Source organism: Pseudomonas sp. JQ36 (genome assembly GCF_053851495.1).
In genome coordinates, this window is sequence record NZ_CM132642.1 from 1 (window position 1) to 57671 (window position 57671).

The 57671-nt window shown below is 59.5% G+C and carries 54 protein-coding genes and 1 pseudogene (1 of these 55 running past the window's edge); 47 read left to right on the top strand and 8 right to left on the bottom strand.

Features of this window, described 5'->3' with window-relative positions; translation table 11 throughout:
- A complete protein-coding gene (locus ACS4NR_RS00005) occupies positions 1 to 1632 on the top strand; it encodes a Na+/H+ antiporter (protein WP_456018806.1) in 1632 nt (543 codons plus the stop codon).
- Positions 1633 to 1653: 21 nt separating this feature from the next.
- On the opposite strand, the gene ACS4NR_RS00010 is transcribed toward ACS4NR_RS00005, so the two are convergent.
- From ACS4NR_RS00010 to map, 5 genes are all read right to left on the bottom strand, one after another.
- Entirely contained in the window at positions 1654 to 2301 is a 648-nt protein-coding gene (locus tag ACS4NR_RS00010) for a hypothetical protein (protein ID WP_456018807.1), read from the bottom strand.
- Positions 2302 to 2564: 263 nt separating this feature from the next.
- Entirely contained in the window at positions 2565 to 3257 is a 693-nt protein-coding gene (locus ACS4NR_RS00015) for a M12 family metallopeptidase (protein WP_456018808.1), read from the bottom strand.
- 165 nt (positions 3258 to 3422) lie between these two features.
- Positions 3423 to 4622 (bottom strand): succinyldiaminopimelate transaminase, encoded by a 1200-nt coding sequence (dapC, locus tag ACS4NR_RS00020; protein WP_456018809.1) that lies wholly within the window; start codon positions 4620 to 4622, stop codon positions 3423 to 3425.
- A gap of 123 nt (positions 4623 to 4745) precedes the next feature.
- A complete protein-coding gene (locus tag ACS4NR_RS00025) occupies positions 4746 to 7448 on the bottom strand; it encodes a [protein-PII] uridylyltransferase (RefSeq protein WP_115986319.1) in 2703 nt (900 codons plus the stop codon).
- A gap of 41 nt (positions 7449 to 7489) precedes the next feature.
- Entirely contained in the window at positions 7490 to 8272 is a 783-nt protein-coding gene (gene map, locus ACS4NR_RS00030; RefSeq protein WP_007964271.1) for a type I methionyl aminopeptidase, read from the bottom strand.
- A gap of 373 nt (positions 8273 to 8645) precedes the next feature.
- Here map and rpsB point away from each other — a divergent pair, with 373 nt between their 5' ends.
- From rpsB to ispD, 23 genes are all read left to right on the top strand, one after another.
- Complete coding sequence (gene rpsB / locus ACS4NR_RS00035) at positions 8646 to 9383, top strand: 30S ribosomal protein S2 (protein ID WP_003222119.1); 738 nt, start codon at positions 8646 to 8648, stop codon at positions 9381 to 9383.
- 203 nt (positions 9384 to 9586) lie between these two features.
- Entirely contained in the window at positions 9587 to 10450 is an 864-nt protein-coding gene (gene tsf / locus ACS4NR_RS00040; RefSeq protein WP_095138352.1) for a translation elongation factor Ts, read from the top strand.
- A 212-nt stretch (positions 10451 to 10662) separates the two neighbouring features.
- Positions 10663 to 11406: a UMP kinase gene (pyrH, locus tag ACS4NR_RS00045; RefSeq protein ID WP_003222124.1), complete on the top strand. Its 744-nt coding sequence runs from the start codon at positions 10663 to 10665 to the stop codon at positions 11404 to 11406.
- Complete coding sequence (gene frr / locus ACS4NR_RS00050) at positions 11403 to 11960, top strand: ribosome recycling factor (protein ID WP_047291868.1); 558 nt, start codon at positions 11403 to 11405, stop codon at positions 11958 to 11960. Before pyrH ends, frr begins: the two co-directional genes overlap by 4 nt.
- Before the next feature lie 14 nt (positions 11961 to 11974).
- Positions 11975 to 12730 (top strand): polyprenyl diphosphate synthase, encoded by a 756-nt coding sequence (gene uppS / locus ACS4NR_RS00055; RefSeq protein ID WP_003222128.1) that lies wholly within the window; start codon positions 11975 to 11977, stop codon positions 12728 to 12730.
- On the top strand, positions 12730 to 13536 hold the full coding sequence (locus tag ACS4NR_RS00060) for a phosphatidate cytidylyltransferase (protein ID WP_095138353.1): 807 nt from the start codon (positions 12730 to 12732) through the stop codon (positions 13534 to 13536). Before uppS ends, ACS4NR_RS00060 begins: the two co-directional genes overlap by 1 nt.
- Complete coding sequence (ispC, locus tag ACS4NR_RS00065; RefSeq protein ID WP_456018810.1) at positions 13533 to 14723, top strand: 1-deoxy-D-xylulose-5-phosphate reductoisomerase; 1191 nt, start codon at positions 13533 to 13535, stop codon at positions 14721 to 14723. Before ACS4NR_RS00060 ends, ispC begins: the two co-directional genes overlap by 4 nt.
- Positions 14724 to 14777: 54 nt before the next feature.
- Positions 14778 to 16130, top strand: a complete 1353-nt coding sequence (gene rseP / locus ACS4NR_RS00070; RefSeq protein ID WP_456018811.1) for a sigma E protease regulator RseP — start codon at positions 14778 to 14780, stop codon at positions 16128 to 16130.
- 74 nt (positions 16131 to 16204) lie between these two features.
- Positions 16205 to 18580, top strand: a complete 2376-nt coding sequence (bamA, locus tag ACS4NR_RS00075; RefSeq protein WP_095138356.1) for an outer membrane protein assembly factor BamA — start codon at positions 16205 to 16207, stop codon at positions 18578 to 18580.
- A 45-nt stretch (positions 18581 to 18625) separates the two neighbouring features.
- On the top strand, positions 18626 to 19129 hold the full coding sequence (locus tag ACS4NR_RS00080; protein WP_007908849.1) for an OmpH family outer membrane protein: 504 nt from the start codon (positions 18626 to 18628) through the stop codon (positions 19127 to 19129).
- 3 nt (positions 19130 to 19132) lie between these two features.
- The gene (lpxD, locus tag ACS4NR_RS00085; protein WP_456018812.1) at positions 19133 to 20188 is read left to right on the top strand and encodes a UDP-3-O-(3-hydroxymyristoyl)glucosamine N-acyltransferase; all 1056 of its coding nucleotides are present in this window, start codon (positions 19133 to 19135) and stop codon (positions 20186 to 20188) included.
- 106 nt (positions 20189 to 20294) lie between these two features.
- Positions 20295 to 20735 (top strand): 3-hydroxyacyl-ACP dehydratase FabZ, encoded by a 441-nt coding sequence (fabZ, locus tag ACS4NR_RS00090; protein WP_003222142.1) that lies wholly within the window; start codon positions 20295 to 20297, stop codon positions 20733 to 20735.
- Positions 20732 to 21508 (top strand): acyl-ACP--UDP-N-acetylglucosamine O-acyltransferase, encoded by a 777-nt coding sequence (lpxA, locus tag ACS4NR_RS00095; protein ID WP_007964278.1) that lies wholly within the window; start codon positions 20732 to 20734, stop codon positions 21506 to 21508. Before fabZ ends, lpxA begins: the two co-directional genes overlap by 4 nt.
- Positions 21509 to 21510: 2 nt before the next feature.
- A complete protein-coding gene (gene lpxB / locus ACS4NR_RS00100; RefSeq protein ID WP_456018813.1) occupies positions 21511 to 22641 on the top strand; it encodes a lipid-A-disaccharide synthase in 1131 nt (376 codons plus the stop codon).
- Positions 22642 to 22649: 8 nt separating this feature from the next.
- The gene (rnhB, locus tag ACS4NR_RS00105; RefSeq protein WP_027611036.1) at positions 22650 to 23276 is read left to right on the top strand and encodes a ribonuclease HII; all 627 of its coding nucleotides are present in this window, start codon (positions 22650 to 22652) and stop codon (positions 23274 to 23276) included.
- A 76-nt stretch (positions 23277 to 23352) separates the two neighbouring features.
- Positions 23353 to 26874 carry a DNA polymerase III subunit alpha gene (gene dnaE / locus ACS4NR_RS00110; RefSeq protein ID WP_253149097.1) on the top strand — a complete coding sequence of 1174 codons (3522 nt, stop codon included), beginning with the start codon at positions 23353 to 23355 and terminating at the stop codon, positions 26872 to 26874.
- Positions 26875 to 27013: 139 nt separating this feature from the next.
- On the top strand, positions 27014 to 27961 hold the full coding sequence (locus ACS4NR_RS00115; protein WP_064586192.1) for an acetyl-CoA carboxylase carboxyltransferase subunit alpha: 948 nt from the start codon (positions 27014 to 27016) through the stop codon (positions 27959 to 27961).
- Between the two features lie 145 nt (positions 27962 to 28106).
- Complete coding sequence (gene tilS / locus ACS4NR_RS00120) at positions 28107 to 29423, top strand: tRNA lysidine(34) synthetase TilS (RefSeq protein ID WP_456018814.1); 1317 nt, start codon at positions 28107 to 28109, stop codon at positions 29421 to 29423.
- A gap of 274 nt (positions 29424 to 29697) precedes the next feature.
- Positions 29698 to 31329 (top strand): CTP synthase, encoded by a 1632-nt coding sequence (locus ACS4NR_RS00125; RefSeq protein ID WP_095138363.1) that lies wholly within the window; start codon positions 29698 to 29700, stop codon positions 31327 to 31329.
- 4 nt (positions 31330 to 31333) lie between these two features.
- Entirely contained in the window at positions 31334 to 32179 is an 846-nt protein-coding gene (gene kdsA / locus ACS4NR_RS00130) for a 3-deoxy-8-phosphooctulonate synthase (protein ID WP_007954807.1), read from the top strand.
- Positions 32180 to 32335: 156 nt separating this feature from the next.
- A complete protein-coding gene (gene eno / locus ACS4NR_RS00135; RefSeq protein ID WP_098967472.1) occupies positions 32336 to 33625 on the top strand; it encodes a phosphopyruvate hydratase in 1290 nt (429 codons plus the stop codon).
- 171 nt (positions 33626 to 33796) lie between these two features.
- Entirely contained in the window at positions 33797 to 34075 is a 279-nt protein-coding gene (ftsB, locus tag ACS4NR_RS00140) for a cell division protein FtsB (RefSeq protein ID WP_007964293.1), read from the top strand.
- Positions 34072 to 34779: a 2-C-methyl-D-erythritol 4-phosphate cytidylyltransferase gene (ispD, locus tag ACS4NR_RS00145; RefSeq protein ID WP_456018815.1), complete on the top strand. Its 708-nt coding sequence runs from the start codon at positions 34072 to 34074 to the stop codon at positions 34777 to 34779. Before ftsB ends, ispD begins: the two co-directional genes overlap by 4 nt.
- A gap of 144 nt (positions 34780 to 34923) precedes the next feature.
- Here the strand turns inward: ispD and ACS4NR_RS00150 are convergent, their stop codons facing one another.
- Positions 34924 to 35820 (bottom strand): LysR substrate-binding domain-containing protein, encoded by an 897-nt coding sequence (locus ACS4NR_RS00150; RefSeq protein WP_095138366.1) that lies wholly within the window; start codon positions 35818 to 35820, stop codon positions 34924 to 34926.
- Between the two features lie 115 nt (positions 35821 to 35935).
- Between ACS4NR_RS00150 and ACS4NR_RS00155 the strand changes: the two genes are divergently transcribed.
- The 8 genes from ACS4NR_RS00155 to rpoS all read left to right on the top strand — a co-directional run bounded on the left by ACS4NR_RS00155 (position 35936) and on the right by rpoS (position 43152).
- Entirely contained in the window at positions 35936 to 37048 is a 1113-nt protein-coding gene (locus ACS4NR_RS00155) for an S-(hydroxymethyl)glutathione dehydrogenase/class III alcohol dehydrogenase (RefSeq protein ID WP_456018817.1), read from the top strand.
- A gap of 65 nt (positions 37049 to 37113) precedes the next feature.
- On the top strand, positions 37114 to 37959 hold the full coding sequence (gene fghA, locus ACS4NR_RS00160; protein WP_166496597.1) for an S-formylglutathione hydrolase: 846 nt from the start codon (positions 37114 to 37116) through the stop codon (positions 37957 to 37959).
- Positions 37960 to 38002: 43 nt separating this feature from the next.
- Positions 38003 to 38476, top strand: a complete 474-nt coding sequence (ispF, locus tag ACS4NR_RS00165; protein WP_095138369.1) for a 2-C-methyl-D-erythritol 2,4-cyclodiphosphate synthase — start codon at positions 38003 to 38005, stop codon at positions 38474 to 38476.
- On the top strand, positions 38473 to 39531 hold the full coding sequence (gene truD / locus ACS4NR_RS00170) for a tRNA pseudouridine(13) synthase TruD (RefSeq protein ID WP_443534696.1): 1059 nt from the start codon (positions 38473 to 38475) through the stop codon (positions 39529 to 39531). Before ispF ends, truD begins: the two co-directional genes overlap by 4 nt.
- Positions 39519 to 40268 carry a 5'/3'-nucleotidase SurE gene (gene surE, locus ACS4NR_RS00175; protein WP_095138371.1) on the top strand — a complete coding sequence of 250 codons (750 nt, stop codon included), beginning with the start codon at positions 39519 to 39521 and terminating at the stop codon, positions 40266 to 40268. Before truD ends, surE begins: the two co-directional genes overlap by 13 nt.
- A gap of 41 nt (positions 40269 to 40309) precedes the next feature.
- The gene (locus ACS4NR_RS00180; RefSeq protein WP_169841266.1) at positions 40310 to 40945 is read left to right on the top strand and encodes a protein-L-isoaspartate(D-aspartate) O-methyltransferase; all 636 of its coding nucleotides are present in this window, start codon (positions 40310 to 40312) and stop codon (positions 40943 to 40945) included.
- Positions 40946 to 41157: 212 nt separating this feature from the next.
- Positions 41158 to 42039 carry a peptidoglycan DD-metalloendopeptidase family protein gene (locus tag ACS4NR_RS00185; protein ID WP_115986308.1) on the top strand — a complete coding sequence of 294 codons (882 nt, stop codon included), beginning with the start codon at positions 41158 to 41160 and terminating at the stop codon, positions 42037 to 42039.
- Between the two features lie 105 nt (positions 42040 to 42144).
- Positions 42145 to 43152, top strand: a complete 1008-nt coding sequence (rpoS, locus tag ACS4NR_RS00190; RefSeq protein WP_095138373.1) for an RNA polymerase sigma factor RpoS — start codon at positions 42145 to 42147, stop codon at positions 43150 to 43152.
- Between the two features lie 613 nt (positions 43153 to 43765).
- Here the strand turns inward: rpoS and fdxA are convergent.
- Both fdxA and mutS read right to left on the bottom strand, forming a co-directional pair.
- A complete protein-coding gene (fdxA, locus tag ACS4NR_RS00195; protein ID WP_003222178.1) occupies positions 43766 to 44089 on the bottom strand; it encodes a ferredoxin FdxA in 324 nt (107 codons plus the stop codon).
- A 163-nt stretch (positions 44090 to 44252) separates the two neighbouring features.
- Positions 44253 to 46835, bottom strand: coding sequence for a DNA mismatch repair protein MutS (gene mutS / locus ACS4NR_RS00200; RefSeq protein ID WP_456018818.1), 2583 nt, complete (start codon positions 46833 to 46835; stop codon positions 44253 to 44255).
- Between the two features lie 200 nt (positions 46836 to 47035).
- Between mutS and ACS4NR_RS00205 the strand changes: the two genes are divergently transcribed.
- The 15 genes and pseudogenes from ACS4NR_RS00205 to ACS4NR_RS00275 form a co-directional block, all read left to right on the top strand.
- Complete coding sequence (locus ACS4NR_RS00205) at positions 47036 to 47779, top strand: LexA family transcriptional regulator (RefSeq protein WP_095138375.1); 744 nt, start codon at positions 47036 to 47038, stop codon at positions 47777 to 47779.
- Positions 47780 to 48305: 526 nt separating this feature from the next.
- Positions 48306 to 48647 (top strand): phage holin family protein, encoded by a 342-nt coding sequence (locus ACS4NR_RS00210; protein ID WP_003222183.1) that lies wholly within the window; start codon positions 48306 to 48308, stop codon positions 48645 to 48647.
- Positions 48648 to 48719: 72 nt separating this feature from the next.
- Positions 48720 to 49241, top strand: a complete 522-nt coding sequence (locus ACS4NR_RS00215) for a hypothetical protein (protein ID WP_456018819.1) — start codon at positions 48720 to 48722, stop codon at positions 49239 to 49241.
- Between the two features lie 3 nt (positions 49242 to 49244).
- Entirely contained in the window at positions 49245 to 49853 is a 609-nt protein-coding gene (locus tag ACS4NR_RS00220) for a phage baseplate assembly protein V (RefSeq protein WP_456018820.1), read from the top strand.
- Between the two features lie 14 nt (positions 49854 to 49867).
- Entirely contained in the window at positions 49868 to 50200 is a 333-nt protein-coding gene (locus ACS4NR_RS00225; RefSeq protein ID WP_047601262.1) for a phage baseplate protein, read from the top strand.
- Positions 50197 to 51192: a baseplate J/gp47 family protein gene (locus ACS4NR_RS00230; RefSeq protein ID WP_456018821.1), complete on the top strand. Its 996-nt coding sequence runs from the start codon at positions 50197 to 50199 to the stop codon at positions 51190 to 51192. Before ACS4NR_RS00225 ends, ACS4NR_RS00230 begins: the two co-directional genes overlap by 4 nt.
- Positions 51189 to 51824, top strand: a complete 636-nt coding sequence (locus ACS4NR_RS00235) for a phage tail protein I (protein ID WP_456018822.1) — start codon at positions 51189 to 51191, stop codon at positions 51822 to 51824. The genes ACS4NR_RS00230 and ACS4NR_RS00235 overlap by 4 nt, the downstream gene beginning before the upstream one ends.
- Positions 51825 to 52622, top strand: a pseudogene (locus ACS4NR_RS00240) (phage tail protein); the annotation flags it as partial.
- Positions 52623 to 53105: 483 nt separating this feature from the next.
- Complete coding sequence (locus tag ACS4NR_RS00245) at positions 53106 to 53363, top strand: gp53-like domain-containing protein (RefSeq protein ID WP_456020416.1); 258 nt, start codon at positions 53106 to 53108, stop codon at positions 53361 to 53363.
- 2 nt (positions 53364 to 53365) lie between these two features.
- Positions 53366 to 53806, top strand: a complete 441-nt coding sequence (locus tag ACS4NR_RS00250) for a phage tail assembly chaperone (RefSeq protein ID WP_047601258.1) — start codon at positions 53366 to 53368, stop codon at positions 53804 to 53806.
- Positions 53807 to 53911: 105 nt separating this feature from the next.
- Positions 53912 to 54097, top strand: coding sequence for a hypothetical protein (locus ACS4NR_RS00255; protein WP_007964321.1), 186 nt, complete (start codon positions 53912 to 53914; stop codon positions 54095 to 54097).
- 2 nt (positions 54098 to 54099) lie between these two features.
- A complete protein-coding gene (locus ACS4NR_RS00260; protein WP_095188864.1) occupies positions 54100 to 55266 on the top strand; it encodes a phage tail sheath protein in 1167 nt (388 codons plus the stop codon).
- The gene (locus ACS4NR_RS00265) at positions 55266 to 55772 is read left to right on the top strand and encodes a phage major tail tube protein (protein WP_456018823.1); all 507 of its coding nucleotides are present in this window, start codon (positions 55266 to 55268) and stop codon (positions 55770 to 55772) included. Before ACS4NR_RS00260 ends, ACS4NR_RS00265 begins: the two co-directional genes overlap by 1 nt.
- Positions 55773 to 55929: 157 nt before the next feature.
- Positions 55930 to 56511 carry a phage tail assembly protein gene (locus tag ACS4NR_RS00270; RefSeq protein ID WP_150370378.1) on the top strand — a complete coding sequence of 194 codons (582 nt, stop codon included), beginning with the start codon at positions 55930 to 55932 and terminating at the stop codon, positions 56509 to 56511.
- 269 nt (positions 56512 to 56780) lie between these two features.
- Positions 56781 to 57671, top strand: partial view of a phage tail tape measure protein gene (locus tag ACS4NR_RS00275; protein ID WP_456018824.1) — the start only. 1095 nt of this gene lie beyond the right edge of the window; 891 of the gene's 1986 nt are visible here — the first part of the coding sequence; the start codon lies at positions 56781 to 56783; the stop codon falls past the right edge of the window.

Genomic DNA, 57671 nt, shown 5'->3' on the forward strand with positions numbered 1-57671 from the left:
ATGCAAACCGCTTATACCGTCCTGATCCTGCTGATGCTGGTCAGCGTCTCCCGGCTGGTCGGACGGGTCGTCCCGCTGCCGCTGCCCCTCGTGCAAATCGCCGCCGGTGCCTTGCTGGCTTGGCCGACACTGGGCCTGCACGTCGCGCTGGACCCCGAATTGTTCCTGTTTCTGTTCCTGCCGCCGCTGCTGTTTTCCGACGGTTGGCGTATGCCCAAGCGCGAGTTCTGGCATCTGCGCGGACCAATTCTGACGCTGGCGGTCGGCCTGGTGCTGTTCACCGTGGTCGGTGCCGGGTACTTCATTCACTGGCTGTTGCCGAGCATACCGTTGCCGGTGGCCTTTGCGCTGGCCGCTGTGCTCTCGCCGACCGACGCCGTGGCGGTCTCGGCGATCTCGCAGAACCGCTTGCCGACACCGCTGATGCACATCCTGCAAGGCGAGGCGTTGATGAACGATGCCTCGGGTCTGGTGACGTTCAAGTTTGCCTTGGTGGCGGCGGTGACCGGGGTGTTCTCGCTGGCCAATGCCAGCCTGACGTTCGTGCTGGTGGCGGTCGGTGGGTTAGCCGTCGGCGTCGCGCTGAGCTGGCTGGTCGGGCGCTTGCGCGCGTGGATGATCGCCCGTGGCTGGGACGATCCGGCCACCCACGTGGTGTTCATGTTGTTGTTGCCGTTCGCCGCCTATGTACTGGCCGAGCGACTGGGGGCATCGGGGATTCTTTCGGCCGTCGCGGCGGGGATGATGCAGAGCTGGCTTGATCTGTTGCCACGGCAGACCAGCACCCGCCTGCTCAATCGCAGCGTGTGGTCATTGCTCGAATTTGCCTTCAACGGTCTGATCTTTCTGCTGCTGGGCCTGCAATTGCCGGACATCATCAAAGCGGTGGTCAGCCACGAAGCGACGTTGTGGCCGACGCTGCTGTACCGTGGCCTCGACGTGGTGGCAATTTTCCTTGCCCTGGTGCTATTGCGCTTTATCTGGGTACAGAGCATCTGGCGTTTGTCGGTACTGCTGCGACGGCTGCGCGGCAAGGGCGACCTGACGCAAGTGCCGACGGCCCGATCCTGCTGGCTGCTGACTGTCGGCGGAGTGCGCGGGGCGGTGACGCTGGCCGGTGTGATGTCGGTACCGATGTTGATGGGCAGCCAGGCGTTCTCCGAGCGCGATCTGCTGATCTTCATCGCCGCCGGGGTGATTCTGTTGTCGCTGATTTGTGCGTGTATCGCCTTGCCGTTGCTGCTGCGTGGCATCGAAAAAAGCCCGGACGACAAGCGCCGCCAGGAAGTGCGCGATGCCTGGCGCAAGACCGCCGAGGCGGCGATCCATGCGCTGGAAACCGAAGAGGTCGGCCCGCAGGATGCTGCGCAGGCCGCGCTCTCGGCGGAACTCAAGGCACGGATCATGTCCGAGTATCGCCATCAGCTCGACGTGTTCAACGATTCCGCCGAAGCCCAGGCGCTGGCGTTCCAGATGGATCTGCTGGAACGCCGTCTGCGTTTGAAGGCGCTGCGGGCGCAGCGCCTGGAGCTGTATAGCCTCAGCCGTCAGCACCAGATCGGTGATGACGTGTTGCGCGAGGTACTGGGTGAACTCGATTTGAGTGAGGCGAATCTGGGGCAGGTCAAATAGCCCGACACGGACCTGATGCGCTCACTCACCCGCGGGGCAGGGATAAGCGTTCGCCATGAAGATTTTGTCCTTTTCGCTGAGATCCAGATTGATGAAGAGCTGGAAGTCACCGATGGTCCAGGACTGGCTGATGCGATAGTGCATGATCGACTTTGGATCGTATTCCGAATAAATGCTTTCGTCGGGATTGCCGCGGTCAAAGTACCAGTCGTGCAGGCGTTTGCGCGTCACGCTGGCCTGGTAGTCGTCTTCTTCCGGGTCGGCGGTGATTCCAAATTGTGCATAGATGGCTGGCTTGTCCCAGGGAATATCTGCCGTGGGATTGGTCTGTTCATGCTCCGCGCCCAGCATGTGACCGAACTCATGCATGACATTGGCTGCGAAGTAACGTGCCTGACTGGGTGGATGGGGCCAGAGTGTCATGGTCGGCTCATCGGGATGTAGCAGAGCATCCGTGCCGATCAGGGAGGAAAACGTTCCTTCCTGACTGAGTATGCGGATGTTGCCCACTTCACCTTCGACGAAATCGAATTTCAAGTTGATGTGCGGCAACCAGTTGCTGGCAGCGGCAATGGTCGCGTCCTTGAATTCCTGCGTGCCGTTGAGGAAGGCGATGCGAAGTGTGCTGCCGGGAGTCCAGAATTTTGCCGGATTGTTTTTAGCCCACATTTTACTGAACCTCCGAAGTGCATTTGATGATGGGGGAGGTGCGTGTGTTTTCGGTTTTTTTGTTTGGCTGAAGCCGGGTTAAGTGCATAACTGAACATCCATGTTTTCATTGGTTATTTGTAACTCTCGGGTTGCTTGTTGTTCCCGAAAAGTCGCTTTGAATGAAGGATGCTAGTTGCTGCGCCTGAGCAGGTAAATTGGATATGTGTGCGATTTTATGACGGGTTACCGTGCCAGCAGAACTGGCACGGTAAAGATGTGATTCAACGTGGGTAAATCAATCGCATGAGCTGTTTGTCTTTCTCACTGATTTCGCGATTGATCGAATTTTCCCAATTGCCAAGCGTCAAACTGTTGGGAACCGGATGGTGCATGATGGATTTTCGATCGTATGGCAAGTAAAGCGCGTCGGCATCGTCAAAAGGCGTAAATATATTGTCGTCAACTTCGCCTCGCGACAGTGGATTCATCGGTCTGTTCTGGTAGTAGTTGTAAACATTTTCTTTGTTCCAGGGGATTTGCGCTTTGGGGTGCTGATGTTCGTGCATCGCGCCAAGTGCATGGCCGAACTCGTGAATGACGACGGTCTCGAAGTCTTCGTGTTCGGGGTCGATGCCAAGGTTCATGGTTGGCGTGTCAGGAAACATATCCAGTGCATCGGTACCCAGAAAGGAACTGTTCACAACACCCTCGGTGGCGATTCGGATCTCACCCTCTACGCCTTCAACGAATTCAAACTTCAAACTGATATAAGGAAGCCATTTTCCGGCGGCGGCAATGATTTTATTTTTGTGTTCCGGAGTCGGGTTGTCCATGAAAGCTATTTTCAGAGTGTGTCGGCTTGGCCAAAGTTTGGCGTAGTGCACCAAAGAGCGTTTTTTTCGGCTGTTGTTGAGGGCGCTGGATTTTAGTTCTTTAGCCGGTTTTTGCAGCGTGCAATATTGGAAGTTGTCCATGCTTTGTCTTGCTCCTTGATTTGTCTTTTTGGTTGTTTCGCGCATGCAAAAAAAACCACTGCGCAAGATTAAGCTTCGGGCAGTGTCTGGAGTAGTTGTAAAGTGGTTTTAAATGTAACTTGAGGGGTATGTCCGTGCCAGATGACTGGCACGGATACTGAAAACTCAGTGTTGGCGGGTGATGAAGTCGCGGATCCGTTCTGCTGCTTCAACACATTCAGCCAAAGGCGCAACCAGTGCCATGCGCACGCGCCCGGCGCCCGGATTCACGCCGTCGACCTCGCGCGACAGATACGAGCCTGGCACCACGGTCACATGCTCCTGCTCGAACAGGTCGCGGCAGAATGCGGCATCGTCACCGGCCACGTTCGGCCACAGATAGAAGCTGCCGTCTGGACGCTGCACGTCCATCACCGGGCTGAGGATTTCCAGCACTGCGTCGAACTTCTCGCGGTACAGCGCACGGTTGGCACGCACATGCACTTCGTCATTCCACGCCGCAACACTGGCCAGCTGGGTTTGCACCGGCATCGCGCAGCCGTGGTAGGTGCGGTACAGCAGGAAGCCTTTGAGGATATCGGCATCACCAGCCACGAACCCGGAGCGCAGGCCCGGCAGGTTGGAGCGCTTGGACAGACTGTGGAATACCACACAACGCTTGAAGTCCTTGCGGCCGAGTTCGACGCAGGCGCTGAGCAGGCCCGGCGGCGGGGTCTGTTCGTCGAAGTACAGTTCGCTGTAGCACTCGTCGGCGGCGATCACGAAATCGTATTCGTCGGCCAGGGCGATGAGTTTTTTCAGTACATCGACCGGGATCAGCGCGCCGGTCGGATTACCTGGGGAGCACAGGAACAGGATCTGGCAGCGCTTCCAGATGTCCGGCGACACGGCGTCGAAATCCGGGTTGAAACCGTTTTCGTCCAGGCACGGCAGGTAGTGCGGCTTGGCCCCGGCGAGGAACGCGGCGCCTTCGTAGATCTGATAGAACGGGTTCGGGCTGACCACCAGAGCATCGTCGCCACGGTTGACCACGGTCTGGGTGAAAGCGAATAGCGCTTCGCGGGTACCGTTGACCGGCAATACATTGCGCGCCGGATCAATCCAGCCGCTCGGCACGCCGAAGCGGCGTTCACACCAGTTGGCGATGGCTTCGCGCAGGGCCGGGATGCCGAGGGTGGTCGGATACACCGCCATCTGATCCAGATTGTTCGCCAGCGCTTCGGCGACAAAGCCTGGCGAGCGATGTTTCGGCTCGCCGATCGACAGGGCGATCGGGCGTTTGTCCGGGTTCGGGGTCACGGTGCCGAGCAGGGCGCGAAGCTTTTCGAACGGGTAGGGCTGGAGCTGGTTCAGAGCGTTGTTCATGGGGGCCTCGTTCAATGTGGGAGCGGGCTTGCTCGCGAAAGCGGTGTGCCAGTGAATGATGTGTTGCCTGACACACGGCTTTCGCGAGCAAGCCCGCTCCCACAGGGTGGGGGAGTTGCTGGATCAAATACTGATACGCGAAAGTTTGATATCCGGTTCCTGAATGACGCTCAGTTGCTCGACGATTGCATCCTGCAAACGGCTGCACAGCAGCGGGTCGGAGAGCGGCTGGTTGTGCGCGTCGGTGATGAAGAACACGTCTTCCACGCGTTCGCCCAGGGTCGCAATCTTGGCGTTCTGCAGCGACAGGTCGAATTCGAGGAAGATCCCGCCGATCCGCGCCAGCAGGCCCGGGCGGTCAGGCGCCGTCAATTCCAGCACCGTCACCGGACGCTGAGCGTCGTTGTGGATCGTCACCTGCGGCGCGAAGGCGAAATGCTTGAGCTGGCGCGGTACCCGGCGCTGAATGATCGTCGGGTAATCGTCCGGATTGCGCAGCGCTTCGGTCAGGCCATCGCGAATCTGTTTGACCCGGGCCGGGTTGTCGCCGATCGAGTCGCCGTCGGTGTCGAGCACGATGTAGGTGTCGAGGGTGAACTGGCTGCTCGACGTGATGACCCGGGCGTCGTGAATGTTCAGGTTGAGCTGGTCCATCGCGGCCACAGTCACGGCGAAGAAGTCGTGCTGGTCCGGGGCATAAATGAAGATCTGCGTGCCACCCTCGAACTCGCGCTGGGTGGTTTCCTTGATCAGCACCAGCGGACCGCCATCGGCCGGCTGCTGCAAGATCGCGTCACTGTGCCAGGCCACGTCGCCGGCGGTGTGACGCAGGAAATAGTCATCGCCCAACTGTGCCCACAACTGCTCGACATCGTCCGGGTCAGTGCCGCCGCGCACCAGAATGTCCAGCGCCGCACTCTGGGTCTGGCGGATCTGCTCTTCGCGATCCACCGGGTTTTCCAGGCCGCGGCGCAGAGCACGTTTGGTCTCGGTGTAGAGCTGGCGCAGCAGGCTGGCGCGCCACGAATTCCACAGCGTCGGGTTGGTCGCGTTGATGTCGGCCACGGTCAGCACGTACAGGTAATCCAGCCGGGTTTCGTCGCCGACGGCCTGAGCGAAATCGTGGATCACCTGCGGATCGGACAAGTCCTTGCGCTGGGCGGTGGTCGACATCACCAGGTGGTTCTGCACCAGCCAGACGATCAGGCGGCTGTCCCACAGGGGCAACTGATGGCGCTGGCAGAACGCTTCGGCATCGACTGCGCCGATGTCCGAATGATCGCCATGCCGGCCCTTGCCAATGTCGTGGTACAGACCGGCCATGTAAATCAGTTCGGGCTTGGGCAGTTTGGCCATGAGCTTGGCGGCCAGCGGGAATTTTTCCGACACCTGGGTGTACTGCAACTTACGAAGGTGTTTGATCAGGTTCAGCGTGTGCGCATCGACTGTATAAATGTGGAACAGGTCGTGCTGCATCTGCCCGACGATGAAACCGAACTCCGGCAGGTAGCGCCCGAGGATGCCGTAGCGGTTCATCCGGCGCAGGTTGCGGTGCACGCCGATCTTGCACTTGAACAGCTCGATGAACAGGCTGGTGTTGCGGATATCGTTGCGGAAGTTGTCGTCGATCAGGTGCCGGTTCTCGCGCAGCAGACGAATGGTGTCGGCGCGTACGCCTTTGATTTCCGGTTGCTGGGCCATCAGCACGAAGATCTCGAGCATGGCGAACGGCGTGCGACGGAACACGTTGTCGTTGCGCGCTTCGATGTAGCCGTCGTGCAACTGGAAGCGCGAATTGATTGGCTGCGGCGGCGCTTCGTCTTCCGGGGCGAGGATGACTTCCTCGAAGTGCTGGATGATCAGGTCGCTGAGCTGGGCGATGCTCATCACCACGCGGAAGTACTGCTGCATGAAGTTTTCGACGGCCTGTTTCGCGTCGTCACCTTCAAAACCGAGCAGGCCGGCAATGGTTCGTTGATGATCGAACAGCAGACGGTCCTCGGAGCGACCGGCGAGCATGTGCAGGGCATACCGGACTTTCCAGAGGAACTCCTGGGACGACGCCAACAGGGCGTTTTCGCTCTCGACCAGGAAACCTTCGCCAGCGAGGGCACGCAGGTTCAGGGTGCCGTATTGACGCCGGGCCACCCACAGAATGGTCTGGATATCCCGCAAGCCGCCGGGCGAACCTTTGACGTTGGGTTCCAGGTTGTATTCGGTGTCGTTGTACTTGTGGTGGCGGGCCTTCTGCTCGGCGCGCTTGGCCAGGAAGAATTCCTTGGCTGGCCACATGTGTGCGGTGCTGGTGACATCGAGCATGCGCTGGCGCAGGCGCTCGGGGCCGCAGATGGTGCGGCTTTCCATCAGGTTGGTGACCACGGTCAGGTCGGCGCGAGCCTCTTCGGCGCATTCGTCCACCGAGCGTACGCTCTGACCGACTTCCAGGCCGATGTCCCACAGCAGCGTCAGAAAACGCTCGATGGAATCGCGGAAGACTTCGTGATCGGCGCTGTCCAGCAGGATCAGCAGGTCGATGTCGGAATAGGGGTGCAACTCACCCCGGCCGTAGCCGCCGACCGCGACCAGCGCGATATCGGCGTCTTCGCTCCAGTTGAACTGCTCCCAGGCCTTTTGCAGGATATTGTCGACGAACCACGCACGGTCTTCGATCAGCCGGCGGATGTCGCGGCCGCTGCGAAAACGCGTGTCGAGAACCTCGCGCGCCTGGCGGATCGCCTTCTTGAACGCCGCGATGGGACTCGCTTTCAGGGCCAGTTCAGCCTGGAACTGGCCGCGGTCGAAGAGTTCGGGATCCACCTGCGGCATCGATTGGCTTTCCTTCTATAAGGCTGGGAGCGTTCTTGGGATCATGCCGAGACGCGCGGGATGGTGTCGTCGGCGCGCAGGGTGAAGATCTCGTAGCCGGTGTCGGTCACCAGCAGGGTGTGTTCCCACTGCGCCGAGAGTTTGCGGTCCTTGGTGATCGCGGTCCAGCCGTCGCCCAGTACCTTGGTGTCGGCCTTGCCCTGGTTGATCATCGGTTCGATGGTGAAGGTCATGCCGGCCTTCAGTTCCATGCCGGTGCCGGCGCGACCGTAATGCAGGATCTGTGGCTCTTCGTGGAACACCTTGCCGATGCCGTGGCCACAGAACTCGCGAACCACCGAGAAGCCGTTCTTTTCCGCGTGCTTCTGGATGATTTCACCGATGTCGCCGAGGCGGCAGCCAGGTTTGACGATTTCGATCGCCTTGTACATGCATTCCTGGGTGACCTGCGACAGGCGTTCGGCCCACACCGGCACTTCGCCAACGTGGAACATGCGGCTGGTGTCGCCGTGGTAGCCGTCCTTGATCACGGTGACGTCGATGTTCAGGGTGTCGCCATTCTTCAGCGGCTTGTCATTCGGGATGCCGTGGCAGACCACGTGGTTGATCGAGGTGCAGATCGACTTCGGGTAGCCCTTGTAGTTGAGCGGAGCAGGGATGGCCTGCTGCACGTTGACGATGTAGTCATGGCAGATCTGGTTCAGTTGATCGGTGGTCACGCCCGGTTTGACGTGTTCGGCAATCATTTCCAGCACATCGGCGGCCAGTTTGCCGGCGACACGCATGCCAGCGATGTCCTCGGGGGTTTTGAGGTTGACGGTCATACAGGCTCTCTCTGCGCTCGGCGGCGCTTGCTGATACGGATAGGGTGGCAGGTGTGCGTTTTGCGACCCTGAAAAACCCGATTCTAACAGACGAAAGGCGCAAATCCGCGCCTGCGTGCATCGTCTCTCTCTATACAATGGTGTGCCTGAAGGCGATTCCAAGGGGGCTGCGCCCATGTCCTTGGTGCGATTACAGATTCCGGGTTCCGTTTCTGCGCACCCTGTGGTATAAAATGCGCCGCTTTCCGGGGATACCCCGAAAAGCTTAAATCCACACACGTGTCGACACGATGACCTGGGTGCTTTTGGCTTTATGCCACTGGTTGGTCATTGGGATACGTGGAGGCCAAACCCGACTTATTAAGGAACTATCATGTCCCAAGTCAACATGCGCGATATGCTGAAGGCCGGTGTGCACTTCGGTCACCAAACCCGTTACTGGAATCCGAAAATGGGTAAATACATTTTCGGCGCGCGTAACAAGATTCACATCATCAACCTTGAAAAAACCCTGCCAATGTTCAACGAAGCTCTGACTTTCGTAGAGCGTCTGGCCCAGGGCAAAAACAAGATTCTGTTCGTCGGCACCAAGCGTTCCGCTGGCAAGATCGTTGCTGAAGAAGCAGCACGTTGCGGCTCGCCGTACGTCGATCACCGCTGGTTGGGCGGCATGCTGACCAACTTCAAAACCATTCGTGCTTCCATCAAGCGTCTGCGTGACCTTGAAGTTCAAGCCGAAGACGGTACTTTCGCCAAGCTGACCAAGAAAGAAGCGCTGATGCGCTCCCGTGACCTGGAAAAGCTGGATCGCTCCCTGGGCGGCATCAAGGACATGGGCGGTCTGCCAGACGCACTGTTCGTGATCGACGTTGACCACGAGCGCATCGCGATCACCGAAGCCAACAAGCTGGGTATCCCGGTCATCGGCGTTGTCGATACCAACAGCAGCCCGGAAGGCGTTGACTACATCATCCCAGGCAACGATGACGCAATCCGCGCTATCCAGCTGTACATGGGGTCGATGGCTGACGCAGTGATCCGTGGTCGCAACAATGTTGCTGGCGGCACTGTTGAATTCGCAGCTGAAGAAACTCAGGCTGCAGCTGAGTAATCGACGCCCTGGCGTTGACTCAGTAAGCAAAAAGGGGGCTTGGCCCCCTTTTTGCCACCTCGAAAACCGTTTGTTGGCGCCCACTTGTGGCCGCGCATCTCCTGCATTTGTAACGTGCAGCAGCTACAAGGTGTTTCGGGAAGAATTGAACGCCCGTTCGATCGGGTGGAATGGTTGAAAACCTATCCAAGAGGAATTTGAAAATGGCAGCAATTACTGCAGCGTTGGTTAAAGAACTGCGCGAGCGTACCGGCGAAGGCATGATGGACTGCAAGAAAGCCCTGGAAAAGGCTGACGGCGACATCGAAAAAGCCATTGATGACATGCGTGCTTCGGGCGCGATCAAGGCTGCGAAAAAGGCTGGCAACGTTGCCGCTGAAGGCGCAATCGCAATCAAGGACGACGGTAAGGCTGCCGTTATCCTGGAGGTGAACTCGCAGACCGACTTCCTGGCTCTGCAAGACGACTTCAAAAACTTTGTTGCTGCCAGCGTAGAAAAAGCCTTCGCTGACAAACTGACCGACGCTGCTCCGCTGATCGCTGCTCAAGAAGCCGCTCGCGAAGCACTGGTTGCCAAAGTAGGCGAGAACGTCAACATCCGTCGTCTGGCCCGTATCGAAGGTGACGTTGTCGGTTCGTACCTGCACGGCAACAAGATCGGTGTGGTTGTGGCTCTGAAAGGCGGTGACGTCGAGCTGGCCAAAGACATCGCGATGCACGTTGCTGCAAGCAACCCTGAGTTCCTGCTGCCTTCGCAAGTTTCGGCTGAAGCGATCGAGCGTGAAAAAGCTGTGTTCCTGCAGCTGAACGAAGAGAAGATCAAAGGCAAGCCAGAAAACATTGTTGAGAACATGGTCAAAGGCCGTATCAGCAAGTTCCTGGCAGAAGCAAGCCTGGTTGAGCAGGCGTTCGTCAAGAACCCTGAAATCAAGGTTGGCGAGCTGGCCAAGAAAGGCGGCGCAGAAATCGTTTCCTTCACCTACTTCAAAGTAGGCGAAGGCATCGAGAAGCCGGTCGACAACTTCGCTGAAGAAGTTGCTGCCCAGCTGGCTGCCGCCAAGCAATAAGACGGTTTTTCAACTGTCGCCCGAAAGAGGCTGCCCGCTCACGCGCGCAGCCTCTTTTCAGATGGGGTTACCAATTTTTAATTGGTTTCCACTGGGAACTGACTTACAAAGCCAGGTTCCGATGGCGCTGAAGCAGCGCCAAGCTAGAGTGAACGGCAGCTGTAAAACAGCTTGCACAGAATTTTTTAAATACGCCGCAGGAGAGATTCGCAATGGCTCAGCAGGGCAGTGGTTATCAGGCTCGCTATAAACGCATTCTACTCAAGCTTAGCGGCGAGGCCCTGATGGGCTCGGAAGAGTTCGGGATCGATCCAAAAGTGCTGGATCGGATGGCGCTGGAAGTTGGCCAACTGGTCGGCATCGGCGTACAGGTCGGTCTGGTGATCGGCGGTGGCAACCTGTTCCGTGGCGAGGCCTTGAGCAAGGCTGGCATGGATCGGGTGACAGGCGACCACATGGGCATGCTGGCCACTGTGATGAACGCCCTGGCCATGCGCGATGCGCTGGAACGTGCCAATATCTCGGCCATCGTGATGTCGGCCATTTCCATGGTTGGCGTGACCGATCACTACGATCGCCGCAAAGCCATGCGCCACCTGAACTCCAAGGACGTGGTGATTTTCGCCGCCGGTACCGGCAATCCGTTCTTTACCACGGATTCGGCAGCCTGCCTGCGTGCAATCGAAATCGATGCCGACGTCGTGCTGAAAGCGACCAAGGTTGATGGCGTCTACACCGCAGACCCGTTCAAAGACCCGCATGCCGAGAAGTTCGATCATCTGACTTATGATGAAGTGCTGGATCGCAAGCTGGGTGTAATGGATCTGACAGCTATTTGCCTGTGCCGCGATCACAAGATGCCGCTGCGCGTATTCAACATGAACAAGCCCGGCGCCCTGCTGAACATTGTGCACGGCGGCGCTGAAGGGACTTTGATCGAGGAAGGCCAACAATGATCAACGAAATCAAGAAAGACGCCCAAGCGCGTATGCAGAAATCCCTGGAATCCCTGAACCACGCGTTCGGCCAGATTCGTACCGGCAAGGCTCACCCGAGCATTCTCGGCAGCGTCATGGTGCCTTACTACGGCACTGACACCCCGCTGAGCAGCGTCGCCAACGTCACCGTGAAAGATTCGCGTACCCTGCAAGTCGTGGCCTTCGAGCGCAACATGCTCGCTGCCGTCGACAAGGCGATCCAGAGCGCCGGTCTGAACCTCAATCCGACCAACCTGGGTGAGTTGCTTTTGATCCCGATGCCTGCCCTCACCGAGGAAACGCGCAAGGGCTTCACCAAGCAGGCCCGTAGCGCAGCGGAAGACGCGCGCGTTGCTGTGCGCAATATTCGTCGTGACGCATTGGGTGAGCTTAAAAAGCTGGTCAAGGACAAGGAAATCAGTGAAGACGAAGAGCGTCGTGCCATCGCTGATATCGATAAGCTGACCAAAGAATCCGAGGCCCAGATCACCAAGGCCACGGACGAGAAAGAAAAAGACCTGATGGCCGTATAAGGGTCGAGCTTTTAATGGACAAGACCAAGCAGTCTGCGCCGTCCGCGGTGCCGCGCCATGTCGCGATCATCATGGATGGCAATAATCGCTGGGCGAAAAAACGCTTTATGCCGGGTGTCGCCGGGCATAAGGCCGGCGTGGATGCTGTGCGGGCAGTGATCGAGGTGTGCGCCGAGGCCAAGGTCGAAGTGCTCACCCTGTTCGCCTTTTCCAGTGAGAACTGGCAGCGCCCGGCCGATGAAGTCAGTGCCTTGATGGATCTGTTCTTCAAGGCGCTGCGTCGTGAGGCCAAGCGCCTCAACGACAACAACATCAGCTTGCGCATCATCGGCGATCGTTCGCGCTTTCATCCTGAGCTTCAGGCGGCGATGCGCGAGGCTGAGGCCATGACCGCTGGTGCCAACCGCTTCATCCTGCAGATCGCCGCCAACTACGGCGGTCAGTGGGATATTGCCCAGGCTGCGCAGCGGCTGGCGCGTGAAGTCCAGGCCGGGCATCTGCGTCCGGAAGACATCACCCCGGATCTGCTGCAAACCTGTCTGGCCACCGGTGATCTGCCGCTGCCGGACCTGTGCATCCGCACCGGTGGCGAGCACCGCATCAGCAACTTCCTGCTGTGGCAACTGGCGTATGCCGAGTTGTACTTCTCCGACCTGTTCTGGCCGGACTTCAAACACGAAGCCATGCGCACTGCGCTGGCCGATTTCGCTTCACGCCAGCGTCGCTTCGGTAAAACGAGCGAACAGGTTGAAGCTGGAGCCCGGGTTTAATGCTTAAACAACGAATCATCACTGCGCTGATCCTGCTGCCGATCGCCCTGTGCGGGTTTTTCCTGCTCGAAGGCTCCGGTTTCGCGCTGTTCATCGGTCTGGTCGTAAGTCTGGGCGCCTGGGAATGGGCGCGCCTGGCTGGCTTTACCGCACAGTCGTTCCGTGTCGGCTATGCCGCTGTCGTCGCGCTGATGCTGTTCGTCATGTACGTCCTGCCGGGCCTCGCCCCTTGGGTGTTGGGCGCTTCGGTGTTGTGGTGGGCGGTGGCTACGTATCTCGTGCTGACGTATCCGCGCTCGAGCGTGCACTGGTCCACGGCGGCCACCAAACTGGTGATCGGCTTGCTGATCCTGCTGCCAGCCTGGCAAGGGCTGGTGCAGATCAAACAGTACCCATTGGGTAACTGGCTGATCATGGCAGTGATGGTATTGGTCTGGGGTGCCGACATCGGTGCCTATTTCTCCGGCCGTGCTTTCGGCAAGCGCAAGCTGGCGCCGCAAGTCAGTCCAGGCAAGAGCTGGGAAGGCGTTTACGGTGGCCTGGCGCTGAGTCTGGTGATCACCGCGATCGTCGGTCTGGTTCGCGACTGGACGGTGGCTGAACTGCTCAAGGGGCTGATCGGCGCTGCGTTGATCGTGTTCATTTCGGTGGTGGGCGACCTCACCGAAAGCATGTTCAAGCGTCAGTCCGGCATCAAGGACAGCAGCAACCTGCTGCCCGGCCATGGCGGCGTGCTTGATCGCATCGACAGCCTGACCGCTGCGATCCCGATTTTCGCTGTATTGCTGTGGATGGCTGCACCGTGAGCCGTCCTCAACAGATCACTGTTCTGGGGGCTACCGGTTCGATTGGCCTGAGCACCCTCGACGTTATCGCTCGGCATCCCGAGCGTTATCAGGTTTTCGCCCTGAGCGGTTTCACGCGCCTGAGCGAGTTGCTGGCCTTGTGCGTTCGCCATGTGCCGCAATTCGCGGTAGTGCCTGAAGTGGCGGCGGCGCGTGGTCTGCAGGACGACTTGCGGGCTGCCGGTCTGCCCACTCGCGTGTTGGTGGGGGAGGAGGGCCTGTGCCAGGTCGCTTCCGCGCCTGAAGTGGATGCCGTGATGGCGGCCATCGTCGGTGCCGCAGGCTTGCGCCCGACGCTGGCGGCGGTGGAAGCTGGCAAGAAAATCCTGCTGGCCAATAAAGAGGCGCTGGTGATGTCCGGCGCGCTGTTCATGCAGGCGGTGCACAAGAGCGGTTCGGTGCTGCTGCCGATCGACAGCGAGCACAACGCGATCTTCCAGTGCATGCCGCAGGATTTCGCCCGTGGGCTGGGCGCCGTCGGTGTAAGAAGGATTCTGCTCACGGCTTCGGGCGGGCCTTTCCGGCAGACGCCGTTGAGCGAGCTGGTGCATGTTTCGCCTGATCAGGCGTGTGCGCACCCGAACTGGTCGATGGGGCGCAAGATCTCGGTGGACTCGGCCAGCATGATGAACAAGGGCCTGGAGTTGATCGAGGCTTGCTGGCTGTTCGACGCCAAGCCGTCGCAGGTCGAGGTGGTGATTCATCCGCAGAGTGTGATTCACTCGCTGGTCGACTATGTCGATGGCTCGGTGCTGGCGCAGTTGGGCAACCCTGACATGCGCACGCCGATTGCCAATGCGCTGGCCTGGCCTGAGCGTATCGACTCGGGCGTGGCGCCACTGGATCTGTTTGCCATCGCGCGCCTGGATTTCGAGGCACCGGACGAACAGCGCTTCCCTTGTCTGCGCCTGGCGCGACAGGCGGCGGAGGCCGGCAACAGCGCACCGGCCATGCTCAATGCGGCCAACGAAGTGGCGGTCGCGGCGTTTCTCGACGGGCGCGTGGGTTATCTGGAAATCGCGAGTATCATCGAGGACGTGTTGAATCTCGAGCCTGTGGTTGCACTGGAAGATCTGGACGCGGTGTTTACCGCAGACGCGAAAGCGCGGACTCTGGCCGGGCAGTGGCTGAGTCGTCACGACCGATAGCCGTTGCAGTACCATGGCGTCACGCGGCACTGAACAGGATTGCGGAGAAAGTAGATGAGCGCGCTCTATATGATTGCCGGCACCCTGATCGCTTTGGGTGTGCTGGTCACCTTTCACGAATTCGGCCACTTCTGGGTCGCGCGTCGCTGTGGCGTCAAGGTTCTGCGTTTTTCTGTGGGCTTCGGCATGCCCCTGTTGCGCTGGCACGACAAGCAGGGCACTGAGTTTGTTGTCGCCGCGATTCCGCTGGGCGGTTACGTCAAAATGCTCGATGAGCGTGAAGGCGAAGTCCCGGCCGATCAGCTTCATCAATCCTTCAATCGCAAGTCGGTTCGCCAGCGCATCGCCATTGTCGCGGCGGGGCCGATTGCCAACTTCCTGCTGGCCCTGGTGTTTTTCTGGGTGCTGGCGATGCTCGGCAGCGAGCAGATCCGTCCGGTCATCGGTGCGGTCGAGTCCGGCAGCATCGCGGCCAAGGCCGGTTTGAATGCCGGTCAGGAAATCGTCGCCATCGATGGTGAGCCGACGTCCGGTTGGGCCGCCGTCAATTTGCAACTGGTGCGTCGCCTCGGGGAAAGCGGCTCCCTGCAATTGCTCGTGCGCGAGCAGGGTTCTACCGCCGACACGCCGCGTGAGCTGGCGCTCGATCAATGGCTCAAAGGCGCCGATGAGCCCGATCCGATTCGCTCGCTGGGTATTCGCCCGTGGCGCCCGGCCTTGCCGCCGGTGCTGGCCGAACTCGATCCGAAAGGCCCGGCGCAAGCCGCTGGTCTGAAAACCGGTGATCGCCTGCTGGCGCTCGACGGCCAGCAGCTCAATGACTGGCAGCAGGTGGTCGACACTGTTCGTACGCGTCCTGATACCAAAATCATGCTGAAAATCGAGCGCGACGGTGCTCAAATCGAGGTCCCGGTGACCTTGACAGCTCGCGGCGAAAGCAAGTCGCCAAGCGGTTATCTCGGGGCTGGCGTAAAAGCCGTAGACTGGCCGCCGGAAATGATCCGCGAGGTCAGTTATGGTCCGCTGGCCGCGATTGGCGAGGGTGCCCGGCGTACCTGGACCATGAGCGTGCTGACGCTGGACTCGTTGAAGAAAATGCTGTTTGGCGAGCTCTCGGTAAAAAACTTGAGTGGGCCGATAACCATTGCTAAAGTGGCGGGCGCTTCTGCCCAGTCGGGCGTTGCTGATTTCCTGAATTTCCTTGCTTATCTGAGTATTAGCCTGGGGGTTCTGAATTTGCTGCCCATTCCTGTACTGGATGGGGGGCATTTGTTGTTTTATCTGATTGAGTGGGTGCGTGGTCGCCCCTTGTCGGATCGGGTGCAAGGTTGGGGGGTGCAGATCGGTATCAGTTTAGTGGTCGGAGTGATGTTGCTTGCTCTGGTCAATGATCTGGGTCGACTGTAAAGCTTCGCTGAATTGCGAATCTGCCGCATTTTGCGGCAGTTTGTTTATTGCCAGTTGGAATAAGAAAGGACTTCATGAAACGTCTGCTGCTAACTGCGGTTCTCACCGTATTGATGATCGCCGAAGTTCACGCCGAGTCCTTCACTATCTCTGATATTCGCGTCAATGGCCTCCAGCGGGTCTCCGCGGGTAGCGTCTTTGGTGCCTTGCCGTTGAACGTCGGCGAGCAGGCGGATGATCGTCGCCTGGTGGAATCCACTCGTGCGTTGTTCAAAACCGGTTTCTTTCAAGATATCCAGCTGGGCCGCGAAGGCAACGTTCTGGTGATCACGGTCGTCGAACGTCCGTCGGTCGCCAGTATCGAGATCGAAGGCAACAAGGCGATCTCCACCGAAGACCTGATGAAGGGCCTCAAGCAGTCCGGTCTGTCCGAAGGTGAAATCTTCCAGCGTGCCACCCTCGAAGGTGTCCGTAACGAGCTGCAACGTCAGTACGTTGCCCAGGGCCGCTACTCGGCGACCGTCGACACCGAAGTGGTCTCGCAGCCGCGCAACCGCGTCGCGCTGAAAGTGAAGATCAACGAAGGCACCGTGGCGGCCATCCAGCACATCAACGTGGTGGGCAACACGGTCTTCCCTGATGACGATCTTATCGACCTGTTCGAGCTGAAAACCACCAACTGGCTGTCGTTCTTCAAGAACGACGACAAGTACGCCCGTGAAAAACTCTCCGGTGACCTGGAGCGCCTGCGTTCCTACTACCTGGACCGTGGCTACATCAACATGGATATCGCTTCGACCCAGGTGTCCATCACCCCGGACAAGAAGCACGTCTACATCACCGTCAACATCACCGAAGGCGAGAAGTACACCGTTCGTGACGTCAAGCTCAGCGGTGACCTGAAAGTACCTGAAGATCAGGTCAAGTCGCTGTTGCTGGTGCAGAAAGGTCAGGTGTTCTCGCGCAAGCTGATGACCACCACTTCCGAACTGATCACCCGCCGTCTGGGCAACGAGGGCTACACCTTCGCCAACGTCAACGGCGTACCTCAGCCGCATGACGACGATCACACTGTGGACATCCTGTTCGCCGTCGATCCGGGCAAGCGTGCCTACGTCAATCGCATCAACTTCCGTGGCAACACCAAGTCCGAGGACGAAGTGCTGCGTCGTGAAATGCGTCAGATGGAAGGTGGCTGGGCTTCGACCTACCTGATCGACCAGTCCAAGACCCGTCTTGAACGTCTGGGCTTCTTCAAGGAAGTGAACGTTGAAACACCGGCTGTACCGGGTGTCGACGACCAGGTTGACGTGAACTATGCCGTTGAAGAACAAGCTTCCGGTTCGATCACTGCCAGTGTCGGTTTCGCGCAGAGTGCCGGTCTGATCCTCGGTGGTTCGATCACCCAGAACAACTTCCTCGGTACCGGTAACCGTGTAAGCGTGGGCCTGACCCGCAGCGAATACCAGAGCCGCTACAACTTCGGCTACGTTGACCCGTACTGGACCGCCGATGGCGTGAGCCTGGGTTACAACGCGTTCTATCGCACCACCGACTACAAAGACCTCGACGTCGACGTAGCGAGCTATGCGGTCGACAGCCTGGGTGCCGGCGTAAACGTTGGCTACCCGATCAGCGAGACTTCGCGTCTGACGTTTGGTCTGTCGGTTCAACAGGACGAGATCAAGACCGGTACCTACACCGTTGACGAGATTTTCGACTTCGTTAACAAGGAAGGCGACAAGTACCTGAACTTCAAGGCTTCGGCCGGCTGGTCCGAATCGACCCTGAACAAAGGCGTACTGCCGACCCGTGGTCGTTCGCAGAGCCTGACACTGGAATCGACCATTCCAGGTAGCGATCTGTCGTTCTACAAACTCGATTACCGTGGTCAATTGTTCCAGCCGATCAGCGAAAACTACACCCTGCGTCTGCACACCGAGCTGGGTTATGGCGACGGCTACGGTGGAACCGACGGCTTGCCGTTCTATGAAAACTACTATGCTGGTGGTTTCAACTCGGTTCGTGGCTTCAAGGACAGTACGCTTGGCCCGCGCAGTACGCCGAGTCGTGGTAACAACCCGGGCACCCTGGCTGACCCGGACCAGGATCCACTGCCGTTCGGTGGTAACGTCCTGATCCAGGGTGGTGTCGAGGTTCTGTTCCCGCTGCCATTCGTCAAGGATCAGCGTTCCCTGCGTACTTCGGTATTCTGGGATGTGGGTAACGTATTTGACTCGCAGTGCAAGGACACTACCAATGCGAACGGCTCGACGTCGAACACCAAGTGCAACGACATCAGCCTGAGCAACATGGCCAGTTCCGTTGGTGTGGGTGTGACCTGGGTCACCGCACTGGGTCCTCTGAGCTTCGCGTTGGCCATGCCGATCAAGAAGCCGGATGAGGCTGAAACTCAAGTGTTCCAATTCTCCCTCGGCCAGACGTTCTAAGCGTCTGACCCAAGATAACGACAATGGATTTTGTAGGAGTGCATCGTGCGTAAGTTGACTCAATTGGTTCTCCTGGCCTCCTTGATGGTGGCAGGCCCGGCATTTGCCGACATGAAAATCGCCGTTCTGAACTATCAGATGGCACTGCTGGAATCCGACGCAGCCAAGAAATACGCCGTGGATGCCGAGAAGAAGTTCGGTCCGCAACTGACCAAGCTCAAGACGCTGGAAAGCAGCGCCAAGGGTATTCAGGATCGCCTGATGGCCGGTGGCGACAAGATGCAGCAGGGCGAGCGTGAGCGTCTGGAGCTTGAATTCAAGCAAAAGGCCCGTGACTTCCAGTTCCAGTCCAAGGAGCTGAACGAAGCCAAGGCAGTTGCCGACCGCGAAATGCTCAAGCAACTGAAGCCGAAACTGGATAGCGCAGTGGAAGAAGTCATCAAGAAAGGTGGTTTTGACCTGGTGTTCGAGCGTGGCGCAGTGATCGATGTCAAACCTCAGTACGACATCACGCGCCAGGTTATCGAGCGCATGAATCAGCTGAAGTAACCCATGACCGTGACTATCAAGCTCGGCCAGTTGGCCGAGTTCCTCGGCGCCACCCTGCGTGGCGACCCCGAGAAGCAAATTACTGGGCTAGCCACCTTGCAGGAGGCTGGCCCAGCTCAGTTGAGCTTTCTGGCAAATCCTCAATATCGTAAATACCTGGCAAGTTCCCAGGCGGCTGCGCTATTGCTCAAGGAAGCCGATGCCGAGGGTTTTGCCGGCAACGCATTGGTGGTGCCGGATCCTTATCTGGCATACGCCCGCATCTCGCACCTGTTCGATCCCAAGCCAAAAGCCGCAGCGGGTGTTCATCCCACAGCGGTGATTGCGCCAGACGCGGTGGTTGATCCAAGCGCCAGCATTGGCCCGTTCGTGGTGATCGAGGCCGGTGTGCGCATCGGTGCGCAGGTTACCCTGGGCGCCCATTGCGTCATCGGTGCCCGCAGTGAAATCGGCGAGGGCGGCTGGCTCGCTCCGCGGGTGACGCTGTATCACGACGTGCGCATCGGCAAGCGTGTAGTGATCCAGTCCGGTGCCGTGCTCGGTGGTGAAGGCTTCGGTTTCGCCAACGAGAAAGGTATCTGGCAGAAGATCGCCCAGATCGGCGGCGTGACCATCGGCGACGATGTCGAGATCGGCGTGAACACCGCTATCGACCGTGGCGCGCTGGCAGATACCGTGATCGGCAACGGCGTGAAACTCGACAACCAGATCCAGATCGCACACAACGTCCAGGTCGGTGATCACACCGCCATGGCGGCCTGTGTCGGTATCTCCGGCAGCACCAAGATCGGCAAGCACTGCATGCTCGCCGGTGGTGTCGGCCTGGTGGGGCACATCGATATTTGCGACAACGTTTTCCTGACCGGGATGACCATGGTGACCCACTCGATTACCGAGCCGGGTGCCTATTCTTCCGGCACAGCCATGCAACCGGCGGCCGAATGGCGCAAAAGCGCGGCCCGCATCCGTCAGCTCGATGACCTCGCGCGACGTTTGAAGCAGCTGGAAAAGCGCGTCGGGGAAGTGACCCCCGGCAGCAATGCTTCATCTGATGGCTGATACCATTTCCATATCAAGTGTGCACAGCCTCTAGACTGCCTCCTTGATTTGCTAGAGGAGTGCGCGTCAGTCGCGCTCCCAATCTTTACATAGGCTTCCCCCCGAAATGATGGACATCAACGAGATTCGCGAATACCTGCCTCACCGTTACCCGTTCCTGCTGGTGGACCGGGTGGTGGAACTGGACACTGAAGGCAAGCGCATTCGCGCCTACAAGAATGTCAGCATCAATGAGCCATTCTTCAACGGCCACTTCCCGGCGCACCCGATCATGCCGGGTGTACTGATCATCGAAGCGATGGCCCAGGCTGCCGGGATCCTCGGTTTCAAAATGCTCGACGTGAAACCGGCCGACGGCACCCTTTACTACTTCGTCGGTTCCGACAAGCTGCGTTTCCGTCAGCCGGTTCTGCCGGGTGACCAACTGATTCTTGAAGCCAAGTTCATCAGCTGCAAGCGCCAGATCTGGAAGTTCGAATGCCAGGCTTCGGTCGACGGCAAGCCGGTCTGCTCGGCTGAAATCATCTGTGCGGAACGCAAGCTATGAGTTTGATTGACCCTCGCGCAATCATCGATCCGTCGGCCGTTCTGGCTGACGGCGTCGAGGTCGGCCCGTGGTCGATCGTCGGCGCAGGTGTGGAAATCGGCGAGGGTACCGTGATCGGGCCGCACGTGGTCCTCAAAGGCCCGACCCGCATTGGCAAGCACAACCGCATCTACCAGTTTTCCTCGGTAGGTGAGGACACCCCTGACCTCAAGTACAAGGGTGAGGAAACCCGTCTGGTGATCGGTGATCACAACGTCATTCGCGAAGGCGTGACAATCCACCGTGGCACCGTGCAGGATCGTTCGGAAACCACGCTGGGCGATCACAACCTGATCATGGCCTACGCCCACATCGGGCATGACAGCGTCATTGGCAACCACTGCATTCTGGTCAACAACACCGCGTTGGCCGGGCATGTGCACGTTGACGATTGGGCGATCCTGTCCGGGTTCACCCTGGTGCACCAGTATTGCCACATTGGCGCCCACAGCTTTTCCGGCATGGGCACCGCCATCGGCAAGGACGTTCCGGCGTTCGTTACCGTATTCGGCAACCCGGCCGAAGCGCGCAGCATGAACTTCGAAGGCATGCGTCGCCGTGGCTTCAGCGAAGACGCGATTCACGCGCTGCGCCGCGCCTATAAAACCGTGTACCGCCAGGGCCTGACCGTGGAACAGGCGCTGGCCGAACTGGCCGAGCCTGCTGCGCAGTTCCCGGAAGTCGCGCTGTTCCGTGACTCGATCCAGTCGTCGACTCGCGGCATCACCCGCTGATCATGGCTAATCTGCGTATTGCGCTGGTGGCGGGCGAAGCTTCCGGTGACATTTTGGGCGCCGGTCTCATGCGCGCGCTCAAGGCACAACATCCGGCAGTCGAGTTCATCGGCGTTGGTGGCCCGTTGATGCAGGCCGAAGGCCTGACATCTTATTTCCCCATGGAACGTCTGTCGGTCATGGGGCTGGTGGAAGTCCTCGGGCGGCTGCGCGAGTTGCTCAAGCGCCGCAAGGACCTGATCGCCACGTTGATTGCCGAGAAGCCGGATGTGTTCATCGGCATCGACGCTCCCGATTTCAACCTCAACATCGAACTCAAACTGCGTCAGGCCGGGATCAAGACCGTGCACTACGTCAGCCCGTCGGTGTGGGCTTGGCGCCAGAAGCGTGTGCTGAAGATTCGCGAAGGCTGCGACCTGATGCTCACCCTGTTGCCGTTCGAAGCGAAGTTCTACGAAGAGAAGGGCGTGCCGGTGCGGTTTGTCGGTCATACGCTGGCCGATACCATTCCGCTGCAGGCCGATCGCGCCGCAGCGCGTGCCGAACTCGGCTTGCCCGACGGGCCGCTGGTGGCGTTGATGCCCGGCAGTCGCGGTGGCGAAGTCGGCCGTCTCGGTGCGCTGTTCCTTGATACGGCCGAACGTCTACGGGCCATGCACCCGGGGCTGCGCTTTGTAATTCCGTGCGCCAATGCCGAGCGTCGCGCTCAGCTTGAAGAGTTGCTGGTTGGCCGCGACTTGCCGGTAACCCTGCTCGACGGCAAATCGCATCTGGCCCTGGCGGCGTGTAACGCGGTGCTGATCGCCTCCGGCACGGCGACGCTTGAAGCGTTGCTGTACAAGCGGCCAATGGTCGTCGCGTATCGCTTGGCGCCGCTGACCTTCTGGATTCTCAAACGCATGGTCAAGAGCCCGTACGTGTCCTTGCCCAACCTGTTGGCTCAGCGTCTGCTGGTGCCAGAATTGTTGCAGGATGATGCGACGGTCGAGGCCTTGGCCCAGACCTTGTCGCCGCTGATCGAAGGCGGCGAAGAGCAGACCCGTGGCTTCGACGAGATCCACCGCACCTTGCGCCTGGATGCTTCCAATCAGGCGGCGGATGCCGTCCTCAACCTGATCGGTCAGAAACAATGAGCAAGACGATGCAGATGGGCCTGGATTTCACCCTGGTCGCCGAAGTCGAAGAGCTGGTGGCCGGTGTCGACGAAGTCGGTCGTGGCCCGTTGTGCGGCGCGGTGGTGACGGCGGCGGTGATCCTCGATCCGAACCGGCCGATCCTCGGCCTCAACGACTCGAAGAAACTCACCGAAGCCAAGCGCGAGAAGCTCTACGACGAGATCATCGAGAAATCCCTGAGCTGGTGCATCGCTCGCGCTGAAGTCGAGGAAATCGACGAGCTGAATATCCTGCACGCGACCATGCTCGCCATGCAGCGCGCGGTGGCCGGGCTGCATATTCAGCCGAAACTGGCGATGATCGACGGCAACCGCTGCCCGAAACTGCCGATGCGCGCCGAAGCGGTGGTGCAAGGTGACGGCAAGGTACCGGCCATCGCGGCCGCGTCGATTCTGGCCAAGGTCAGCCGCGACCGTGAAATGGCGGCGTTCGAACTGATCTACCCGGGGTACGGCATCGGCGGTCATAAAGGCTACCCGACGCCCGTTCATCTGGAAGCGTTGGTGCGGCTGGGACCGACGCCGATTCACCGGCGCTCATTTGCCCCGGTGCGTCAGGCTTACGAGGCGCTTGAAGGCCTGACGCAGGTTTAGGCGCAAGGCTGATGTTTTGTTCGAGGCCCGGTACAATCCGGGCCTTGTTGTCTCTATGTAACTGGACAGGATCACTATGCCGGCTTCATTCGTTCATCTACGCCTGCACACTGAATACTCCCTGGTCGACGGGCTGGTGCGGATCAAGCCACTGGTCAAGGCGCTGACCGGCATGAACATGCCGGCCGTGGCGGTCACCGATCAGAACAACATGTGTTCCCTGGTCAAATTCTATAAAAACGCCATGGGCGCCGGCATCAAGCCGATCTGCGGCGCCGACCTGTGGCTGTCGAACAAGGATCCGGACGGGCCATTGAGCCGGATCAGCCTGTTGGTGATGAATGCCAAGGGCTATCGCAACCTCACCGAGTTGATCTCGCGCGGCTTCATCGAGGGTCAGCGCAACGGCATGATCATCATCGAGCGTGAATGGGTTGCCGAGGCCAACGAAGGCCTGATCATGCTGTCCGCCGCCAAAGAAGGCGAGATCGGCATGGCCATGATCAGTGGCAACCCGGCCGAAGCCGAAACGTTGGCGCGTGAATGGATGGCGGTGTTCCCGGATCGTTTCTATCTGGAGATCCAGCGTACCAATCGCCCTAACGATGAAGAACAACTGCACGGTGCCGTGGCCCTGGCCGACAAGCTCGGCGCGCCGCTGGTCGCGACCAACGATGTGCGCTTCATCAAGCAGGAAGACTTCGCTGCCCACGAAACCCGCGTGTGCATCGGTGAGGGCCGCGCCCTCGACGATCCGCGGCGCTCGAAGAATTACAGCGATCAGCAGTACCTCAAAAGCGCCGAGGAAATGGCCGAGCTGTTCAGCGACATTCCCGACGCGATCGAAAACACCGTCGAGATCGCCAAGCGCTGCAACATTGAAGTCAAGCTGGGCACGCACTTCCTGCCCAACTTCCCGATCCCCGATGGCATGACCATCGACGAATACTTCCGCAAAGTGTCCTTCGAAGGTCTCGAAGAACGCCTCGCGGTGCTGCTGCCCAAGGACACCACCGAAGACTACGAAGCCAAGCGTCAGGTCTACGTCGACCGCTTGAATTTCGAGCTGGATATCATCATCCAGATGGGCTTCCCCGGTTACTTCCTGATCGTGATGGACTTTATCCAGTGGGCCAAGAATAACGGCGTGCCGGTAGGTCCTGGCCGGGGGTCGGGTGCCGGCTCGCTGGTGGCTTACGTTCAGAAGATCACTGACCTTGATCCGCTGGAATACGACCTGCTGTTCGAACGTTTCCTTAACCCGGAACGGGTCTCGATGCCCGACTTCGACGTCGACTTCTGCATGGATGGTCGCGACCGGGTGATCGACTACGTGGCCGAGAAATACGGTCGCAACGCGGTGAGCCAGATCATCACTTTCGGTTCCATGGCCGCCAAGGCTGTGGTACGCGACGTGGCGCGGGTACAAGGCAAGTCCTATGGCCTGGCGGATCGTCTGTCGAAGATGATTCCGTTCGAAGTCGGCATGACCCTGGAAAAAGCCTACGAGCAGGAAGAGATCCTGCGTGACTTCATCAAGGTCGATGAAGAAGCGGCGGAAATCTGGGAGATGGCGCGCAAGCTTGAGGGCGTGGTGCGTAACGTCGGCAAGCACGCCGGTGGTGTGGTAATCGCCCCGACCAAGCTGACTGACTTCTCGCCGATCTATTGCGACGAGGCCGGTGACGGTCTGGTAACCCAGTTCGACAAGGACGACGTGGAGGCCGCCGGTCTGGTGAAGTTCGACTTCCTCGGCCTGCGAACCCTGACGATCATCGACTGGGCGCTGAAAACCATCAACCGTGACCGCGCCAAGGTCGGTGAAGAGCCGCTGGACATCGCGTTTATCCCGCTCGATGACAAACCGACCTACAGCCTGCTGCAGAAGGCCGAAACCACGGCAGTGTTCCAGCTTGAATCGCGCGGCATGAAAGAGCTGATCAAAAAGCTCAAGCCCGACTGCCTGGAAGACTTGATCGCACTGGTGGCGCTGTTCCGTCCCGGCCCGCTGCAGTCCGGCATGGTGGACGACTTCATCAACCGTAAGCACGGTCGCGCCGAACTGGCGTACCCGCACTCGGACTACCAGTACGAAGGCCTCAAGCCGGTTCTGGCGCCGACGTACGGCATCATCCTGTATCAGGAACAGGTGATGCAGATCGCCCAGGTCATGGCCGGTTACACCCTTGGTGGTGCGGACATGCTGCGGCGAGCCATGGGTAAAAAGAAACCCGAGGAAATGGCCAAGCAGCGCGGCGGTTTCATTGAAGGTTGCGCGACCAACAACATCGACGCCGACCTCGCCGGTAACATCTTTGACCTGGTGGAAAAATTCGCCGGTTACGGCTTCAACAAATCCCACTCCGCCGCCTATGGCCTGGTGTCGTACCAGACCGCCTGGCTGAAAGCTCACTACCCGGCACCGTTCATGGCCGCGGTACTCTCGGCGGATATGCACAACACCGACAAGGTCGTGACCTTGATCGAGGAAGTGCGCACCATGAAGCTGCGCCTCGACGCGCCGGACGTGAACACCTCGGAGTTCAAGTTTACGGTGAACGACGACGGCCGCATCGTGTACGGTCTCGGCGCGATCAAGGGTGTCGGCGAAGGCCCGGTGGAAGCGATTACCGAGGCGCGTCAGGACGGCCCGTTCAAGGATCTGTTCGACTTCTGCGCCCGGGTCGACCTCAAGCGCATCAACAAGCGCACGCTGGATGGTCTGATCCGCAGCGGCGCGCTGGATCGCCTCGGTCCGTACTTCCATGACGAGCAAAAGGCTTATCAGGCCAATATCGACCGCAACCGCGCGGTACTGCTGGCGGCGATGGAAGAGGCGATCAAGGCCGCCGAACAGACCGCGCGCACCCACGACAGCGGCCACGCCGACCTGTTTGGCGGGCTGTTCGTCGAAGAAGATGCCGACGTTTACGCGACGCATCGCAAGGCCAAGGAGCTGACCCTCAAGGAGCGCCTCAAGGGTGAGAAAGACACCTTGGGTCTGTACCTGACCGGTCACCCGATCGACGAGTATGAAGGCGAGATTCGCCGTTTCGCCCGGCAGCGCATCATCGATCTCAAACCGGCTCGGGATACCCAGACGGTCGCAGGGATGATCATTGCCCTGCGGGTGATGAAGAACAAGAAGGGCGACAAGATGGGCTTCATCACCCTCGACGACCGCTCGGGGCGGATCGAGGCGTCGCTGTTTGCCGATGCGTTCCACTCCGCGCAGTCACTGCTGCAGACCGACGCGATGGTGGTGGTTGAAGGCGAAGTCAGCAACGATGATTTCTCCGGCGGCCTGCGCTTGCGGGTCAAGCGGGTGATGAGCATGGAGGATGCGCGCACCAATCTGGCCGAGAGCCTGCGCCTGAAGCTGCACACTCAGGATTTGAAAGGCGATCAGCTACGCTGGTTGGGTGAACTGCTCAAGCGTCACCGCGGGGCGTGCCCGATCACCATGGAGTACACCAGCCCTGATGCGAAGACCTTGCTGCAGTTCGGCGAGACCTGGCGAATAGATCCGGCGGATGCCTTGATTCAAGCCCTGCGTGACCAGTTCGGGCGAGACAACGTCTTCCTCCAATACCGTTGACCGGCAAGTGCCATCATTGCGCTTGCCCGCAACCTGAATTTTTAATCTCGACCTCAGCGCGCCTCTCCCTTAAGGTAGGGCGCGAATAGACAACCGGCCGGCCCAAGCTCACTTGGGACACGACCCAAGACGGACGCCTATGAACCCGAATTTTCTAGATTTCGAACAGCCGATCGCCGACCTGCAAGCCAAGATCGAAGAGTTGCGCTTGGTCGGTAATGACAATTCGCTGAATATCGGCGATGAGATCTCCCGCCTGCAGGACAAGAGCCGCACGCTGACCGAAGACATCTTCGGCAAGCTGACCAGCTGGCAGATCGCACGCCTGGCGCGTCACCCGAAACGCCCGTACACCCTCGACTACATCGAGCACATCTTCACCGAGTTCGACGAACTGCACGGTGACCGTCACTTCTCTGACGACGCGGCCATTGTGGGCGGCGTGGCACGTCTGGAAGACCAGCCGGTGATGATCATCGGCCACCAGAAGGGCCGTGAAGTGCGTGAGAAGGTACGCCGCAACTTCGGCATGCCGCGTCCGGAAGGCTACCGCAAGGCCTGCCGTCTGATGGAGATGGCCGAGCGTTTCAAGATGCCGATCCTGACCTTCATCGACACCCCGGGTGCTTACCCGGGCATTGACGCTGAAGAGCGCAACCAGAGCGAAGCGATTGCCTGGAACCTGCGCGTGATGTCGCGTCTGAAGACCCCGATCATCGCCACCGTAATCGGTGAGGGTGGTTCCGGTGGTGCACTGGCCATCGGCGTCTGCGATCAACTGAACATGCTGCAATATTCGACCTACGCGGTGATCTCGCCGGAAGGTTGCGCTTCGATTCTGTGGAAAACCGCCGAAAAAGCACCGGACGCTGCAGAGGCGATGGGCATCACCGCCGAGCGCCTGAAAGGTCTGGGTATCGTTGACAAGGTGATCGGCGAGCCTCTGGGCGGCGCCCACCGTGATCCGGCTGCTGCCGCTGCGTCGATCCGTGCCGAACTGAGCTCGCAACTGGCGATGCTGAAGAAGTTCGACAATGAAGCGCTGCTCAAGCGTCGTTACGATCGTCTGATGAGCTACGGTCTCTGACAGATCTCGCAATACCCAATGTGGGAGCGGGCTTTCTCGCGAAAGCGGTATAACAGTCGACAGATGTGTTGATTGTTGAAACGCCTTCGCGAGCAAGCCCGCTCCCACATTTGATTTGGGCAAACAGTTAGATAGGGGTCAGTCCGTGAGTGATCTGCCGTCCCGGCTTCTGCTGAACCTTGCAGTCTGGCGCAATGCCAGGACCTGGCGCGTGGCTTTCTCCGGTGGCCTGGACTCCACCGTCCTCCTGCATCTGCTTGCCCATCTCGCCAAAGACCATTCCCTGCCGACGCTCAGCGCCATCCATGTCCACCATGGCCTCCAGGCTGCGGCTGATGCGTGGCCGGCGCATTGTCAGTCGGTCTGCGACGCACTGGGCGTCGCGCTGCAAGTGATACGGGTGGCGGTGCAGCCCGGCGCCAGTCTGGAGCGGGCGGCGCGGGAGGCGCGTTATGCGGCGTTCACCTCGCTGACCGAGGCGAATGACGTGCTGCTGACCGGGCAACACCGTGACGACCAGGCCGAAACCCTGCTGTTTCGCCTGATGCGCGGTGCCGGCGTGCGCGGACTTTCGGCGATGCCGGCGCAGCGACCGCTGGGGCAGGGCACGCTGCTACGGCCATTGCTCGACGTCACGCGCGCCGAGCTTGAAGCTTACGCCCGCGCCCATCAGTTGAGCTGGATCGAAGACCCGTCGAACCAGGATCGACAGTTCTCACGCAACTATCTACGCCATCAGGTGCTGCCGTTGCTCACCGCGCGCTGGCCGCAGGCGCAGGCGAGCATGGCCCGCAGCGCGGCGCACCTGCGTGAAGCGCAAGGCTTGCTCGATGAGCTGGCGCAGCTCGATCTCGCGCAAGCCGCCACGCCCAGCGAGTTTTCATGGCTGGGCCTGCCGTCGCTGGAGCTGGCGCCGCTGACGAGTCTGTCCGCCGCTCGTCAGCGCAATGCACTCAGCCACTGGCTCGAACCGCTGACCCGGCTGCCCGACACTGACCATTGGTCGGGTTGGGACAACCTGTGCGGCGCTGCCAACGATGCTTCGCCGATCTGGCGTCTGGCCGACGGTGAACTGCATCGCAGCGCCGGCCGGGTATGGTGGTTGAGCGGCGACTGGCTGCGGGCGCCAGCGGTCAGCGTTGACTGGCATGAGCCGTCGACGCCGCTAAGCTTGGCGAATAACGGGCGTGTCATGTTCAGCGGGCAGACTCCCATCGGGCCACTGCGCATTGGCTATCGGCAGGGCGGCGAAGTGATGCATCTGGCGGAGCGCGGCCATCGCGATCTCAAGCGCCTGCTCAATGAGCGCGCAGTGCCGGCCTTTGTCCGTGGCAGATTGCCGCTGCTGTTTCGCGGCGCAGAATTGCTCGCGGTGGCGAACCTGCCGGGCCTTGACGGGCATGGGACGGACGGCTGGAAATTGCATTGGCAGCCAACAGACGAAGATCAAGGTTTGAGATGAAAGGGGCATTCCGGTAGACTACGCTCCCTTCTTGATACAACTTCTGTGGATTCGCCTGAATTGCAGGAGTTGCCGATTACCAAGCAGTCTTTGCTGGGCGATTCCAAAAAATGTGTAGCGAGCAACGTACCGGTGTTTCATCTGCCGGTCTGTCCCAACGCGGCGGTTTTTTTGAAAGGTGCACTGTGATTAATGCAGGTGATCGGGGGCTTCGGCCTTCCTTCGCTTTCCCCGGCGGCTCGTACCGCTTTAACGCAGACTTCTAGGGTTTTTCATGACGCGCTACATATTCGTCACGGGCGGTGTTGTTTCTTCATTGGGGAAAGGCATTGCCTCGGCTTCATTGGCGGCCATCCTGGAGGCGCGGGGGCTTAAGGTCACCATGCTTAAGCTGGATCCGTACATCAACGTCGACCCGGGCACCATGAGCCCGTTCCAGCACGGTGAAGTGTTCGTCACCCACGACGGCGCCGAGACCGACCTGGACCTGGGCCACTACGAGCGGTTCATCCGCACGACCATGACCCAGAACAACAACTTCACCACTGGCCGTGTCTACGAGCACGTGCTGCGCAAAGAGCGCCGTGGTGACTACCTGGGTGCAACCATCCAGGTGATCCCGCACATCACCGACGAAATCAAGCGTCGCATCATCAAGGGTGCCGGTGACGCTGACGTGGCCATGGTCGAAATCGGTGGCACCGTGGGTGACATCGAGTCGCAACCGTTCCTCGAGGCCATCCGCCAGCTGCGTTTTGAAGTCGGCGCCAAGCGCGCGATGCTGATGCACCTGACCCTGGTGCCGTACATCGCCACTGCCGGCGAAACCAAGACCAAGCCAACCCAGCACTCGGTAAAAGAACTGCGTTCGATTGGTCTGCAGCCAGATGTACTGGTGTGCCGCTCCGATCACCCGATCGACGTTTCGTCGCGTCGCAAGATTGCGCAATTCACCAACGTTGAAGAACGTGCGGTGATCGCGCTGGAAGATGCCGACACCATCTACAAGATCCCGGGCATCCTGCATTCCCAAGGGCTGGATGATTTCGTTGTCGAGCGTTTTGGCCTGCAATGCGGCAGCGCTGACCTGTCCGAGTGGGACGCAGTGGTTGACGCCAAGCTGAACCCGGAACACGAAGTCACCATCGCGATGGTCGGCAAGTACATGGAGCTGCTGGACGCTTACAAATCGCTGATCGAAGCGATGAGCCACGCCGGCATCAGCAACCGTACCAAGGTCAACCTGCGCTACATCGATTCCGAAGACATCGAGAACCAGGGCACTGCACTGCTCGAAGGTGTCGACGCGATCCTCGTCCCGGGCGGCTTCGGTCTGCGCGGCGTGGAAGGCAAGATCACTGCCGTCCAGTACGCTCGTGAAAACAAGGTTCCATACCTGGGCATTTGCCTGGGCATGCAAGTGGCGGTCATCGAGTTCGCCCGTAACGTGCTGGGCTGGAAAGACGCCAACTCCACCGAGTTCGATCGTGCCAGCGGCCATCCGGTCGTGGGTCTGATCACCGAGTGGGAAGACGCCACCGGCGCCGTTGAAGTGCGTACCGAAGCGTCCGATCTGGGCGGCACCATGCGCCTCGGCGCTCAGGAGTGCCTGCTCGAAGCCGGCTCCAAGGTGCACGATTGCTACGGCAAGGACGTGATCGTTGAGCGTCACCGTCACCGTTACGAAGTGAACAACAACCTGCTGCCACAAATCATCGAGGCCGGCCTGAAGATCTCCGGTCGCTCCGCTGACGCCGCGCTGGTAGAAGTGGTGGAAGCGCCGGATCATCCATGGTTCGTCGCTTGCCAGTTCCACCCGGAGTTCACCTCGACGCCACGTGACGGTCACCCGCTGTTCAGCGGTTTCGTGAAAGCTGCGTTGGCTCAACACCAGAAGAAGGCGTAACCCGATGGCACAGAAGATCATCCGCGTCGGCGACATCGAAATCGCCAACGACAAACCCATGGTGCTGTTCGGCGGCATGAACGTGCTGGAAAGCCGTGACATGGCCATGCAGGTTTGCGAGGAGTACGTGAAGGTCACCGAGAAACTCGGCATCCCTTACGTGTTCAAGGCCAGCTTCGACAAGGCCAACCGGTCTTCTGTGACTTCGTATCGCGGCCCTGGCCTGGAAGAGGGCATGCGCATCTTCCAGGACATCAAACAGGCCTTCGGCGTGCCGATCATCACCGACGTCCACGAGCCTGACCAGGCCGCGGTCGTCGCTGAAGTCTGCGACATCATCCAGCTGCCGGCCTTCCTGTCGCGCCAGACCGATCTGGTCGTCGCGATGGCCAAGACCAACGCTGTGATCAACATCAAGAAAGCCCAGTTCCTCGCGCCTCAGGAAATGAAACACATCCTGAACAAGTGCGTGGAAGCGGGTAACGATCAATTGATCCTCTGCGAGCGTGGTTCGAGCTTCGGCTATAACAACCTCGTGGTCGATATGCTCGGCTTCGGCATCATGAAGCAGTTCGAGTACCCGGTATTCTTCGACGTGACCCACTCGCTGCAAATGCCTGGCGGTCGTTCCGACTCCGCCGGCGGGCGCCGTGCACAGGTCACCGATCTGGCCAAGGCAGGCATGAGCCAGTCGCTGGCCGGTCTGTTCCTCGAAGCGCACCCGGATCCGGACAACGCCAAATGCGACGGCCCTTGCGCCTTGCGTCTGGACAAACTGGAGCCATTCCTGGCCCAGCTCAAAGCTTTGGACGAACTGGTGAAGAGTTTTCCGACGGTAGAAACCGCGTAAAGCTCATTTCTCCGGTAAAGTACCGCACGATTTGTCGCACATGCCCTCGGGCATGTGCGTTGTCGTCTGCAAGCTGCCCGCTGCACACCACTTGCCGACGGTAAAAAGATTTCCTCTAGCTGCGTCGTTTTCGTCAACTTTGGAGTGTTTACAACAATGGCAAAAATCGTCGACATCAAAGGTCGTGAAGTTCTCGACTCCCGTGGCAATCCCACCGTGGAAGCGGACGTGCTTCTCGACAACGGCATCATCGGCAGCGCTTGCGCGCCGTCCGGTGCATCCACTGGCTCGCGTGAAGCGCTCGAGCTGCGTGATGGCGACAAGAGCCGTTACCTGGGCAAGGGCGTGCTCCAGGCAGTAAAAAATATCAACGGTCCGATCCGCGATCTGCTGCTGGGCACTGACCCAAGCGACCAGAAAGCCCTCGACCACGCGATGATCAAGCTCGACGGTACCGAAAACAAGGCAACCCTGGGCGCCAATGCCATCCTCGCCGTTTCCCTGGCTGCGGCCAAGGCGGCTGCACAGGACCAGGATCTGCCACTGTACGCACACATCGCCAACCTGAACGGCACCCCAGGTGTGTACTCGATGCCGGTTCCGATGATGAATATCATCAACGGTGGCGAGCACGCCGATAACAATGTCGACATCCAGGAATTCATGGTGCAGCCGGTTGGCGCCAAGACGTTCTCGGAAGGTCTGCGCATGGGCACCGAGATTTTCCATCACCTCAAAGCTGTGCTGAAGGCCCGTGGCCTGAGCACCGCCGTTGGCGACGAAGGCGGTTTCGCACCGAACCTGGCGTCCAACGAAGACGCGCTGAAAGTGATCTCCGAAGCCGTGGCTAACGCCGGTTACAAGTTGGGCACCGACGTGACCCTGGCGCTGGACTGCGCGGCCAGCGAATTCTACGAAGACGGCAAGTACAACCTGTCCGGCGAAGGCCAGGTGTTCACCGCTGAAGGTTTCGCCGATTATCTGAAAGGCCTGACCGAACGTTATCCGATCATCTCGATCGAAGACGGTCTGGACGAGTCCGACTGGGCTGGCTGGAAGATCCTCACCGACAAGATCGGCGAGAAGACTCAACTGGTGGGCGACGACCTGTTCGTGACCAACACCAAAATCCTGAAAGAAGGCATCGATAAAAAGATCGCCAACTCGATCCTGATCAAGTTCAACCAGATCGGCACCCTGACCGAAACCCTGGAAGCCATCCAGATGGCCAAGGCTGCCGGTTACACCGCCGTGATCTCGCACCGTTCGGGCGAAACCGAAGATTCGACCATTGCCGACCTGGCTGTGGGCACCTCGGCTGGCCAGATCAAGACCGGGTCGCTGTGCCGTTCCGACCGCGTTTCCAAGTACAACCAACTGCTGCGTATCGAAGAGCAGTTGAATGGCAAAGCCAAGTACAACGGTCGCAGCGAGTTCCGCGGCTGAGTTGTAAATGGTAAAAAGACACCGGATTGTGTCGGAAAAGTCGTGACAGCGATGGATTTGCCACTAATCTGATGCCTTACATGCACAAGCCTGGATCTTCCAGGCTTCGTGCTATCAGACGTTTCAAAGTTTTCGCGTGGCTGTCTTTTTTCACTGGATACCTGATATTCGATGCGCAGTCCTTACTGGTTGTTTCTCGTTTTGCTCTTGCTGCTGGCCGGTCTGCAGTACCGCCTGTGGGTGGGCAATGGCAGTCTGGCGCAGGTCGCCGAGCTGAAGCAGCAGATTGCTGATCAGCACGCCGAGAACGAAGGCCTGCTGGAGCGCAATCGGGTGATGGACGCTGAAGTCAGCGAATTGAAAAAAGGCATGGAGACCGTTGAAGAGCGGGCTCGCCATGAGCTGGGCATGGTCAAGGACGGTGAAACCCTTTACCAGCTCGCGCAATGATCGATTCCCTGCCGGCCTTCTGGGCCGTGATTCCTGCCGCGGGCGTCGGTGCCCGAATGGCCGCGGACCGTCCCAAGCAATACCTGCAACTGGGCGGACGCACAATTCTCGAACACAGCCTCGGCTGTTTCCTTGATCACCCGAGCCTCAAGGGCCTGGTGGTCAGTCTGGCGGTTGATGATCCTTATTGGCCAAACCTGGCCTGCGCCAGCGACTCGCGGATTCAGCGGGTCGAGGGCGGCGCCGAGCGTTCCGGGTCGGTGCTCAACGCCTTGCTGCATCTGCATGCGCAAGGTGCCGATGACGATGACTGGGTGCTGGTACACGATGCGGCCCGACCTAACCTGAGCCGTGACGATCTCGACAAACTGCTGGCTGAACTGGCGGATGATGCCGTCGGCGGTCTGCTGGCCGTGCCGGCGCGCGATACCCTGAAGCGGATCGACAAGCACGGTCGTGTGCTTGAAACCGTGGATCGCAGCGTGATCTGGCAAGCCTACACGCCGCAGATGTTCCGCCTCGGCGCGTTGCATCGGGCGTTGGCTGACAGTCTGGTGGCAGACGCGGTGATTACCGATGAAGCCTCGGCGATGGAGTGGGCCGGTCTGGCACCGCGCCTGATCGAAGGGCGGGCGGACAACCTCAAGGTGACCCGGCCGGAAGATCTGGAGTGGTTGCGCCAGCGTTGGGCCAATCGCCGCTGAGTGCTGTGTTGCCTGTTCTGCCGCCTTCGCGAGCAAGCTCGCTCCCACATTTGATTCGCGCCTGACACCCAATCTGCATCCACTGCGGATCCCCTGTGGGAGCGGGCTTGCTCGCGAAGGCGTCCGCACAGACAACCCATTCAATCAGCTCCGATACTCCGGCCGCTCGGCCAACCCTTCCTTCAAGAAATCCACCAACTTGCGCACCTTCGGCGACAAATGCCGCTGCTGCGGATACAAGGCCCACACCGCCGTATTCGGCGGCTGATGCGCCTCCAGCAGCGAAATCAACGCGCCACTGTGCAAATGTTCGAGCACGTAATAGTCCGGCAACTGACACAGGCCGACCCCTTGCAGCGCCGCATCCAGCACCGCTTGCCCACTATTGCAGCGCCAGTTTCCCTGTACGCGCTGGGAAAATTCCCGGCCGTTCTGTTCCAGTTGCCACAGATCCGAACTGCCGATCAGGCAATTGTGCCGACTCAGTTCCGACAAGCTGTGTGGGCGGCCATATCGTTCCACGTAGGACGGAGACGCGCACAGGTACATGCGCCGTGGCGCCAGCCGCGTGGCGACCAGTCGTGAATCCTGCAGCCGGCCCAGACGGATCGCCAGATCCAGTCCCTCATGCACCAGATCGAGTTGACGGTTGCTCAGCTCGATGTCGACGCGCAGTTGCGGGTATTGCCCCATGAACCGCGTCACCAGCGGCACGATAAACCGTTCGCCATAGGCCACGGCGCAGGTCATGCGCAGCATGCCTTTTGGTTCGCTGGTCAGGTCGCCGACCGCGCGCAGGGCTTCTTCGCGACCGTCCTGCAGACGCTGGCAATGCTGCAGAAAGGTCTGTCCAGCTTCGGTCAGGGTCACGCGACGGGTGCTCCGATAGAGCAGGCGTGTCTGCAATCGATCCTCCAGCCGTACGATTTGTCGACTGATGTGTGAGGAAGAAACCCCAAGGCGTTCGGCCGCAGCGGTGAATTGGCTGCATTCGGCGACGGCGACGAACTCGTCGATACCTTCCCAACGGTTTTCGGACATCTGATTATCCCTGTGCAGCAATAATATTTTGCATTTGTCCTGATTATTAATCAGATGGCGCTGAACTACACTGCCGGTCTGGTTTTTTATTCAATGGATTCACTGGAGATTCAGCATGATCAAGTCGCGCGCCGCCGTTGCCTTCGAGGCCAAGAAGCCGCTGGAAATCGTAGAAGTCGATGTCGCCATGCCCAAAGCCGGTGAAGTGTTGCTGCGCGTGGTGGCTTCCGGGGTTTGCCACACCGATGCCTACACCTTGTCTGGTGCGGATCCGGAAGGGATCTTCCCGTCGATCCTCGGCCACGAAGGTGGGGCGATCGTTGAAGCCATTGGCGAGGGCGTAACCTCGGTCGCCGTCGGTGACCACGTGATTCCGCTGTACACCCCGGAATGCGGCCAGTGCAAATTCTGCAAGTCGGGCAAGACCAACCTGTGTCAGGCGATTCGTGCTACTCAGGGCAAAGGTCTGATGCCGGACGGCACTTCGCGCTTTTCCTACAAGGGCGAAACGATTTTCCACTACATGGGCACTTCGACCTTCTCCGAGTACACCGTACTGCCGGAAATCTCCGTGGCGAAAATCGCCAAGGATGCGCCGCTGGAAAAGGTTTGCCTGCTCGGTTGCGGCGTGACCACCGGTATCGGTGCAGTGCTCAACACCGCCAAGGTCAAGCCAGGTGACACCGTGGCGATCTTCGGTCTGGGCGGCATCGGCCTGTCAGCCGTGATTGGTGCAGTGAAGGCCAAGGCCGCACGCATCATCGCCATCGACATCAACCCGGCCAAGTTCGAAATCGCCAGGCAGTTGGGCGCTACCGATTGCGTCAACCCGAAAGACTTCGATCGTCCGATCCAGGAAGTGATCGTCGACATGACCGATGGCGGCGTCGATTTCTCCTTCGAGTGCATTGGCAACGTGCAACTGATGCGCGCTGCGCTGGAGTGCTGCCACAAGGGCTGGGGCGAATCGGTAATCATCGGTGTTGCCGGTGCCGGCCAGGAAATTTCGACCCGTCCGTTCCAGCTGGTGACCGGTCGCGTCTGGCGTGGCTCCGCGTTCGGCGGTGTGCGTGGCCGTACCGAGCTGCCAAGCTACGTCGACATGGCGCAGACCGGCGAGATTCCGCTGGATACTTTCATTACCCACACCATGGGCCTGGAAGATATCAACAAGGCGTTTGACCTGATGCACGAAGGCAAGAGCATTCGTACCGTCATTCATTTCTGATCAATCGCGACGCCCCGGCTACAGACCTTGAAGGGGGGTAGCCGGGACCGCGTAGGAGTCTTTACATGAGTCTGGAAAACATCTCTTGTCAGAAAAGTTTCGGCGGCTGGCACAAGCGTTATCGCCATCGCTCCGACGTGCTTGGCTGCGACATGGTGTTCGCCGTGTACCTGCCGCCGCAAGCGGAGCAGGGCGGCAAGTTGCCGGTGCTGTACTGGCTGTCGGGTCTGACCTGCACCGACGAGAACTTCATGCAGAAGGCCGGGGCGATGCGCATGGCGGCCGAACTCGGCCTGATCATCGTCGCACCGGACACCAGTCCGCGTGGCCCGGACGTGCCGGGTGATCCGGATGGCGCCTGGGATTTTGGTCTCGGCGCCGGGTTCTACCTGAATGCCACGCAGGAACCATGGTCGCGCCACTATCGGATGCATGACTATGTCGTGCAGGAATTGCCTTCACTGGTTGAAGCGCATTTCCCTGCGTCAGACAAACGCAGCATCAGCGGCCACTCCATGGGCGGTCACGGTGCACTGGTCTGCGCGCTGCGCAACCCGGGGCGTTACCAGTCGGTGTCGGCGTTCTCGCCAATCAACAATCCGATGGATTGCCCGTGGGGACAGAAAGCATTCTCCCGCTATTTGGGCGAAGACCGTTCCAAGTGGAAAGAATGGGATGCCTGCGCGCTGATCGCTGAAGCTGACGAGAAACTGCCGTTGCTGGTCGATCAGGGTGATCGCGATGACTTCCTCGCCACCCAGCTCAAACCCGAAGCCCTGCAACAAGCTGCAAAACAAGCGGGTCATCCGCTGACATTGCGCCTGCAACCGGGCTACGACCACAGCTATTTCTTCATCTCAAGCTTCATTGACGACCACTTGCAGCATCACGCACAAGCCCTGCGCGGTTAATGCAGGTAGAATCACGCCCTGACAAAAATCGGGGCGTTTTTTTATGCGTATTGGCCACGGCTACGATGTTCACCGTTTCGCTGAAGGCGATTTCATTACTCTGGGCGGCGTGCGCATTGCACACGGCTTCGGGCTGCTCGCTCACTCCGACGGTGACGTTCTGCTGCACGCCTTGAGCGATGCCTTGCTCGGCGCGGCCGCGCTGGGGGATATCGGCAAACACTTTCCGGATACCGACCCGCAATTCAAGGGTGCCGACAGCCGCGCGCTGCTGCGGCACGTGGTCGCGCTGATCCACGGCAAAGGCTGGAAAGTCGGCAACGTCGACAACACCATCGTCGCTCAGGCGCCGAAGATGGCCCCGCATATCGAATCGATGCGCGCGTTGATCGCCGCCGATCTGCAAGTTGAACTGGATCAAGTGAACGTGAAAGCTACCACCACCGAAAAGCTCGGCTTTGTCGGTCGCGAAGAAGGCATCGCCGTGCATTCCGTTGCCTTGTTGCTGCGCGCATGAACGAACTGCAATTGCTCGGCCCGCGGGCCTATGGCGAACCGCTCGGCACTGCGGTTCTGAAAGCCATCGCCGAAGATTTCCAGGTCGATGAAGTGCTCGACATCCCGTTCAGCGGCGATGGTGAGCACCTGTGGATCTGGGTCGAAAAACGTGGCCTGAACACCGAAGAAGCAGCGCGGCGAATCGCCAAGGCCGCCGGCGTGCCGTTGCGCACCGTCAGTTATGCCGGGCTCAAGGATCGCCAGGCGCTGACCCGCCAGTGGTTCAGCGTGCAACTGCCGGGCAAGGCTGACCCGGATCTGTCGGCGGCGGAAAACGACACGCTGAAGATCCTCAAAACCACGCGGCACAAGCGCAAGCTGCAACGCGGCGCGCATTCGGCCAACGGCTTCACCTTGCGCCTGACTCAGTTTGCCGGCGACAAGGACGCAGTCGAACAGCGTCTGCAACTGATCGCCAAGCAAGGCATTCCCAATTATTTCGGCGCCCAGCGTTTCGGCCATGACGGCGGCAACGTCGTTGATGCGCGTGCCTGGGCGGCGCGCAAGGCTCTACCGGAGCAGCGCAATGTGCGCTCGCGGCTGCTATCGACGGCGCGCAGTTTTCTGTTCAATCAGGTACTGGCGGCGCGGGTGGCCGATGGCACCTGGCAGCAGGCACAGGTCGGCGATCTGCTGGCGTTCACCGACAGCCGCAGTTTCTTCCCGGCGGGTGTTGCCGAATGCAGCGATCCGCGCCTGGCGATTCTCGACCTGCACCCGACCGGTCCGCAGTGGGGCGAAGGTGACTCACCTGCCGCTGGCGCTGTCCATGATCTGGAGCAGGGGATTGCCGAGCGTGAGGCGGATCTGCGCGATTGGTTGATCAATGCCGGAATGAGCCACGAACGTCGCATCCTGCGGCTGCCCATTGGCGGGTTGTCGTGGCATTATCCCCAGCCTGACATTCTGCAACTGGAATTCGTCCTCCCGGCCGGATGCTTCGCCACCGTATTGGTGCGCGAACTCGTTGATCTGGTGCCGGTGGGGCAGACGGACAGCCCATGCGTATTCTGATTTCTAACGACGATGGGGTAACCGCACCCGGTCTCGCCGCGCTTTATGCTGCGCTGGCGGATTACACCGAGTGCGTGGTTATCGCCCCGGAGCAGGACAAAAGCGGCGCCAGCAGTTCGCTGACGCTCGACCGTCCGTTGCACCCGCAATACCTGGCCAACGGTTTCATCAGCCTCAACGGTACCCCGACCGACTGCGTGCACCTTGGCCTCAACGGCCTGCTGGAGCGCGAGCCGGACATGGTGGTTTCCGGAATCAACCTTGGTGCCAATCTGGGCGATGACGTGCTGTACTCCGGCACCGTGGCGGCTGCCCTCGAAGGGCGCTTTCTCGAGCGCCCTTCGTTCGCCTTCTCGCTGTGTTCGCGGCAAGTGGACAATCTGGCGACAGCAACACATTTCGCGCGCAAACTGGTCGAAGCCCACGCCGGGCTGGACCTGCCGCCGCGCACGGTGTTGAACGTGAACATTCCCAATCTGCCGATCGACCATATTCGCGGCATTCAGCTGACCCGTCTGGGCCATCGCGCCCGCGCGGCAGCGCCGATGAAAGTGGTCGACCCGCGTGGCAAGGCCGGTTACTGGATTGCCGCTGCCGGCGACGCCGAAGACGGCGGCCCGGGCACCGACTTTCATGCGGTGATGCAGGGTTATGTGTCGATCACGCCATTGCAGCTCGACCGCACCTTCAATGATGCCTTCAGAAGTCTCGATGGCTGGCTGGAGGGACTGCGCTGATGGCTCGTGAACACGAAGACAGGCTGCGCAGCGGCATCGGCATGACGTCGCAACGCACCCGTGAACGTCTGATCCAGCGTCTATATGAAGAAGGCCTGTCCAACGCCAAGGTGCTGGAAGTGATCCGCCGTACGCCGCGTCATCTGTTTGTCGATGAAGCGCTGGCGCATCGCGCGTACGAAGACACCGCACTGCCGATCGGCCACAACCAGACCATCTCCCAGCCTTATATGGTGGCGCGCATGAGCGAACTGCTGCTGGAGGCGGGGCCGCTGGACAAGGTGCTGGAGATCGGTACCGGTTCGGGCTATCAGACCGCCGTGCTGTCGCAACTGGTTGAGCGGGTATTCTCGGTCGAGCGCATCAAGGTCCTGCAGGATCGGGCCAAGGAGCGCCTGGTTGAACTCAACCTGCGCAACGTGGTGTTCCGGTGGGGCGATGGCTGGGAAGGCTGGCCGGCGCTGGCGCCATATAACGGCATCATCGTCACCGCGGTCGCGACCGATGTACCGCAGGCCTTGCTCGATCAACTGGCACCGGGTGGGCGGATGGTGATTCCGGTCGGCTCGGGGGAAGTGCAGCAACTGATGCTGATCGTGCGCGAAGAACACGGCTTTTCCCGTCACGTTCTGGGGGCGGTGCGCTTCGTGCCGTTGCTCAATGGCCCGCTGGCCTGAGCATTTGTTTGCGGGCGCTGAATTCCTTGCGCTGGCCTGTGTCTTACACCGGCAGCGATGGTTTAAACGCGACGAAATATCCACGGGCAAACGTGTGCGTGTCGCGTTTTCGCATCTTTAACGGTAAAGCCTGTTCAGCCCGTTATACTTGCGACACTACTTGCCGCGATTCGGCATTCCACATATTTCAGCCACCACAAAGGGAGCGGCGGGTGAGTCTCACAGTCATTGCGCAGCGTATGGGTAACACGAGCTTTCAGCGCCTGGTGACTGGCCTTGTATTGAGCACCTTGCTGGTCGGTTGCTCCAGCACCAAATCGGGCAATGTGCGGGTGGTCGATCGCAACAGTGCAGCGGCTCAGCGTCCTGCCGTCACGACCGGGCAGTATGTAGTCCGTCCGGGTGATACGCTGTTTTCCATCGCTTTTCGCTACGGCTGGGACTACAAAGCCCTCGCGGCCCGGAACAATATTCCTACGCCGTATACGATCCACCCGGGTCAGACAATTCGCTTCGACGGTCGCACCGGTTCAACGCCGACGGCAGTGGTGAGCAACAGCAGTTCCTCACCATCGTCTTCAAGCAAAACCACGGTAATCCGGCGTCAGGCGAATGGCACCACGACCACCACGGTGACCGGCTCCAAGGCAGGTTCTGCGGGGGCTGCACCGTCCGTCGCGAACAAATCGACCCCGGCTCCGATGCCTCCACCGGGCCCGGCCCCGACCGGCTGGGGATGGCCATCTAATGGCATTCTGATTGGAAAATTCTCTTCAAACGGTAGTTTGAATAAAGGAATTGATATCGCCGGAGATTTGGGACAGCCTGTTTTAGCTGCGTCTGATGGGACGGTGGTTTACGCCGGGAGTGGCTTAAGGGGCTACGGCGAATTAGTCATCATCAAACACAGCGAAACCTACGTCAGTGCCTACGGACATAACCGCAGGCTGTTGGTACGGGAGGGGCAGCAGGTCAAGGTCGGACAGACAATTGCCGAAATGGGGTCAACGGGTACAGACCGGGTGAAACTGCATTTTGAGATTCGCCGACAAGGTAAGCCAGTAGATCCGCTGCAGTTCCTGCCCAGACGTTGATTTGAGGCCAGCCTGTTCCGTCGCGTAGAGGGGACAGGCTCCAGCGCTGCCAAGGATAAAGGCGTCGCTTGAGCTTGGGGTCGAACTCACCAAAGGACTATAACAATGGCTCTCAGTAAAGAAGTGCCGGAGTTTGACATCGACGATGAGGTTCTCCTTATGGAGGCCGGCATCGATTCGGATTCGATGTCGAATGATGAAGGGGCTGCTCCACCTTCCGTTCGTTCCAGATCCAAACACTCCGCTTCACTTAAACAACACAAGTACATCGATTACACCCGGGCACTCGATGCCACGCAGCTGTATCTCAACGAAATCGGCTTTTCTCCACTGCTCTCCCCCGAGGAAGAAGTTCATTTTGCGCGTCTGTCGCAAAGTGGCGATCCGGCGGGGCGCAAGCGCATGATTGAAAGTAACCTGCGGCTGGTCGTGAAGATCGCCCGGCGTTACGTCAATCGGGGGCTGTCGCTGCTGGATCTGATCGAAGAGGGCAACCTCGGCTTGATCCGCGCAGTGGAAAAGTTCGATCCCGAGCGCGGCTTCCGCTTCTCGACTTACGCCACCTGGTGGATTCGTCAGACCATCGAGCGTGCGATCATGAATCAGACCCGGACCATCCGGTTGCCGATCCATGTGGTCAAGGAGCTCAACGTGTACCTGCGGGCCGCACGAGAGCTGACGCAAAAGCTCGATCACGAACCCTCACCCGAAGAAATCGCCAACCTGCTGGAAAAACCGGTGGGCGAGGTCAAGCGCATGCTCGGCCTGAACGAGCGGGTTTCTTCGGTCGACGTCTCGCTGGGTCCGGATTCGGATAAAACCCTGCTGGACACCCTGACGGATGACCGTCCGACCGATCCATGCGAACTGCTGCAGGACGACGACCTGTCGCAGAGCATCGATCAATGGCTCTCGGAACTGACCGACAAGCAGCGCGAGGTGGTCGTACGCCGCTTCGGCCTGCGCGGCCATGAGAGCAGCACGCTGGAAGACGTAGGCCTGGAGATCGGCCTGACCCGGGAGCGGGTGCGGCAGATCCAGGTTGAGGGCCTCAAGCGCCTTCGCGAAATCCTTGAGAAGAATGGCCTGTCGAGCGAGTCGCTGTTTCAGTAAGCGCCTCTGACGCCTGCCCATAAAAAGCCCCGACTGGTTCGGGGCTTTTTTATTGCTCGGATCTTGGCTGAATACTGTCTGTGGCGAGGGAGCTTGCTCCCGCCGGGTTGCGCAGCAACCCCAAATATTCATGAGCGCTGCGCGCTCAAGCGGGAGCAAGCTCCCTCGCCACAACGTTCACTGCCGGACATACGGTTAGCATTTCCATCGTTTGTAGTCTCGCGGTGTAAGCCTAGGCTTACTCTTTCGTAAGCGTTCCCTATTTTTGCAGGACGGCAGACGTCGACTGCTGCCGAGAGTCTTATTTAACCAATTGATTTATATGCTTATTTTTTAATATGAAGTGCTTATTACAGCGACTTTCACCCCGCCGGGCCGATTGCTCTCGGCAGGGAACTCTCTAGTATCAGCACTGTGTCGACGGACAGACACGCCCTTCAAGGAAGAGGGGAACGGACATCGCAGGACGCGATTCATCAGGACGATGAAAAGGAATACAGGGAATAGGGAAAAAATGTGGGCGGGTCAAACCGCCCCTTTTTTTGCCTGTAGAAAAGTATAATCCGAAAAAGCAAAAAGGCCCGCAAGGGGCCTTTTGGTAACGCGCGACAGATCAGCGTTCGAGGTCTTTGATCTTGCCTTTGACGCCATCCCACTCTTCGGCATCCGGCAGCGATTCTTTCTTCTCGGTGATGTTCGGCCAGATTTCAGCCAATTCAACGTTGAGTTGAATGAACTCCTGCATATCCTCTGGAACTTCGTCCTCAGAGAAAATGGCCACGGCCGGGCATTCCGGTTCGCACAGGGCGCAGTCGATGCACTCGTCCGGGTGAATTACCAGGAAGTTCGGGCCTTCGTAAAAGCAGTCCACCGGACAGACTTCTACGCAGTCGGTGTACTTGCACTTGATGCAGTTGTCGGTGACGACGAAGGTCATTTCTAATTTTCTCCTCAGGCGGCGGCAGCGTAGCCCCTTCACGGTTGGGGTCGCCAGGTTCGGGAGCGATGTCTGCCAGCCAGGCTATTAGCCGGCAGCATCCCAAACCGCGCGAGATTCTAACAGCTTGAAGCCGTTTGCGTTATATCCGGTTCTTCGCTGCTTAGATCCGGTTCTTAAGTGCATATAACAATTCGAGCGCTCGACGCGGGGTCAGGTCGTCGAGGTCCACTTTCGCCAGCTCATCGAGCACTGGATGCGGCAGGCTGGCAAACATGTCGCTCTGCTGCGGAACGACCGGTTTGCCTTTGACGGCAGGCTTGGGCGCTTCATGCGGCAACGCGGTGTCTTCCAGTCGGCTCAGGTGCTCACGGGCACGCACGATCACTTCACTCGGCACGCCGGCCAGTTGCGCCACCGCCAGGCCGTAGCTCTGGCTGGCAGGCCCTGGCAACACATGGTGCAGGAACACGATGCGCTCGTTGTGCTCGGTGGCATTCAGATGCACGTTAGCCACCAACGGCTCGGCTTCCGGCAGCACGGTCAGTTCGAAGTAGTGCGTGGCAAATAGAGTATAGGCACGCAGATGCGCCAGACGCTCGGCGGCGGCCCATGCCAGGGACAGACCATCGAAGGTGCTGGTACCACGGCCGACTTCGTCCATCAGTACCAGGCTGCGTTCGGTGGCGTTGTGCAGGATGTTGGCGGTTTCGCTCATCTCGACCATGAAGGTCGACCGACCGCCGGCCAGGTCATCGCTGGAACCGATCCGGGTGAAGATCCGGTCCACCAGCGACAGTTCGCAACTGGCCGCCGGCACGAAGCTGCCGATATGCGCCAACAGTACGATTAACGCGGTTTGGCGCATGTAGGTGGATTTACCGCCCATGTTCGGGCCGGTGATTACCAGCATCCGGGTGTTGTCATCCAGGCTCAGGTCGTTGGCCACGAACGGCGTAGTCAGCACCTGCTCGACTACCGGGTGACGGCCCTGGGTGATGCGCATGCATGGCTCGCTGACGAAGCGCGGGCAGTTCAGATCAAGGTTCAGCGCACGCTCGGCAAGGTTGCTCAGCACATCCAGCTCGGCCAATGCGCCGGCAGTGTCCTGCAACGGTGGCAACTGGCTGATCAGGTCTTCCAGCAGCGCCTCGTAGAGCATTTTCTCGCGAGCGAGGGCACGGCTCTTGGCCGACAGCGCCTTGTCTTCGAATTCTTTCAGCTCCGGTGTGATGAAGCGTTCGGCGCCCTTCAGGGTCTGGCGACGGATGTAGTCAGCCGGGGCGGATTCCGCCTGCTTGCTCGGCAGTTCGATGAAGTAGCCGTGAATGCGGTTGTAACCGACTTTCAGGTTGGCCAGACCGGTGCGGGCCTTTTCCCGGGCTTCCAGATCGATGAGGAACTGGCCGGCGTTTTCGCTCAGCGATTGCAACTCGTCGAGTTCGCTGTCGTAACCGGTTTTCAGCACGCCGCCGTCGCGGATCACCGCTGGCGGGTTGTCGATGATGGCTTTTTCCAGCAGCGCCGCCAGTTCCGGGTAGGTGCTGGTGGTGGTCGCCAGGCGTTGCATGTGCGGTGCTTCGAGGTCGGTCATTGCCACTTGCAGTTGCGGCAGGGCACCAAGAGCATCGCGCAGGCGAGCGAGGTCACGGGGACGCGCGTTGCGCAGGCCGATCCGCGCCAGAATCCGCTCGATGTCGCCGATTTCCTTGAGCTGCGGCTGCAGCTTTTCGAAGCGGTAGCCGTCGAGCAGGCAAGTGATCGAGGTCTGCCGCGCCAGCAGCACGGTCAGATCGCGCAGCGGACGGTTCAGCCAGCGGGTCAGCAATCGGCTGCCCATTGCGGTCTGGCAGCGATCAACCACCGATTGCAGGGTGTTGTCGCGGCCGCCGGCCAGGTTGGTATCCAGTTCCAGGTTACGGCGGCTCGCACCGTCGAGCACTACGGTGTCGTCCAGACGCTCATGACGCAGGCTGCGCAGATGGGGCAGGGCGGTGCGCTGGGTTTCCTTGGCATAGGCCAGCAGGCAACCGGCGGCGCCGATGGCCAGGGTCAGGGTTTCGCAACCGAAACCTTTGAGATCTTGCGTGGAAAACTGCTGGCAGAGACTTTTCAGCGCCGAATCACGTTCGAAATCCCACGGCGCGCGGCGACGCACGCCCCGGCGTTTTTCCGCCGGCAGGTCTTTCGGCCAGTCGTCCGGAATCAGCAGCTCCACCGGGTTGACCCGCTCCAGCTCCGCCAGCAGGTTTTCCCAGCCCTTGATCTCCAGCACAGTGAAGTTGCCGCTGGTGATGTCCAGCACCGCCAGACCGAACAGACGCTCGTCGCCCAGAACGGCGGCGATCAGGTTGTCGCGGCGTTCATCGAGCAGCGCTTCGTCGCTGACCGTACCCGGGGTGATGATGCGCACCACCTGACGTTCCACCGGGCCCTTGCTGGTGGCCGGATCGCCGACCTGCTCGCAGATCACCACCGACTCGCCGAGCTTGACCAGTTTCGCCAGGTAACCTTCCGCCGCGTGGTACGGAATCCCGCACATCGGAATCGCCTGCCCCGCCGACTGACCACGTGCGGTCAGGGTGATGTCGAGCAACTTGGCAGCCTTCTTCGCGTCTTCATAGAAGATCTCGTAGAAGTCGCCCATGCGATAGAACATCAGCTGATCCGGGTGCTGGTTCTTCAGGCGCCAGTACTGCTGCATCATCGGGGTGTGGGAGGACAGGTCGGAGACGGCTTTATTCATCGGATTGTCAGGTAACTCGTTAAATGATGTAGGGCAAAAGCGAGGGCAACCGCCGGGCTTTTCCGCGATGGGCGCAAGGTTACCATGGGCGGTCGGCTCGACGCAGGCATGACGACCCGCTGACACTTTCTGCGTTTATTTGTGATATATGCACGATTTATGCAAATCAGCATTTGTCTTCGGAAAAAACTTCAAGCACTATGCGCGTTATGCAAAAACGCAACGTATCCTCCGTCTTAAGAGCACTGCTCGACCAGCACGGGATCTCCCCCACGGAGCTCCACCGTCGCACCGGCGTGCCTCAATCAACGCTCTCGCGGATTCTCAGCGGGAAGATCGTCGATCCTTCGGATAAACACATTTCGAAGATTGCCGAATACTTCAATGTGAGCACCGATCAATTGCGTGGCCGCGCCGACGTCGCGACCGCGACCGGTGGCGCGCGCGATGACGTGCATGCGGAACTCAAGGACATAAGCCTGTGGGACGACGATACCCCTGTCGATGACGACGAGGTGTCGGTGCCCTTTCTTCGCGAGGTTGAATTGGCTGCTGGATCAGGAAGATTCGTCATCGAAGAGAGCGAACGCTCTAGCCTGCGCTTCGGCAAACGCAGCCTGCGCCATAACGGTGTGCAGTTCGACCAGGCCAAATGCGTCACAGTGCGCGGTAACAGCATGATGCCGGTGTTGCGTGACGGCGCCACTGTCGGTGTGAATGCGGGCAAGTGCGGGATCGGCGACATCATTGATGGTGATCTGTACGCGATCAACCACAACGGTCAATTGCGCGTGAAGCAACTCTACCGTCTGCCGACCGGTATCCGCCTGCGTAGTTTCAACCGTGATGAGCATCCGGACGAGGACTACAGCTTTCAGGACATGCAGGAAGAGCAGATCGTCATCCTCGGTCACGTCTTCTGGTGGGGCATGTACGCCCGATAGATTTCACCGGTCATAGAAAACCCGCCTCCTGGCGGGTTTTTTTTCGCCTGAACAAAACCCTCGACGCCTTGATTTATGCGGGCTGCATGCGCCCGTGCATTTCTTGCGCATAAATAAATGCATTTATGCATTGACTGTATATGCATCCATGCATATTCTTGCCACCAAGCCGCTCGACAAAGCGGCTGGCAACAACAGCTCTTTAGTTCCACAAGAACAGGCAGCGATGAACCGGCCTCAACGGTTCAGAGGGTTGGCAACTGACCCGGGTGTGCAGCGTAAAGCACCAAGAGCAGTTATCCGGCGGGCAGGGACCGCGGTCGGAAAAACAATTTGAATGGACTCGTACCGCGCCAGTAGCGCCGAAAAGTCAGCTTCCTTCTCGGATACAGGATTTGAAGGAAGGCGAAGGAGCGCATTACTGAAAAGCCCGGCCTCAGCGCCGGGCTTTTTGGAATGCCTACCTGAAGAGACATCGCTTGAACCCAACACACAACACTCATCAACTGGAACCAGGAGGCGTGACATGACAAACGAGCAACAAGCGTTGGCGGACATGCCGATCTGGCTGGTCATCCTCCTCGCCGTGGTGGGCGGGGTGTCCGGCGAAATGTGGCGCGCCGACAAGGAGGGCGCTCGTGGCTGGTCATTGCTGCGGCGTCTGGCCCTGCGCTCCGGCGCCTGCATGATCTGCGGCGTGTCGGCGATCATGCTGCTTTACGCCGCCGGGCTGTCGATCTGGGCGGCCGGCGCCTTCGGTTGCCTCACTGCCATGGCCGGGGCCGATGTGGCCATCGGTCTGTACGAACGCTGGGCCGCCAAGCGCATCGGCGTCTGCGAAGTTCCCCCGCCGCGCGATCCACAGTAACCCTTCACTTTCCTGCCTCGCTGCAACTGATGCGGCGGGGCTGCGCGTGGACAATTGAAAAGGAGGTCATGCATGCCCGCACCGATCCAGCAGCCTTCGCAGCTGTTCACGGCGATGGCGACAACCTTGCGCAACAGCGCCGGCCCGAATCTGCAGGTTGGCAATCACGACGACTTCACAACACCCGGTGCCCAGGCCTGGGCATTGATCGACTTTGATCGCAATGCACAGGGAGTGCGCTCCGCTGATGGGCGCATTGCTCATGTCATGAGGGTGTCGCTGCAAGTCATTCCGGCACTGTCCGCCAGTGCCTTTGCCGCCTGCGATCTGATCGCCGTACTGAAAAACCTGATCACCGACAACCGTTGGGGCCTGCCCGGCGCTCAATGTGATCTGCCGATGAACATTGATGGTTTGCCGTCAGTGCTCACACGCGCCGATCAGCAATACAAGGCATGGACGCTGACCTTCACCCAGACCCTCTATCTCGGTCCGACCTTGCTCGACGACCCGCTCGGCACGCCGAAATTCGCCCGTACCTGGGAAGTCAGCGACATCGACGACCCCGACCAATACACCGCGTTGGAGGCTTGATCGATGTTCGACGCATTACTGCGCATGCAACTGGGGCCGATCATCGAGCGGCTGGCGGAGATGGAAGCGGAGCTCGATGACCTGCATCGCCGCGCCGAGAGTTTCTGTCGCATCGGCGTCTGTCAGACAGTCGATGCTGCGAGCAACACTTGTCAGGTCAGCCACGGTGGACTGCTGACGCCTGCCATCAAGTTCTTCAACCCGAGCGCCGGAGCGCAGAGCGAATCGCGGATTCCGAGCGTGGGCGAACAGTGTCTGCTGTTCAACTACGGCAGCGGTGAAAGCGGCGCACAAAGCGTGGCGTTGTTCGGTTTGAACAGTGACCGCTTTCCACCGACGGCAACGGTACCGACGCTGACGCGCCGGGTGCATGTCGACGGCACTGAAAGCGGCTACGACGACGCCACGCACACCCTGCATTGGCAAAACGGCCCGGCCGCATTCAGTGGCTCTCGCGAATCGCTCGCACTGAGCATCGGCCCGGCGGAACTGACGATGACGCCACAGCTGATCAGCCTGCAACTGGGCGGCGTCGGCCTGATCATCGACGCCTCGGGCGTGCACTTCAGCGGCCCGTTGGTGGATCACCAGGGCCGCGTCATCAGCCCCTGAATCAAGAGCTCCCCATGATCGGAATCGATAGAGACAGCGGGGCCACGGTCGATGACTGGCTGCAGTTTGTGCAGCGCGCGACCCGGGCTCTGACTACGCCGCTGGGCACCCGGCAAAAAAGGCCCCTTTATGGCTCGCTGATCCCCACGCTGCTGGGGCAGAACCTCGGTGATGACGTTCTGCTCTTGGCCCAGAGCCATGCGGCTCAGGCGTTCTACAACACGCAGAACGGGATCAGTGATTTTCAGCCGAGCGTGATCGTCGCCAGCCGTCACGGCGCCGGCCTGCTGCTGCGTTTCGCCGGCACTTGGAAAAACCGTCAACAGACATTCGAGGTCGTGACATGAGCATGTTGATCCCCGGCCAGAACCAATTGGCCGAACCGGCGCTGATCACTGTCGACGCCTTCGAAGACTTGCTCGCCGAGTTCAAAACTTTCGTCGTCGAGTACGTTGGCGCCCGAGCGCCGGACAGCGCGGCGAAACTCAAGACCAGCCTGGAAAACGAGAGCGAATTGCTGACCCTGGCGCTCGAAGCTTTTTGCGTGCGCCTGCAAACCCACGAACGCAAATACAACGCCCGCATCAAGCAGATGCTGGCGTGGTGGGCCACTGGCAGCAACCTCGACGCACGCCTGGCGGACATGGGGCTGGAGCGACAGTTGCTCGATGCGGGTGACCCGGCAGCCTTCCCGCCAGTACCACCGATTTATGAAAGCGACGACGACGCCCGGTTGCGCTACTACCTGGCACCGCACGCCCCGGCAGCGGGCTCGCGAATGCAGTATCGCCGCGAGGTATTCACCCTCGGTGAACGGCCAACGGTGAAGGTCGAATCCAGCGATGGCGGTGTGGTGAACGTCACCTACACCTTCAACCCGGACGGCTTGGCGGCACAGGTCAAGGACGGCAATGGTCGGCGCACTGCGCCGGGCGAAGTGCAGGTCACGGTGTTGTCGCGAGACGGCGATGGCACGCCATCCGCCGCATTGCTCGATGGCGTGCGTCAGCACTTCGCCCGCCCTGATGTGCGACCGGAAACCGACCTGGTCACGGTCAAGGCTGCGGACATTCAACGCTACAAAATCCGTGTCGTGGCGAAGATCAATTCCGGCCCCGATTCGGGCCTGACCAAAGTCGCCGCGCAGCAACAATTGCAGGCCTACGCCGACAGTTGCCATCGCCTGGAAGGTCGGGTCGACCCGAGCTGGATCGACTACACGCTGCACAGCGCTGGTGCCGTGCAACTGCAGATTCTTGAACCGCTGGAGCCGATCATCACCAGCGCCTTCGAGGCGCCCTACTGCACGGCAGTCGAGGTCGAGGTGCTGACGCTATGAGTGAGCCAACGCATAGCCCGACGTTGCTGCCGTCCAACAGCTCTCCACTCGAACGTGGACTGGATCTGGGCTTCGGCGCACTGCTTGATCGCATCGCGCCGCCGTTTCCCGAGCTGATGAATCCGAGCGAAACGCCGGTCGCATTCCTGCCGTATCTGGCAGCGGATCGCGGTGTCGCCGAATGGAGCACCAGCGCACCGGAAGCGGAAAAGCGCCTGACCGTCGAACTGGCCTGGCCCACCGCGCGGCAGGCCGGCACTCGCAAGGCGTTGGAAAACGCAGCCAAGGGTTTGCAACTGCGCCCGGAAGTTCGCGCCTGGTACGAACAGACGCCTCCCGGCGTGCCTTACAGCTTCAGGGTGCGCGCTTTCAGCGATCAACCTTACAGCGCAGAAATCGACGCCCGTCTCGACCGACGCCTGGCGGATGCCAAGAGCGAACGGGACATCCTTTCGGTGACGGTTGGCTTGAGCGCGTTCGGCAGTCATTGCATCGCCGCTGCGACTTTCTGCGGTGAGTTGACGACGGTTTATCCGGTGTTCATCGAAGGGCTCGAAACCTCTGGCGAGGCGTTCATTTCCGCCGCGATGTACACCGTCGAAACATCCACTATTTATCCTCAGGGGGCCTGAATGGCTGACTATTACACCCTGCTCACCAACGCAGGGATTGCCTACGAAACGGCGTGCAAGGCTGCGGGCGTACCGATCAAGTTGACGCAGATTTCTGTCGGCGATGGCGGCGGCTCCGTCTACAACCCGGCTGCTACGGCCACGGCGCTGAAACGCGAAGTCTGGCGCGGGCCGCTCAATGCGCTGTTCCAGGACGAGAAGAACCCGAGCTGGCTACTCGCTGAAGTCACCATTCCGCCGGATGTTGGCGGTTGGTATGTGCGTGAGGCAGGGCTGTGGACTGATAGCGGGATTCTCTACGCCATCGTCAAATACCCGGAGTCGTTCAAACCGGTGCTGGCGACTTCGGGCTCGGGCAAAGAGTTCTACATTCGCTCGATTTTCGAGACCAGCAATGCGTCGCTGGTGACGTTGTTGATTGATGACACGGTGGTCAAAGCCACACGTGCGTGGGTGACAGGGTATGTGGCGGATGAGCTGGCGAAGCTTGATTCCAAGCAGTCTGTACGTGTTGCCACTACGAGCAATATCGCGCTGAAAGCTTCACAAACTATTGATGGTGTTGCAGTCGTTGCGGGAGACAGGGTGCTGGTTAAAAACCAGACATCATCGAAAGACAATGGACTGTACGTTGTTGCAAATGAATTCTGGGTTCGCACCAAAGATGCCGACTCGGATCTCAAAGTAACGCCAGGTCTTACCGTATCTATTGAGCAAGGCACCACTCAAGCCGACACGATCTGGCAGCTTGTTACCGATGCCCCTGTGCTCCTCGGCACCACTGCTTTGGTGTTTCAAAACATCACTTTCGGCTTTGCACCGCTGAGTTCTCCGGTGTTCTCCGGTATCCCGACAGCGCCCACGGCCAACGTTTTTAGTAATGATGATGTTCTGGCAACTACTAAATTTGTTCAGCGTGCGCTGGGTAGTTACGCCGGCCAGACAAACTATGAAGCAAACACCCAGTTGACTGTTGCCGACGTCGGGAAACTATCGATCTTCACCGCACCTGGTTTGACGGCGACACTTCCAGCCTGGGACAGCGTTCCTCCCGGGGGATTGGTTCATCTGACAAGCACTGGAGGGGTAACTGTCAAGACTCGGGCGGGGGAAACGTTTGGAGCAGTCAATACCACCAACTTGACCAGTGTTGTGCTTCAACCTGGCAATTTTGCAGTTTTCCGGCGTTTGTTGCTGGGTCCCGGCTGGAGTCTGGACTCGGGTGATACTGCGTTGAAATATTCGCCGATGTTTGCCACCAACGGGGCAGTAACCGGATATATGAAACACCCGGGTGGAGCAATTGAGCAATGGGGGATCGGAACGACCGATGCTGAGGGCTATGTTTACATCACCTATCCATTGGCGTTCCCTACGGCCATGCGCTCAATCAGTTGTCTTCATATGGGTTCCATGGGATTGATGAGCTGTGTTGTTTACAACTCTATCCAGAAGACCGGATGTACTCTTCGAGTTCAAAACGGCAGTAACGGGACTCTGGCCACTTGGGCAGTTTACTGGCGAGCAATAGGGGTTTGAGCATGACAGAGATTATTTTATTTAGCCCCAGCACATGCGGTGCTTACCTTCCTGACGTCCACGAACTCGATATTCCAGACGATGTGGTACCCGTATTCCTGCGTAATTGGGAGGCGCTGCTGAACGAGTTGGCAACAACACCAAAAAAAATCGGAGCGGGACCTGATGGTCAGCCAATTCTGGTCGAGCCTCCGCCGTTTGACAGAGCGACTTTGCAGTCCATAGGCCTCGAATGGCGCAACGCGCAGTTGGCATCAACCGATACTCTTGTTGCAAGGCATCGAGACGAATTGGAAGGAAGCGGCCTTACTACGCTAACTGCTGTGCAGTACTCCGATTTACAAATGTATCGGCAGCAGCTACGTCAGTGGCCGCAGAGGGAGGAATTTCCTTCGATTCAATATCGCCCCCAATTGCCTGATTGGTTGAGTGAAAGGACCTGATAGACGCCCCGCACCCCGGGGCGTTTTCTTTCCCGCAAAAAACAATTCAACACCCGCCAAAGCCCCTCCCCACGAGGGGCTTTCCCGTTTATGGAGAAACGAAAAATGGCAACCCGCCAAACCTACACCGTGCTCGTCCCATTCCCCACCGGCGGTGGGCACTGGTCGAGCGTCGGTCAAGACCTTGATCTGCTCGACGTCGAGGCCAGTGCGCTGCACAGCGCCGGTCGACTGGAACTGAAAACACCCTCCACCCAGGCCAAAAAGGCCGCTGCCAAGAAGGCTGACTAAACATGGCTGAGGTTTTGAACTTCGAGCACAACGGCATTACCGTCAATGCCACTGAATCCCCCGAGGCCATGGGTGGCCTGGGTGACAACGTCATCGGTCTGGTCGGCACCGCGCCGAAGGCTGATCCGCTGATTCCGCGTAACGCGCCGTTCCGCATCAACAGCTTCACCACTCACGCGCTGCTGGATCCGACCGGTTCGGAAGAGGGCACGCTGTACCACGCGGTTTACCAGATCCTCAAAGTGGTCAAGGTGCCGGTGTACGTGGTGATCGTCGAGGCGGGTGCGACCCCGGCCGACACTGTCAACGCGGTGATCGGCGGTGTTGAGCCAGCCACCGGCCGCAAACTCGGCCTGGCCGCACTGGGCAGCGTCCCGGAAGACCTGACCATCATCGGCGCGCCGGGCTTCACCGGCACCAAAGCGGTGGCCAGCGAGTTCGCCTCGTTCGGCAAGCGCATCAAGGCCCGTGTGGTACTGGACGGCAAGGACGCTTCGGTCGCTGATCAAGTGACTTACAGCCAGGAACTCGGCGGCGCTGATCTCGGTTTCGACCGTTGCCTGGTGGTGCACAACATGCCGGCGGTGTACTCGAAAGCGGCGAAGAAAAATGTGTTCCTCGCACCGTCCAGCCTGGCGATCGCCGCGCTGGCCAAGGTCAAGCAGTGGGAGAGCCCGGGCAACCAGGTGACCTACGCCGAAGACGTGTCCCGTGTTGTTGAGTACAACATTCTTGACACTTCCACCGAAGGCGATCTGCTCAACCGCTACGGCGTCAGCTATTACGCCCGCACCGTGCTCGGCGGCTTCTCGCTGCTCGGTAACCGCTCGATCACCGGCAAGTTCATCAGCTACGTCGGCCTCGAAGATGCGATCAGCCGCAAGCTGGTCAAGGCCGGCCAGAAAGCCATGGCCAAGAACCTGACCAAGTCGTTCATGGATCAGGAGGTCAAGCGCATCAACGACTGGCTGCAGACCCTGGTCGCCGACGAAACCATTCCTGGCGGCAGCGTGTACCTGCATCCGGAACTCAACAGCGTCGAGAAGTACAAGAACGGCACTTGGTACGTGGTCATCGACTACGGCCGCTACGCGCCGAACGAACACATGGTTTATCAACTCAACGCCCGCGATGAAATCATCGAGCAGTTCCTGGAGGACGTTCTCTAATGTTTACCAACCGCGTAAGACAGGCCATCGCGGCCACACTGCAAGGCCTGCCGTTGTCGGCGACTGTTGAAGAATTTACTCCGCCGAAGATCGAATTCGACGTGGAAGAAATGCGTGGCGGTCGTTTCATCGTCGAAGAAATGGCCAGGGGCGGCAAAGCGCTCAACGCCAAGCTGACCCTGCAAGGCCTGGGTGCCGAAGTCATGCTCGCACTGGGCGTGAAGCTGGGCGACGACATCCTGCTGAACGTGCGTGAGGCTGGTCAGGATCAGGACGGCAACACCTGGTTCACCTATCACACCGTCGGCGGCAAGCTGAAATCTCTTGAAGAAACCGCAGTGAAAATGGGCGAAAAACCCAAGACCAATCTGGAGCTGTCCTGCCGCACCTACAACCGCCTGGAAAACGGCGTACCGGTGATCGACATCGACGTGCGCACCCAGAAGTTCGTGCTCAACGGCGTCGACATCCTTGGTGATGCGCGCCGTGCGGTGCTGATGCCGTAACCCTCGGCATACCATAAACCCTGTAGGAGTGAGCCTGCTCGCGATGAGTTCAGCACATGCAACATCAATGTGTCTGAAAGATCGCTATCGCGAGCAGGCTCACTCCTACAAGGGAATAGCGACACCCCCTAAAAAAGAATCACCAAGGAATTCATACATGTCGTGGATGCCACCCAAACATGACCTGTTGTCGCCGATCACCGGTGACGACGGCGCGCAGATCGAACAGATCCAGCTCAAGCCGCTGTTCTACGCCGCGCAGAAAGAAGCGCTGGAACGCGCCGGCGATGATGAAGACGATCAGTTCTTCGAACTGGCGCTGCTCGCCACCGGCCTGTCGGTCAAGGAACTCGACCAGCTCAAACGCCCGGACTATGTGAGCATCGCCCAGTACGTGCACGAGATGTCGACCCGTCCGGCGTCGTACTTTCTGGAGCAGGTCGAGGATGCAGAAAAGTCTGCCGATCCTGACGAAGTGCAACTGCTGCAACCGCTCGCCGTGACTGGCCGCACCGTGACCTCGCTGTCGCTGGAAATGCCGGCACTGCGCGCGACCAAAGTGATGAAGAAACTGAAAACGGCCAAGGAACGCGCCGAATTCATCACCGCCCATTGCACCGGCCTGATGATCCCCGATCTGGCCCAGCTAAGCGTCCCGGACTGGACCCAATTGCAGGTGCGCATCGACGATTTTTTAAACCAGCCGGCGGCCTACTTTCGGAACGCGACATCGAAGTAATCCTCGATATCGTCCCGCTCATTTACCCGGTAAGTGAAGCGGAGATTCTGGAATGGGACGCCGAAAAGGCGTTGCGCCGCTACGACATAGCGATCACTCGCCTTGGCGTGAAACAGGAGTAGAGCGGCATGGCAGAGAGTAAAAACGCGCTCATGTACGCCGGTGAGAGCACGAGTTCCGCGAGCCGCAATATCGGCTTGACCACTGCAGCAACGAGCACGACGACAGCAGGCCTGGATCGGGATAAGGTCGCCGACCTGAGGCAAACGTTGAGCACGGCAAGTGAGCGAATCGTTTCGCTCACTGCAGCCATCGATTCGCTGATCCTCACCTTGGCGACCCAACGTTCTTTGTCGAAGAGCGCGGTCAATGGCGACGGCGGATCTTCCGCGCAGAAGGCTACAGACAAGGTAGCCGGCGCCGCCCCTCCCGAGTTGCTCAAAGCCGCTGTCGCGATGGACACAGCCGCTGCGAACCTGAGCGAAGTCGCTCGACTGACTCCGGTTCAGGGCAAGGAAATGGCTCAGGCAAGCCTGATCACGGCCAGTGCGCCGTTAGTGGCTGCCGGAGGAACCACCGGGGTTGAATTGGTCAATGCCGCGGCGTTGGGTGCCAAGGCGGGGATTGGCATCGACTTGCCCAATGCCTCGGACAAGCAGTTCGAACTGCTGAAATTTGCCGATGACGCTGCGCTCACCGCGTCAGCATTCAAGGTGCCTGCGCTACAAGTTGCCGAGATGATGGCGGCCTGGCGTACCTCGATGAAACTGACCCGTGATCAGGCCATCGATCTGGCAGATGCGGCTCACCACTTGGGCAAGATGCCCGGAGATGTAAACGCGGCAGACATCGGCTCGGTGTTGCAGCGTTCCGGCGACGCGGCGATTGCTGCGGGGTTGCAACCCGAGCAAGCCGCAGCGCTGTCGGCAGCCTTGCTGAACACCGGAACGAAAGAAGGTGAAGCAAGCGTCGCATTGAAGAGTATTTCCACAGCCTTGAGCAAGGGAGACCAGGTCTCTGTCGCCGAACAGGGAGCGTGGAAACAACTGGGATTCGATCCCAAGGCCGTGTCTGCGGCGATGCGTGATCCGAACAAGGACAATGCACAAGGCGCGTTGCTGACAGTGTTGGCCGCATTGAACGCCAGACCGCCAGAACAA

Excerpts from the sequence above, each read along its gene's own strand:
- ACS4NR_RS00005 (WP_456018806.1), top strand. The coding sequence starts at position 1 with ATGCAAACCGCTTATACCGTCCTGATCCTGCTGATGCTGGTCAGCGTC.
- ACS4NR_RS00010 (WP_456018807.1), bottom strand. The coding sequence starts at position 2,301 with ATGTGGGCTAAAAACAATCCGGCAAAATTCTGGACTCCCGGCAGCACA.
- ACS4NR_RS00015 (WP_456018808.1), bottom strand. The coding sequence starts at position 3,257 with ATGGACAACTTCCAATATTGCACGCTGCAAAAACCGGCTAAAGAACTA.
- dapC (WP_456018809.1), bottom strand. The coding sequence starts at position 4,622 with ATGAACAACGCTCTGAACCAGCTCCAGCCCTACCCGTTCGAAAAGCTT.
- ACS4NR_RS00025 (WP_115986319.1), bottom strand. The coding sequence starts at position 7,448 with ATGCCGCAGGTGGATCCCGAACTCTTCGACCGCGGCCAGTTCCAGGCT.
- map (WP_007964271.1), bottom strand. The coding sequence starts at position 8,272 with ATGACCGTCAACCTCAAAACCCCCGAGGACATCGCTGGCATGCGTGTC.
- rpsB (WP_003222119.1), top strand. The coding sequence starts at position 8,646 with ATGTCCCAAGTCAACATGCGCGATATGCTGAAGGCCGGTGTGCACTTC.
- tsf (WP_095138352.1), top strand. The coding sequence starts at position 9,587 with ATGGCAGCAATTACTGCAGCGTTGGTTAAAGAACTGCGCGAGCGTACC.
- pyrH (WP_003222124.1), top strand. The coding sequence starts at position 10,663 with ATGGCTCAGCAGGGCAGTGGTTATCAGGCTCGCTATAAACGCATTCTA.
- frr (WP_047291868.1), top strand. The coding sequence starts at position 11,403 with ATGATCAACGAAATCAAGAAAGACGCCCAAGCGCGTATGCAGAAATCC.
- uppS (WP_003222128.1), top strand. The coding sequence starts at position 11,975 with ATGGACAAGACCAAGCAGTCTGCGCCGTCCGCGGTGCCGCGCCATGTC.
- ACS4NR_RS00060 (WP_095138353.1), top strand. The coding sequence starts at position 12,730 with ATGCTTAAACAACGAATCATCACTGCGCTGATCCTGCTGCCGATCGCC.
- rseP (WP_456018811.1), top strand. The coding sequence starts at position 14,778 with ATGAGCGCGCTCTATATGATTGCCGGCACCCTGATCGCTTTGGGTGTG.
- bamA (WP_095138356.1), top strand. The coding sequence starts at position 16,205 with ATGAAACGTCTGCTGCTAACTGCGGTTCTCACCGTATTGATGATCGCC.
- lpxD (WP_456018812.1), top strand. The coding sequence starts at position 19,133 with ATGACCGTGACTATCAAGCTCGGCCAGTTGGCCGAGTTCCTCGGCGCC.
- fabZ (WP_003222142.1), top strand. The coding sequence starts at position 20,295 with ATGATGGACATCAACGAGATTCGCGAATACCTGCCTCACCGTTACCCG.
- lpxA (WP_007964278.1), top strand. The coding sequence starts at position 20,732 with ATGAGTTTGATTGACCCTCGCGCAATCATCGATCCGTCGGCCGTTCTG.
- lpxB (WP_456018813.1), top strand. The coding sequence starts at position 21,511 with ATGGCTAATCTGCGTATTGCGCTGGTGGCGGGCGAAGCTTCCGGTGAC.
- rnhB (WP_027611036.1), top strand. The coding sequence starts at position 22,650 with ATGCAGATGGGCCTGGATTTCACCCTGGTCGCCGAAGTCGAAGAGCTG.
- dnaE (WP_253149097.1), top strand. The coding sequence starts at position 23,353 with ATGCCGGCTTCATTCGTTCATCTACGCCTGCACACTGAATACTCCCTG.
- ACS4NR_RS00115 (WP_064586192.1), top strand. The coding sequence starts at position 27,014 with ATGAACCCGAATTTTCTAGATTTCGAACAGCCGATCGCCGACCTGCAA.
- ACS4NR_RS00125 (WP_095138363.1), top strand. The coding sequence starts at position 29,698 with ATGACGCGCTACATATTCGTCACGGGCGGTGTTGTTTCTTCATTGGGG.
- kdsA (WP_007954807.1), top strand. The coding sequence starts at position 31,334 with ATGGCACAGAAGATCATCCGCGTCGGCGACATCGAAATCGCCAACGAC.
- eno (WP_098967472.1), top strand. The coding sequence starts at position 32,336 with ATGGCAAAAATCGTCGACATCAAAGGTCGTGAAGTTCTCGACTCCCGT.
- ftsB (WP_007964293.1), top strand. The coding sequence starts at position 33,797 with ATGCGCAGTCCTTACTGGTTGTTTCTCGTTTTGCTCTTGCTGCTGGCC.
- ispD (WP_456018815.1), top strand. The coding sequence starts at position 34,072 with ATGATCGATTCCCTGCCGGCCTTCTGGGCCGTGATTCCTGCCGCGGGC.
- ACS4NR_RS00150 (WP_095138366.1), bottom strand. The coding sequence starts at position 35,820 with ATGTCCGAAAACCGTTGGGAAGGTATCGACGAGTTCGTCGCCGTCGCC.
- ACS4NR_RS00155 (WP_456018817.1), top strand. The coding sequence starts at position 35,936 with ATGATCAAGTCGCGCGCCGCCGTTGCCTTCGAGGCCAAGAAGCCGCTG.
- fghA (WP_166496597.1), top strand. The coding sequence starts at position 37,114 with ATGAGTCTGGAAAACATCTCTTGTCAGAAAAGTTTCGGCGGCTGGCAC.
- ispF (WP_095138369.1), top strand. The coding sequence starts at position 38,003 with ATGCGTATTGGCCACGGCTACGATGTTCACCGTTTCGCTGAAGGCGAT.
- truD (WP_443534696.1), top strand. The coding sequence starts at position 38,473 with ATGAACGAACTGCAATTGCTCGGCCCGCGGGCCTATGGCGAACCGCTC.
- surE (WP_095138371.1), top strand. The coding sequence starts at position 39,519 with ATGCGTATTCTGATTTCTAACGACGATGGGGTAACCGCACCCGGTCTC.
- ACS4NR_RS00180 (WP_169841266.1), top strand. The coding sequence starts at position 40,310 with ATGACGTCGCAACGCACCCGTGAACGTCTGATCCAGCGTCTATATGAA.
- rpoS (WP_095138373.1), top strand. The coding sequence starts at position 42,145 with ATGGCTCTCAGTAAAGAAGTGCCGGAGTTTGACATCGACGATGAGGTT.
- fdxA (WP_003222178.1), bottom strand. The coding sequence starts at position 44,089 with ATGACCTTCGTCGTCACCGACAACTGCATCAAGTGCAAGTACACCGAC.
- mutS (WP_456018818.1), bottom strand. The coding sequence starts at position 46,835 with ATGAATAAAGCCGTCTCCGACCTGTCCTCCCACACCCCGATGATGCAG.
- ACS4NR_RS00205 (WP_095138375.1), top strand. The coding sequence starts at position 47,036 with ATGCGCGTTATGCAAAAACGCAACGTATCCTCCGTCTTAAGAGCACTG.
- ACS4NR_RS00210 (WP_003222183.1), top strand. The coding sequence starts at position 48,306 with ATGACAAACGAGCAACAAGCGTTGGCGGACATGCCGATCTGGCTGGTC.
- ACS4NR_RS00215 (WP_456018819.1), top strand. The coding sequence starts at position 48,720 with ATGCCCGCACCGATCCAGCAGCCTTCGCAGCTGTTCACGGCGATGGCG.
- ACS4NR_RS00220 (WP_456018820.1), top strand. The coding sequence starts at position 49,245 with ATGTTCGACGCATTACTGCGCATGCAACTGGGGCCGATCATCGAGCGG.
- ACS4NR_RS00225 (WP_047601262.1), top strand. The coding sequence starts at position 49,868 with ATGATCGGAATCGATAGAGACAGCGGGGCCACGGTCGATGACTGGCTG.
- ACS4NR_RS00230 (WP_456018821.1), top strand. The coding sequence starts at position 50,197 with ATGAGCATGTTGATCCCCGGCCAGAACCAATTGGCCGAACCGGCGCTG.
- ACS4NR_RS00235 (WP_456018822.1), top strand. The coding sequence starts at position 51,189 with ATGAGTGAGCCAACGCATAGCCCGACGTTGCTGCCGTCCAACAGCTCT.
- ACS4NR_RS00245 (WP_456020416.1), top strand. The coding sequence starts at position 53,106 with ATGAAACACCCGGGTGGAGCAATTGAGCAATGGGGGATCGGAACGACC.
- ACS4NR_RS00250 (WP_047601258.1), top strand. The coding sequence starts at position 53,366 with ATGACAGAGATTATTTTATTTAGCCCCAGCACATGCGGTGCTTACCTT.
- ACS4NR_RS00255 (WP_007964321.1), top strand. The coding sequence starts at position 53,912 with ATGGCAACCCGCCAAACCTACACCGTGCTCGTCCCATTCCCCACCGGC.
- ACS4NR_RS00260 (WP_095188864.1), top strand. The coding sequence starts at position 54,100 with ATGGCTGAGGTTTTGAACTTCGAGCACAACGGCATTACCGTCAATGCC.
- ACS4NR_RS00265 (WP_456018823.1), top strand. The coding sequence starts at position 55,266 with ATGTTTACCAACCGCGTAAGACAGGCCATCGCGGCCACACTGCAAGGC.
- ACS4NR_RS00270 (WP_150370378.1), top strand. The coding sequence starts at position 55,930 with ATGTCGTGGATGCCACCCAAACATGACCTGTTGTCGCCGATCACCGGT.